Consider the following 57,671-nt stretch of genomic DNA (forward strand, 5'->3'; position numbering starts at 1 on the left):
TTCTTGGCGAAAGAAGGAATAAGAGAAAACACAATTCCATTTAACGTGAAAACAGTAAAGATAGGAAGTCCGATAAAAGACCAAAAATGGGAACGAATATTTACGGGAACACCGAGCGAAATCTTAGTTTTAGCCGGTTTCTGCGTTTGGGAATCTTCGTGCTTCGGTAATATTTCCAGAAATACCAAGGAGCTCAATAACATGACGAGCAGAATCCAATACGGTAAACGAAGCGGCTCAAAATGCAAATATTGCACGACTAAACCTGCAATGGCGGGGCCCAGGCCAAAACCAATGGTTACTGTTACTCCTGATAACTTAATTGCCGTACTAACTTTATCGTGAGAGGTTTGTTTTAATAAAAAAGCACTGGCTGTACCTGTAAAAGCTCCATAGGCGATGCCTTCCAAAATCCTTGCCGCATAGAGCATCCAAACGTTGAAACTCCCTATAAAGAGCAACGTCGATGCGATGGAAATCCATATACTGAAGCGAAGAACACGTTTCAATCCCCAAGCGCTTCCTCTCGCTCCCACGACAAGCAAAGTGGGCAACAGGATAGCGGCATAAACGGCAAACAATATGGTGATTTCCAGACTGCTCAGCCGATAATGCTCCCCATATAAAGGGAATAATGAGGAAATAAACGTAGCTCCGCAGGACATCATAAGAACAACCCAAAGCATTCTTTTCATTTCAGTAATTCCTACTTTCTCATGTTGTTATTCTACTTACTAGTTAATAAGTATATTTCATATATTAACCGCCTTTAACTTCTAATAAGGCGGTTTATCTGACTTAGAACATTGGGTAATTCATCCTTCCCCAATGTACGTTTATATTGCAAAGCACCTTTTATACATGACAGTATGGTATAAGCTAATGATTCAACATCTTCTGATTTTTGAACGATATCTTCATTATACCCTTCTGTAAGAATATTGATTAAAACGTTTAATTCAAACTGACTTACCTCCTGTACTTTTTGTCTTATAATATCAGGTAAGGATAGAAAATCAGATTGGAGAGACGATATTGGACATATCCCTTCCCCGCTTATTTCAATTTGTCTTGCAATGAAATGCATAAGTTTCTCTTCTACTGTCATCGTAGAATTATTTATGAATAATAAGAGATTCTCTAAATTTTTTTGCATCCGCTCGGTAACGGCAACTCCTAAATCCTCCTTTTTTTCAAAATGATAATGAATGCTTGCCTTGGTTACGCCCAGTTGTTTGGATAAATCATCGTAACTTATGGCAACATAACCTTTTTCTCGAATAAGTTTTAGTGCGAGATCTAATATTTGTGTTTTTCGATTTTCCATAACAACATTATAACTTACTAGTAGGTAAGGAGTCAAGCCGAACGAGGATATTCAAATTCATCTTACGATAATGCTCATTACGGGCTACCCCTTTTCGACAATCAATCAGCCCTTTTCCGGATATAAGTTCTTGTCTTTTTCGCCAGACAAGAACTTATATCCTTAACCAATTCAGGACAAAAACTTATATCCTTTGCTATGGTGGAGTTCTTCGTATGATATATCTAACTGCTCTTGCTATCTTTGCCATCTTAATTTATTTATTGATAAGACGAATGGGAGGGTGGCACTTTCAACATAATATAGTGAAGAAAAGGAGGAATATGAAAAGATGGCACAAAACCAATCGAATAATCAACTTGTCGTACCGCAAGCTTCCTGAGCATTGTATCAATTAAAGTATGAGGTCGCACAAGATATCGGGATCCAAATTCCGGAAGACGGTTACTACGGTTATATTCTGTAGTAGTATAAACCATTGCTTCTATGAAACAAGGGACAGCTGCCTGTCGCGGCGATCTGCCCTTGTGTTTGCACTATCGTTTCCGTTAGTTGAATTATCAAAAGCTTCATTCTTCCAGAGCGCTTCTTTTTTTGTATTATATTTTAGGCTTTTGCTTTTTTTAATACTTCTTTATTTGATAACACAGATTGTTCAATGCCTAGTTTGCTGATAAGTTCTTTTATACCATAAATCCACATACGATCTTCTTCTAGGTCTGCTTGATCTAATACTATATCAATAAAAGGTATTAGTTCATCGGTTTCAAATCGCTTTAAGACTTCTATCGATTCATTTGCTCCTGGCCAATTTAGATCTTTTAGCAAAAATAGTAACCATTGAATAGCTATAATAGCCCTATCTTTACCCAAGCTACTTATAATTTTCATTGAATTGCCCCACGTGTCCTTATCAGTGTCTTGAATAAGGCGTGATATATATTTATCTTCAATTTTATTAGAAAAATAATTCACTGCTTCTTCCTGAGTGTTTTCTGGCATACTCCATTTGAGATGTCCTAAATAATACTGGAACTCCTGTTCCTCCATCCTGCACCCCCTCGAAAAATTCATAGAACAGCTATCGGACTATTCCGTTATCCTCGTCATGATGATTGTTACTATCGTTCACCTTTAGCTTAATCGTGGTCTCCACACAAAAATTGAATGAATCCTGATTCGGCCTTTACTAGCACATTAACGTACCAGCAATTCTAACCCTGTATCCGAAATCTGGAGTTTTTTATGATTTCTTCAGCAAGTTCATTCGGCTTCTTACTATCGGTGTCCAGTAGGTATGGCTCATTAACCGGTGAAGCCATCAACTTGTTCCGAAGGAACAGCGAGCGGTGGATATATTGCACATCTCCTCGCTGATGGAGTCGAGTGGTAAGGGTATCCGGTTCCGCGTGCAGCACAACATAGTAAAGCGTTACATCGAAATCCGTTAGTTGATCTAAGAACCATTGAAGTTCATCTTCGACGACGAAATCGATAACCACGTCTAACTCATTCAGGAGAAAATTCCGCGTCACCGCAGCGATATTTAGCCATGCCAGTCGGAGTCGTTCCTCCCAGGGCGGTTCGGTCTCCCCTCGGTAGACATGGAGAAGGAGATCACCTTCAATCAAGACACATTGGTTTATCGCACTAGCAAGAGTCTTGGAGACGGTTGATTTCCCTACACCGAGTGGACCAGAGATAAGATAGACGGTTACTGATTTTTTGGTGAAATGCACATAATCTTCTCCCCCATATTTAACCCGTCAACTCTCGTTACCCGATAGTTGAATGGTAACTAATACAAAAATGCATTTGAATTTCAATATATTTTTATGAATTTATCATAAAATCCATTTTGTATTTCCTTAATCTTAACTCCAATTTTGCCTTCTTCTTCAATTCCCCTAATGCTAAATAAGTGTTGTGATGTTGGAGACACTGCCACACAGGAAAATCCCCAGTCTTCATTTTGAAGTACATTTTCAAGTTGAGTTTTGGATCTAATATGAGGGTAATACGAAATTACGTTGTTCGTTTTTTTAATTTCAATTACTTCAGACATTACTGTAAAATGATGTTTTTTTATAAATTCTTCAATAGTTTCTTCATGGAACACTTCTAGAAATATCAAAACAATTTTTTCATCTATTAGTTTTTCCAATACATAAAGTGGATCACAGTTCAAGAGTTTATAATAAGGGAGCTCTATATTAACTTTTTGTAATTGTTTCATTTTGTTGCTCCATTCATTAGATCGAATTAATGTATCTCAAGTTCATCATAGCACAGCATTCAGGAGGCTTACCGGCCTAAATTTTATTCAGCCCCCACTACCCATTACTGCCTTCTACTTCAACGAAATAGGGACCGTCAGACTGCGCCGCAGCTGGCGATCCCTATTTAAGTAACGTTCCTCGTTAGCGCAATGAACGTTCCCATAAGCTAAACGTTCTTCCAAGTTATTAAATCAATTCCTCACTTAATTGTTCAAGAACTTTTGCCAAAAAGTCGAGTTTACTTCTTTGGTCGTTTTTTAAGTATTCGGATATCCGCTCTGCGTGCACAAAGACAATGGATGAAAATTCTGGGATGATGCTTTTACTAAGGAGTCCGCTCTCAAAGCTATCATAATGCAATTTTAGCTCATGAGAATCAATAGATAATTCAATAAGGTAAATCAAAGCTATCGATTGCCAATGTACAATATATTTAGACGTTACCCTAGAAACAACATTAGAGTTGGTCAAATCAATACCAATTTCTTCTTGTGTTTCCCTCGACAAGTTATCAAACATATTAACAACATTCCCCTGAATATCACTTGTCTCAACGCCTCCCGCGACAAACTGCAACCTTCCCGGAATGGAAGTATGTGTATTCATCTCTCCAATCACAAAAAATCCATCCTTTGTAAGGATAACACCATTTGCAACCACTCCACGGCACTTGTATTTATGATTGGCACTCAATTGTTTAGAGTATAAAAAATGAGCATAATCAGTTTTTTGCAAAGTTATCTTCATTTCCTCTTCAAACAGACTCGTATGACTTATTGAATATATATCGCCTCGAGTAAGGTACGGTTTCTCTTTTGTTAATGAGTCCCAATAGATATTTATTAATTTTTGAAGGGTATTCGGAAGATGAAGCTCTTCACGATCAACAGTTACTTGTATACTTTTAGGGATCGGTTTAATTAACATTTGTTGTTCATATCCCCTTCCAATCTATGTAACAATGTATAACTGGGGTTTACTTCCCAGGCTTCAAAGGGTACAAGACATTTTGCATTCATTGCATCTAGTAATCTTGATCTTTGCTGCAGCCTTATTATGTATTCTCCAATATTCGTTTCATCGATTTTTATGTACCGAGCTTCGACTATTTCGTCTTCTTGTATTTTAATTTCCCCGCTAATATATTGAGCTCTGAAACATACAGTCAACACTTGTTTCGTTGTATTCATATAAACACCAGTTATTCCAATTGGCTTTATAACGATGCCAGTCTCCTCCAGGAACTCTCTGCAAATTGCTTCGTTGAGGGGTTCTCCTATTTCAACATTTCCACCTGGCATCTCCCAGGTATCCGAACGCCAATGTGTTCTAAGCAACAATACCTCACCACTCTCATTGGTGACTATACCTGCAACAGAAATACAATGTTTAGGAACTTGGTACTCCAAACAGATCCCTCCTTCGATTTCTTTGATGCATCCGTTTGATGGGAAGTTTCTCTGAGTAGAGTAAAGGACTGGGGATCCCAGCCCCTCCTCATCAAACCGTACGTGCAGTTTTCCCGCATACGGCTTTCCGACGTTCTTCATCTAGGACAGTACGGTTTTTTCCATGTGCATAATGTTTTCAGTTCTGTACGTTGAAGCAGAATATGCATTTCTGACCAATTTCGCTTGCGCTTCTTGTGTTTGTTATTCCAGAACAGTCTCAATCTCCTCAGGATGTACCAGTCCACTTTCGCTAGGAAACGGTTTGCCATACTTCGATCCACATCCTGATGAGCGTAGTAGTTACGCCAACCTTGGATCATAGGATTCAGTATCTCCACCATCAGCTTTAACGGCCAGTTTAACCGGCCTCTGGATGCCGTTTCTCCCTTCAAACGAGTGCGCATCTTCTTCATCGCTTTCTTCGATGGAAAGCTTCGAAGTCTATACATAACCCCTTTTTTATGAGATGCGGCATCTTCCTGTGGTGAAAACCAAGAAAGTCAAACCCATCCTGATTCTTCCATAGACATACTAACTTTGACTTTGATGTGTTCATGGTTAACTCTAGTTTTCCGAAGATGGCCTTGAGTACATGAATAGCTTCGAGTGCCTGCGGCTTGTACCGGCATAGAATGACAAGATCATCTGGATACCTGACCAGCTTACCCAAATGAGAGAATCACTTCTTCCATATCGTATCGAGGTAGTTGAGATAGATATTGGCAAGAAGCGGAGAAATTACGCCGCCTTGCGGGCTACCGATCTCTGTACTGTGCCGTATGCCATTCTTCATTACGCCTGCTTCAAGCCACTGTCTAATTAACTTTAGAATGCGCCTGTCGCAGATGCGTTCTTCGACCAGTTTCATCAGCTTGCTATGGGAGATATTATCGAAGTAGCCAGTAATATCTACGTCGACCACCCAGTTGACGGCGACTCCCCAATTAATGCTTTCCCGGATGCTCTTTATAGCGTGGTGAGCCGACCGCTTGGGGCGAAATCCGTAAGAGCAATCTTTAAAATCTGATTCGAATATGCCTTCGATCACCAGTTTGGTTGCCATCTGCACAGTCCGGTCACGGACTGTTGGAATACCCAAGGGACGCGTCTTTCCGTCAGGCTTCGGAATCTCTTTCCGTTTGACCGGAGACGGTCGGTATTCCCCATTCATTAGCTGTTGCCTTATCTCTTCGATGAAGAATTCTTCGCCAATCTCTCGAACGATGAATTCGATTGATTGTCCATCGATGCCGGCACTTCCACGATTGGTTTTCACTCTTCTCCATGCTTCATGCAGGATATCTTTCCGGAATACTTTGTCGTACAGCGCATGAAACTTACGCTTTGGGTTCTCCTTAGCCGCAAGATAGAGGGTATTTTGGAGTTGTCGAGCGTTTTCATTGGTGGCGTTAGCCGTGTATTCGGCATTCACTTGCTCTTACCTCCTTGATATCCCGTAAACGAAGTGGGGTATTGACTTTCGGCGCCCTTTCCTCCCCGGGGTTATGTTGTCCGCCGGATCATTGGTAGTATGGCCCCCTCCGACTCCCTTCCCGCAGCTCGCCATTTCACCTTTAGGGCTTATAGGTTTGCTCGTTACGAAAAAAAAAAACTTCGTGCGGGGGAGGGTCTCCCTAGTTCCAAACACAACTGTCTCTGCATGCCGCTCCCTTTACACCGGAGGGTTCTTCTGCGCTGCATTCCAAGTTCTTCGCGCGTTCCATGGCCTTCGCCGGGGCAGTCGTGGCTCGGCTCCCTCTTGTCCCTTCCGGGTTCACTTTCACGATGCGGTAGGATTCATTTTCATTACGGCCTGCAGATTTGCTTCATCGCGCAAAGCGCGACTTTTCACAGGGCTTCAGCCGCCGGATTTCGCCGACGTCTGCCTGCTAGCTACGGGGCGGCTTGGACCTTACCCCGACTGAACTTGCATCAGTAAGTTGTGCCTAGCTTCGCTAGGCGCGCACTGCCCGTTAGCTGAGAAGGCTGCCGTTATTATTGCTGTCGGCAGCCTTCTCTAAATGTTTATTAAGCTTATGTTCCCTTATCACCGATTATTTTCTTTAAATAACAATGCTTTCATTGCAAAACGAGGTAAAATTAATTGTCTTCGCCATCTGGATGGTTGATTTATTAATCGATAAAGCCATTCCACATTTAACTTCTGCCATATAACTGGTGCTCTTTTTACTGTCCCAGCAATGATATCAAGACTTCCTCCAACGCCAATAGCAACTCTAACATTTACTATGTTGCCCAATATCTTAAGGGCAAAAGGTGCAGCTACCGTGGCATCTTCTCCTTGGTTTGTTTCAACTATCGTGTCCCTTTAGCGGAATAACTCACTTATCTTTTAGTCCCAAAAATTAAAAATGACATCTCCAACGCTTTTAGGTTTCCAATGAAAAATCTGGCTTAATTCCGCCTCGTTTAGGCTATTTTCGGTAAATAAGGAATTAGTTCTGTCATCAAATTCTAATTGTTGATTTGTTTCGATAGAAGACAGTACTCTAAATCCGTCATTTAAAATACAAACTATATTAGAAAGTGTATGATCAATAAACTCAATCTGGAAGTATTGCACTGAACAAGCGAACGCTACGAAGGGGTATGAACTGTTTAACAAAATGAATATGCTTTCGTTATGTAGACCAAGTTCTGTCTTATAGAAATTTTGCGATGCATGTGGTTCTTGAAAGGACAGAATCTTCCCGTTAGAATAGTTTGCCAACGAGTAACAGAGTCTTTTGAATTGTTTAGAATCGACCTCTGGCAAAACATCGATATGAAATCCCGTGATGCCATTCAGAAGTAACATAGAAGTCACCTACGCTTTATTCGTCCTCCTACACGCTACAGCACAACAATTTAATTTTAACACATATTGGAAGTAACCTGCCCGTTAGCGTGGAAAGGGCAGCCGATCGTCATGGCCGGCTGCCGCGGTGTTTTATTAAGTTATAGTTCGCCTTTAGCGTAACATGCAGATGCCACGTCCACGATTTCGACTATACAATAATTAAGCTTCTACAAGCTCTGGTCTCTTAATTTGAAGCGGAGGAGGGATCAACCAACCTTTTTCTTTACTAATTTTTAGGATTTTCAATCCAATTGCTGTTTTGGTTGCGTGATATTTAGCAAATAGGGCCCCAATGTCTTCTCGTGTTGCCTTACTCATAATTTGACTACATGCAACTAAGCTAAGGGAGGTATCAGCACCAACCATAGAAGCGATTTCTTGATCGGAGAACTTTACACCAACAGGGATATCTTCTAATTTAGTTTCAGGTCTTTCAGGTAAAACAGGGGAAGGCACGATACCATTATTTATTAATATAGTATCGCACTCACTTATTTCAAGCTCAGCTTGGTTAATGATGTCGCCAAGTATTTTCTTAAGGTCATTATCACCAACATGATACTGATATGCTCGGTTGGCAGAAACACAGCCTTTGGCCGTCATTGAGAACTGCCACAAATCATAGATCTCCCCGTAATGTAATGGTTCATCCTTTTGATTACCAGATAAGATACCCATAGTTGCAACTCCTTTAAATTAGTTTATCTCGGTGTTTGACCGAAAAAGTGTTTAAATGCTGAAGTGAAGTACTTTGACTCTGTTAACGGGGTTTTGTGATGGCACAAATGAAGCACTTATGTTTTTTGCCTTTTAGTTGCTGTACGTTATCACAATAGATGCATCTCATGATGTTCACCTCTGGAGGTTATTATGTCGTTGGTTATTAGTGTATATTCATGATGAACTGAATAATTCAACCACTTCAATGAATAAAAGAGTGACCCACAGCAACGCGCTGTGAGTCAATATCGATTTCTCAACTAGTCGGCATAAATGTTCTACACCAGTATGTTTGTGTCAAGGGACCAGCGACACAAGCATAGGTGAATTGCAAAAGCCGGCCATGTGGCCGGCTTTCTTGAGTTCTGCTTGAGTAAAGGAAGTATAAATCGAAAGGGCTGCTACTGCCCCTTCTTTCTCCAAACGCTCGTTGATCCTCCGCCAGGATCTCAGAAAGAAGTCTGTAACCGTGTGACTGATTTCCTTAATCATGAAGGCTGCAGAATATCAGGAGCTTAAATCATGAATCCTCCATTAATATCAAGTGAAGCGCCGGTAATATAGCTTGCTTCCGAGCTGGATAAGAAAGAAACAAAGCTGGCAATATCATTTGCAGTCCCATAGCGGCCAAGTGCGATCACATCTTTTAAAACGGTAGCCATCTCTCCTTTAGCAGGATTCATATCAGTATCAACTGGACCTGGTTGAATATTATTAACAGTTACCCCTTGCGGAGCGAGATCCCTTGCAAGACCTCGGGTCATAGCGGCAACAGCAGCTTTTGACATGCTATATAAACTCATTCCAGGAAAACCGGTAACATCAGCATTAACACTACCTATATTAATAATTCTGTCACCACTTTGCATTTTAGGTCCAGCTTCTTGAACTGCAGCAAAAACCGCTCTAATATTAACAGCAACCGTTTTGTCGAACTCATCCATTGTAAATTGGTCATATGGTTTAACATCAAGGATCCCTGCATTATTAACCAGTATATTTAAATGACCCAAAGTGTTAATCGCCTCGGCGACGGCTGACTTCACCGAGTCGGCATTTTCACTATTGGCTCTAATGGCCAAAGCTCTCCCACCCTCAGCCTCTATGCTCTTGACCAATTCACTAGCTTTCTGAGCAGAATTAGCATAAGTGAACGCTACAGCCGCGCCGTCTTTAACTAACCTTTTAACAATCGATGCTCCAATACCGCGAGACCCTCCCGTAACAAATGCCGTTTTTCCATTTAAGAAATATGAATTCATGATATTTAGTCTCCTTTAATGTGGTTTATATATTGGTTTTAAGGAAATGATCGTTCCAAATCGAAACAAAAAAAATTATCGTAAAAAATAAAGTGACGTCTCTAAAATGGTATCCAATGTTTTTCGATCTGCAGCCGCTGAGGTGATGGTTATTCCATTCGTAACGTTTACAAGGTATTGAGAAAGATCACGTAAATTGGGATTACCTTTTATTTCGCCATTGGTAATTCCGCGTGTAAGCAATTGAAAGAAAGCTCTTTCTCTTAAGTTATTGTTCGTACTAACTCTTGCTCGAACTTCCGGATGCTCACTCATCTCCAAGGATGCATAGATTAGTAAGCACGTTCTAACACTATTATGTTCAAACAATTTATTGAAAAACCTAAATAACACTTCTTTACAAGTGCCCTGTTCATATAAGATGGAAGTAATATCACTCGTTTTCTCCCCATAGCGATCCAGTGCCACTAAATACAAGTCTTCCTTACTTCGGAATGTCTGGTAGATGCTGCTCCGGTTTAGAGACAACGCACTGACCAAATCCTGCATGGATGTTCCCTGGTAACCTTTTTCACGAAAAACATCAATTGCCTTATCGATTGTCTCTTCTATCTGAAATGTTTTTAGTCTGGACATTATTCATCATCCCCTGTTACGTATGCTATCTCAATTTAGACGCAATGTCAATATTTTCGGAAACGATCATTCCAATTCATACGTGCTTTGTTATGTTGATCGATTAGAAGCTTTTTCATTCATCGATCATCGGATGAGGCGGACATACAGATGATGAAAATGGAGTGCAGAATCCGTCAATATTACCCGGCCGCCGTCGCAGCGCAGCAACTATTTAGGACCATAGTCTTTCAGATCAACAATATGTACGACCCATCTGGGGTTCAAACCGTTGCGCAAAACTGCCCGTTAGTTCCACAAAAGGCAGCCGATCGTTCTGGTGAACTGCACTCCATTTGTTAGACACGACTAACAATGGAGGCGCTCCGCAATTAGCCTGGTCATTCTCTTAACGTTAGAAGCAATGGTACTCATCAAGGAGTGAATCCAAGTTCGATCCACTCCCCGATACCGGCTGCGCCGTAAACCATGATTTCTTACTTTATCCGCATGCCTGCGTTCAATGAGCCAACGATTTTTACTTGCTTCCTTGTACTCATCTGTCTTATAATGCTCTCGCCCTTTTTCAAGTTCATGGAAATATTCGCTGATATATATCTCAAAGTTTTACTAGTCGTACATTGACTCCGAAGAGGGCATTCGGCACATTGCGATTTAGTAAATGCAAAGTCATACTGGTCGCCCCTGTTTTTCCTTGTACCGTGTAGAAGTTTTGCCGCTGGGCAAGTTACTACCATTTTTTCACGGTCAAACTTAAAATTTTCTGGGCTGAAAATTTTTAATGGATTTGAGCTTTTCATAACACTTAACATGGGAAAAACTGAGAAACAAAGCGTAGGCAAACTTTGTTTTTTGCTATATTTAAGAAAACCAAAAGCCTCCATAAAGGAGGCGAGAGGAATCTTTTATTTCCGCAAGCATAATGGTCGGTGATCTGAACCTTAAATGATGCCGATCTTATCTGATGTGAAGGCTAATTCCAAATTTTTCTCTTGCTTCATTTTCTCTTTTCTTAGTTTTTTTGAATTATGTTATGGGGTAAATGTTATAATGTTTATATCACGATTATTTGCTGTAGCTGAAGTAACGTTGGTAGCTATTGTAACAATGACTCTAACAGTATACGTCGAGGTAGTAGTAGCAGGCGCAACATCTACCTGAGTACTAGCTAATGGAAATCTATGAGTCCCTGCACTTGTTTGATTTGCATTAAAAATCCTAGTATCAATTAATGTTGCATCTCGATATAATCGCATTTCAAAACGAAATGACCAGTTCGCAGTAGTAATTGCCTCAATTGATAAAGCATAATCAATTTTAAGTTGCTGGTTAACCAAAACACCTTGTGTAACACTTACAACTATTACTTCTGTGTTTAACGGTGGAAAAACATTTATTGATCCAACGTTTTCAGCAAAAGCTAAAGTCGGTGAAATACCAGTTGGACCCGTTGCACCTTTAGCCCCAGTTGCTCCTGTTGCTCCGGTTGCACCCGTGGCCCCTGTAACCCCAGTTGCTCCGGTTGCACCCGTTGCTCCAGTTCCCCCAGTTACACCCGTTGCCCCTGTAGCTCCAGTTCCCCCAGTTACACCCGTTGCCCCTGTAGCCCCAGTTGCACCCGTTACCCCTGTTGCCCCAGTTGCTCCGGTTGGACCCGTTGCTCCTGTAGCTCCTGTAGCTCCACTTGCCCCAGTTGCACCCGTTACTCCTGTTGCCCCAGTTGCACCCGTTACCCCTGTTGCCCCAGTTGCACCCGTTACCCCTGTTGCCCCAGTTGCACCCGTTACCCCTGTTGCCCCAGTTGCACCCGTTACCCCTGTTGCCCCTGTTGCCCCAGTTGCACCCGTTACCCCTGTTGCCCCAGTTGCACCCGTTACCCCTGTTGCCCCAGTTGCTCCGGTTGGACCCGTTGCTCCTGTAGCTCCTGTAGCTCCAGTTGCCCCAGTTGGACCCGTTACTCCTGTTGCCCCTGTAGCTCCAGTTGCCCCCGTTGCCCCCGTTGCCCCTGTAGCCCCAGTTGCTCCTGTAGCCCCAGTTGCTCCCGTTGCCCCAGTTGCTCCTGTAGCCCCAGTTGCTCCTGTAGCCCCAGTTGCTCCCGTTGCCCCAGTTGCTCCTGTAGCCCCAGTTGCTCCCGTTGCTCCTGTATCTCCAGTTGCTCCTGTTGCCCCAGTTGCACCCGTTGAACCCGTTACTCCTGTTGCCCCTGTAGCTCCAGTTGCACCCGTTGGACCCGTTGCCCCTGTAGCCCCAGTTGCTCCTGTTGCACCCGTTACTCCCGTTGCACCTGTTGCACCCGTTGGACCCGTTACTCCTGTTGCCCCTGTAGCTCCAGTTGCTCCAGTTGCTCCAGTTGCTCCCGTTGGCCCTGTAGCTCCTGTTGCTCCCGTTGAACCTGTAGCCCCAGTTGCTCCTGTAGCCCCAGTTGCTCCCGTTGCCCCAGTTGCTCCCGTTGCTCCCGTTGGCCCAGTTGCTCCAGTTGCTCCAGTTGCTCCAGTTGCTCCAGTTGCACCTGTAGCTCCAGTTGCCCCCGTTGCCCCCGTTGGCCCTGTAGCTCCAGTTGCACCTGTAGCTCCAGTTTCACCTGTTGCCCCAGTTGCCCCAGTTGACCCAGTTGCCCCAGTTGACCCAGTTGCTCCTGTAGCTCCTGTAGCTCCAGTTGACCCAGTTGCACCCGTTGCACCTGTAGCTCCAGTTGGACCAGTTGACCCAGTTGCTCCCGTTACTCCTGTTGCTCCTGTAGCTCCTGTAGCTCCAGTTTCACCTGTTGCCCCAGTTGACCCAGTTGCCCCAGTTGACCCAGTTGCTCCTGTAGATCCTGTAGCTCCAGTTGGACCAGTTGACCCAGTTGCTCCCGTTACTCCTGTAGCTCCTGTAGCTCCTGTAGCTCCTGTAGCTCCTGTAGCTCCAGTTTCACCTGTTGCCCCAGTTGCCCCAGTTGCTCCCGTTACTCCTGTAGCTCCTGTAGCTCCAGTTGCTCCCGTTGGCCCAGTTGCTCCCGTTACTCCTGTTGCTCCTGTAGATCCTGTAGCTCCTGTTGCGCCTGTTGCTCCTGTTGCTCCCGTTGCACCCGTTGGCCCAGTTGCTCCAGTTGCTCCCGTTACTCCTGTAGCTCCAGTTGCTCCAGTTGCACCCGTTGGCCCAGTTGCTCCTGTAGATCCTGTAGCTCCTGTTGCTCCTGTAGATCCTGTAGCTCCTGTTGCGCCTGTTGCTCCAGTTGCTCCCGTTGGCCCAGTTGCTCCAGTTGCTCCAGTTTCACCTGTTGCTCCAGTTGGCCCTGTAGCTCCAGTTGCACCCGTTACTCCAGTTACACCAGTTGCACCCGTTGCTCCAGTTGCACCCGTTGCACCCGTTACTCCAGTTACACCAGTTGCACCCGTTGCTCCAGTTGCACCCGTTGCACCTGTAGCTCCAGTTGGACCCGTTGACCCAGTTGCTCCCGTTAATCCTGTTGCTCCTGTTGCTCCTGTTGCTCCTGTTGCTCCTGTTGCACCCGTTACTCCAGTTTCACCTGTAGCTCCGGTTGCCCCAGTTACTCCTGTAGCTCCAGTTGCCCCAGTTGCACCTGTAGCTCCAGTTGGACCCGTTGACCCAGTTGCACCCGTTACTCCTGTTGCTCCTGTAGATCCTGTTGCGCCTGTTGGTCCAGTTTCACCTGTAGCTCCAGTTGCCCCAACTGCTCCTGTTGCACCCGTTGCTCCAGTTACACCAGTTGCTCCCGTTGGACCCGTTGCCCCTGTAGCTCCAGTTGCCCCAGTTTCACCTGTAGCTCCTGTTGCGCCTGTAGCTCCTGTTGCTCCTGTTGCCCCAGTTGGCCCAGTTGCTCCCGTTACTCCAGTTGCTCCTGTTGCTCCTGTTGCTCCTGTAGCTCCAGTTGCTCCAGTTTCACCTGTAGCTCCTGTTGCACCAGTTGGCCCTGTAGCTCCAGTTTCACCTGTAGCTCCAGTTGCCCCAGTTGCTCCCGTTGGCCCTGTAGCTCCAGTTTCACCTGTTGCCCCAGTTGCCCCAGTTGCCCCAGTTGCTCCTGTAGCTCCTGTAGCTCCAGTTGCACCCGTTAATCCAGTTTCACCTGTAGCTCCAGTTGCCCCAGCTGCTCCTGTTGCACCCGTTACTCCAGTTACACCAGTTGCTCCCGTTGCTCCAGTTGCCCCAGTTGCACCCGTTGACCCAGTTGCTCCCGTTAATCCTGTTGCTCCTGTAGCTCCTGTTGCGCCTGTTGCACCCGTTGCTCCAGTTTCACCTGTAGCTCCGGTTGACCCAGTTGCTCCCGTTACTCCAGTTACTCCAGTTGCTCCTGTTGCACCCGTTGCTCCAGTTTCACCTGTAGCTCCGGTTGACCCAGTTGCTCCCGTTACTCCAGTTACTCCAGTTGCTCCTGTTGCACCCGTTGCTCCAGTTTCACCTGTAGCTCCGGTTGACCCAGTTGCTCCCGTTACTCCAGTTACTCCAGTTGCTCCTGTTGCACCCGTTGGCCCAGTTGCTCCAGTTGCTCCAGTTTCACCTGTAGCTCCTGTTGCACCAGTTGGCCCTGTAGCTCCAGTTGCCCCAGTTGCACCTGTAGCTCCTGTAGCTCCTGTAGCTCCTGTAGCTCCTGTAGCTCCAGTTGCACCCGTTGGCCCAGTTGCACCCGTTAATCCAGTTTCACCTGTAGCTCCAGTTGCCCCAGCTGCTCCTGTTGCGCCCGTTACTCCAGTTACACCAGTTGCTCCCGTTGCTCCAGTTGCCCCAGTTGCACCCGTTGACCCAGTTGCTCCCGTTACTCCAGTTGCTCCTGTTGCTCCTGTTGCTCCTGTTGCTCCTGTTGCTCCTGTAGCTCCTGTAGCTCCTGTTGCACCCGTTGGCCCAGTTGCTCCAGTTGCTCCCGTTGGCCCTGTAGCTCCAGTTTCACCTGTTACCCCAGTTGCCCCAGTTGCTCCCGTTACTCCTGTAGCTCCTGTAGCTCCAGTTGCACCCGTTGGCCCAGTTGCACCCGTTACTCCTGTTTCACCTGTAGCTCCAGTTGCCCCAGCTGCTCCTGTTGCACCCGTTGCTCCAGTTACACCAGTTGCTCCCGTTGCTCCAGTTGCTCCAGTTGCCCCAGTTGCTCCAGTTGCCCCAGTTGCTCCCGTTACTCCTGTTGCTCCTGTAGCTCCAGTTGCGCCTGTTGCTCCAGTTACACCCGTTGCACCCGTTACTCCTGTTTCACCTATGGCTCCTGTTGCCCCAGCTGCTCCTATTGCACCCGTTGCACCCGTTGCTCCAGTTACACCAGTTACACCAGTTACACCAGTTGCACCCGTTGCTCCTGTAGCTCCTGTAGCTCCTGTAGCTCCTGTTGCACCCGTTGCTCCAGTTACACCAGTTGCACCCGTTACTCCAGTTTCACCTGTAGCTCCGGTTGCCCCAGTTACTCCTGTTGCTCCAGTTGCTCCAGTTGCCCCAGTTGCACCTGTAGCTCCCGTTGACCCAGTTGCTCCCGTTACTCCTGTTGCTCCTGTTGCTCCTGTTGCGCCCGTTACTCCAGTTTCACCTATGGCTCCTGTTGCCCCAGCTGCTCCTGTTGCACCCGTTGCACCCGTTGCTCCAGTTACACCAGTAGCCCCAGTTACACCAGTTACACCAGTTGCACCCGTTGGCCCAGTTGCTCCTGTTGCACCCGTTGCACCCGTTGCTCCAGTTACACCAGTAGCCCCAGTTACACCAGTTACACCAGTTGCACCCGTTGGCCCAGTTGCTCCTGTTGCACCCGTTACACCAGTTGCTCCCGTTTCACCTGTAGCTCCAGTTGCTCCCGTTGGCCCAGTTGCTCCAGTTTCACCTGTAGTTCCTGTTGCTCCCGTTGCCCCAGTTGCTCCCGTTACTCCAGTTTCACCTGTAGCTCCTGCTGCCCCTGTAGCTCCCGTTACACCAGTTGCTCCCCTTAATCCCCTTACTCCGGTTGCACCCGTTACTCCCCTTGCTCCAGTTGCACCTGTTTTCCCAGTTGCGCCGGTTGGCCCCGTTACTCCGGTCGTTCCCGTTACACCCATTGCTCCAGTTGCCCCTGTTTCCCCAGCTACTCCGGTTGCACCCATTGCTCCCATTGGGCCTTGTTCGCCCGCAGCCCCTTTAAACCCACGAGACCCGTTTAAACCTCTTGGACCTCTTTTAAAGATTGCATTCCTGATTCCCTTTTTTTTTCTTTCCCTTTTGAATTTAAATTGTGCTTTAGTGCATTTCACACCCTTACTACTTGTTTTTTTCTCCTTGTGAGACTCCGATGATTTTCTTTTTCCAGGTTCCTTTTTTTTCTTATGTTTGAATTTTGAACATTTAGGTAATTTAGATTTATGTTTTTTTCGATTTTTTATAGATTTCTTTTTCCCTTCAAAACAGAAAACAGTCAACCCCTTCTCACCTCCTTACAAACAAGATATGAGGATAAACGATGACTGGGATAGACTGGTGTCTAAATTTGAAAAGAAATATGCTTTTAAAATACATTATTTTCTTAACTTGTTATATATTATAATATTATTATAGTAATAAATGTTTAGTTTCCTTCCATCTGATTAAAGTTCTACATCCTTTTTTTAGGCATCTACTTTCCCAACGCTAAGGAGTAAATAGCCAGGAAACAAACTTTTCTCCTTAACTGATAGTCCCTCAAACCAGTCCCCAATCCATTTTTTCATAGGCTGTACATCTGGAATAAAATCAAGAAAGTCCAAACTGTTCAAAAAACCGATATCCGTTTCTTCCACTAGGGAAATTCCACTTTGATCAAATTCATCTTTTAAGGTCAATACTGGCTCTTCAACCCCATACATCCACGTACCGTTAGTTTCAGAGAAAGCTTTACCTACACGGTAAGGCAAGCATTTAGCATTGGGAACAAATACTAGAATAACCCCTCCTGGTTTCGTAACTCTTGCCATCTCCTTCAAGATCCTCACTTTCTCCTTGAAAGGGAAGTGCTCCAGCACCCCTGCATTCCAGGTTATATCAAAAAGCCCATCAGGAACATTCATGTTACGAACGTCGGATAATACAAAACTTCCTGTCGCGTTTATGTTTCGAAATGCTTCGCGGCTATTTATTAGAGCCTGCTCTGAATAATCCACTAACGTCACATCAGCGCCTTCTTTAGCAAAACGCAAAGATATTTTCCCTGTACCTGAGCCAGCCTCGATGAAACTCTTATCTTTCGCTCCTTCAACGCGCTCAACAATGGCTTCAAAAATGGTTTGACTCAAAGAGTCCCACTCGTAAGAAACATTTCCTGACCACAGTTGGTCCCACACCTCTTTTTGTTGTATATCTGACATATTTTCACCCACACTTTTCGTTAAGGGAATTTTGATAGACTCTTGAATGCTGTGTAGATTCGATAACCGCTTAATTCCGTAAGCACCATATTGATTAAATAGCCCCTCTTCATTTAAAGAGAAATCCAAATATTTATCAGCAAGTGACATCCGTTGAGCCATTGTCGCATGATAAACCCACGAATGAAGATTGCATTTAGGCTTCCAATTCATTCGGGTTCCCATATAATAATGGTAACCTAAGAGCAAGCTATCGTCTTCGTAGCCCTGTTTGCCTTTTAAAAACTTAGTATCGTATCCCCCAATTTCTTGTAATACCTTCACTTTATGAACAACCGGATGAACAAACCCTTCATAAATTTCATCTCGTGCCAAACCCTCCAATAATAAACACCAATCCGATGAATGTGCAGGAACTTCTATACGGCCTCCAATTGGCTGCATATCTCCAACTTTCGTCACAATTCCCGGTGAGATCATAGGCTCGTCGGAATGATCCAAATATTCTATCAACGGCAGAAACCAATTTTTTGGAAAGATCATATCCACATGGATTTCAGACAAATAATCAACGTTCGGGTAATGCTTCCAAATAAACTCAAAACAAATTTGCCTTGCATGGGCAATGCCTATATTTTCACCTTCACCTAGAATAACAGCAGGAATATCGAATGAAGATAAAATGAGTTTCCACTCGTGATCTTTCATACAACCTTGGTTAAAAATGACGACGAGTTGGTTCTTCGATCCGCGAATACTTTCTAAACAAGTTAAAGCCATATTTAAGTCTTCATCTCGGCATTCACTTCGAATCCATAAAGGTAATGTATGAATGATATCCAAATTCCCCTTGTGCTTTTCTCCTTCAACCCAAGCAACCAAATTTGGACTCACATCCAAAATGGATTCGTATTGTTTTCTAGAGCCATATGTCCCTTCAGGGTCGAGCCGCATGTATCTCTGATATTTTGCCAAACGGTACTTAAATCTAGACCATCCTAAATGTTTTACTCGAAGATCCGACAACCTATGAGGAAGTTCGAAAACATTTTCTGGGAACCTGCCACAATGCTGTGGGGTTTCTTTCCATTTGTATTCGAAATCTTTACGGTAACGCATTAAAAATGGGCGATAGGTGAAATGTGATTGCCACATTACGTCTTCCCTATAATGGATTTCATCCCATAAGTCATACAACCTAAAACAAAATACATCAACCTCCTGCTGCTGCAAAAGATGATGAACTTCTGCAGCAAACCGAAGCTCGAACATTTCGTCAGCATCCAAGTTTAATATCCAATCCGGTTCAGTTACGAGGGTTTCTAGCCATTGCTGCTTTCGTAAATCGATTTCATTATGAAACTTTGAATGTTCATTCCTTACCAGTCGAACTGGAATACCATGCAACGTTTCGAGGCAAACATCGACCGTATCATCTGTACTTCCATCATCGATGATGACAGCTGCATCTATATATTTCCGATGCTCCCGAAGCACTTCTTTTAAGAATTTATTGCTTTCGTTTTTGACAACCATGGAAAGGGTTAATTTGTTTCGCATCCTGGAACTCCCCCCAGATTCTCGGAAGAAATTCTCTACACCATCCAAATCACTTTCTCGATAGATATGGTAGGCAGGGTAATGTGTGTCCACGTATAAAGAAAATCCCAGCGCATTGGCTCGAATGCTGAAATGACGGTCCTCCCCCCAAAACGACACATTGTTAATCGGTTTAAAATTCACTTCTGAAAGAAGAGCATGGCGACTAATAAGCGTACAAGCCCCTAAACCACCCACCTCATAAACCCCAGGTACCTTCAGTTGTGATATAAATCGATCGTATCTAACCGTGATTTCCGCGTCGCTCAATACCTCACCGCGATGTTGTTCCCACTGTGTATACTCGTCTCGTAACCATACTTGAGGTTGTTGCTTAGAATCCGGTTGCCACGATGTCCAGAAGATTTCTGAAACAATATCCTTTTCAATTTGGATGAGGTGTTCCAACGTATCTGTATGAATAAGTAAATCAGAATCAATCAGGAACAAATAATCGTATTCCTCTTCAATAGCATGTTGAATGATTAGGTTTTTAAAATTGGCAACCATCCAGATCAGTAATTCGTTCCAGTGATGTGTAGTTTCACTTTGCACGTAATTATCTCGCTGGTTTGAACGGTGAATCGTCACTGCTTTAGTCGCAAACGAGAACCGCTGCAGCATCTCACTTGAGAGATCATCTACGTTATCGTCAATGAAAAAGAAACCTAATTCCACTTCTCGATGATTTAGCCGAATCAGAGAAGTTAAAAACTCGGATAATATTTTTGGCTTTTGATGGACAGGACTGCCGATGAGCACTCGTTTCAATTTCTTAAACACGCACTGTCTCCTCCTTGCCACTGAACTCTCTGCCTAATCTGGACTCTAAATATAGCTTATTTTGGATAATACGCTTATCATTTGGCCGGTAACTACGGGCAGCTTCATTCTGCTGATATGCTAACTGGTATTTGCCAATTTTGTCGTAGCATACGCACAACTGTAAGTGGGGTAGCCATGTGGAGTATACTGGGGTTACAACTCCCCAGGATTCATTAGAAAGTTCCAATTGTGTTGCTAACGTGTACCAAAAAATTGATGATTGTATGTTATTTTGATCCAAAAAGTGGTATCCTATCCGACAACAAAACTCAGCGCGTGGGGGGCCAAATTGAAACGATCTTAAACAAGAGCGAAACTCGTTCTGGTGATCTCCGAGTTTATGAAAGGCATCCGCAAGTTTTCCACAAGCTGAGATATTGTCTTCTACCCAGCCTTTTCCGGTAGTTAGAAACTTTTCATAAAAGCGAATCGACTCATCAAACCTCCGATGATCTAAAAGTTCATTTGCAAAGTAATACAAATCCCGAGGCGAAAATTGTTCACCCAGACTTAAACGATTTTCATATATTCGGAGATTTCTCTCGCTGTCGTGATGAGAACTATTGTGCGTAACAGCTATATCGCTATTTATAATCGATCCCCACACTTCCAGATACTCGTGCACGGCACCAATCCATTGGAACTGATTGCTTCTTTTTACTACTCGATTGCGTCTTAAGCTGGTCGTCACTTCACCAAATTCATCAAATGCTAGATGATAATTCATCGTAACTGAATCAATGCTTGGTTCAAGTGTCTTCTTTAAAGAAGCAAATTTAATGCGATCTTTTTCCATCAGAATGTCATCCGCATCCAACCAAAAAATATATTGCTTAGTCGCTTGATTAAAAGCATAATTACGGGCAGCTGCAAAATCATCAACCCAAACAAAATCGTATATTAAATCCGTGTATTTTTGCACAATGGATTTCGTTTGATCGGTAGATCCGGTATCTACAATAATAATTTCATCCACGATATCATAAATGGAATTTAGACATCTTTCGATGATATCCTCCTCGTTTTTAACAATCATACAAAGACTTACAGTAATCAACTGGCTCACCTCGTAATAGGTATATTCGAGAAGAAATCCCTATGTGAGCCGGTTCTGGCAATAAAATAAATATGTGAAAAGGAGCTGCCAACTGTAGCTCCTTTTTCTTTCGGTATAGGAACTGGTTCGGCCTATCCCGAGGCTCAATTACAAAACTTTATCACTATCGGAAAGGAGTCTAATATGGGCAAAAATCTTGTCAGCAATCACATCCGAAAATTACAATTCAACCATGATGAAATGACCCAACTGCAGTTGGCTGACAAGGTGGGCGTAACCAGACAAACGATTGTGGCCCTAGAAAAGGGTAACTACTCCCCATCTCTTGAATTGGCTTTTCGCATTGCTCTCGCCTTTAACTTACCATTGGAAGAGGTATTCTTTTACGGGGATAGCACACAGGTATAAGAACTAGGAATAAAGGAATATCATTACTCTTACTGACTTATGTATTTATAGTGAAAAAGGAGATAAATAAATGAGTTCAAACAAAAAAACTGCAAAAATTGTGGGAGTACTTTTTATACTTGCAGCGGTTAGTTCGATGATAGCTGCTTTTATTTTATACAAACCTATCCTAAATGATCCCGATTACCTGATTCAAGGTTCTAAACATGCCAATCAGGTGATACTGGGAGCGCTTTTGGAGTTAATACTTGTTGTTTCAGCGGTTGGTACTGCAACTACAATGTTCCCCGTTATTAAGAAAGTATAATGAAACGATAGCTCTTTGGCATCTTTGCTTTAGGTTTCTTGAAGCGGTTATCATTACTGTTGGTGTAATCAGCGTATTGTGTCTTGTGACGTTAAGTCGGGAGTTTGTAGCCACAGGAGCCTCGGAAATTGCCTCTTTCCAAGTTTCAGGCACTTTATTAAAAGCGATACATGACTGGACATTTATGCTTGGCCCTCTTTTCATGCTGGGCATCAACACGATTATGTATAGTTATATTTTTTATAAATCTAAGCTCGTACCCAGGTTTATATCCATTTTAGGTATGACAGGGGCAACTCTTGTTTTTATTTATGCCCTGTTAGTAATGTTCGGCGTAATTCAACAAGTATCTGTTTGGGGTGCTATTTTAGCGCTACCAGTAGCAGCCAACGAAATGATTCTCGCGGTATGGCTCATCTTTAATGGATTCCATGAGTCTGTACTTGCTCCTATGCCACACAAATCTGCCCGTTAGCCGTTCATGCAGCGCAAGACCAGCACTGCACCACAGAGGATGAAAATGGATAAAATCCGTCAATACTTCTACTACGGCTGGGTGAGGAAGGTCGATCAACTATGGTGCGTTAGAGCCCAACCGTTAGTCTGACTCCACCAACCACGGTGCATCACAGAATGTCGCTCCTTCGGGAAGCACTCATGGTAGATTAATCCTATTTTGGTTGTTGCACCAGCCCATATTCAGGCCGTGGAAAGGATAATTTGAATGGATATTATTATTGAGCGAGCATGTGGTATGGATGTTCATAAGGATTCCATTACTGCATGTACGATGACACCCGAAGGAAAGGAGATTCAAAAATTTCCTACTAAAACCGTATTTCTCCTTCAGTTAATTGACTGGATTAAAAAGCATGGGTGTACCCACGTAGCAATGGAGAGTAAAGGTGTATTCTGGAAACCAATTGTTAACTTATTAGAAGCTGAGGATATTGAGTTTCTTGTCGTGAATGCTCAGCATATGAAAGCTCTTCCTGGACGTAAAACGGATGTCCAAGATGCGGAATGGATTGCCAAGCTTCTTCGTCATGGACTTCTGAAGGCTAGTTTTATACCAAACCGAATTCAACGTGAATTACGTGAATTAGTTCGTTATCGCCGGAGCATTATTGAAGAACGTGCCAGGCAACATAATCGAATTCAAAAAGTGCTAGAGGGAGCTAATATTAAACTGGGCTCTGTGGTTTCTGATATTATGGGGGTCTCTTCTAAGGACATGCTTAACGCCATTGCAAATGGTGAAGAAGATCCTGAAAAAATAGCAGGCCTCGCTCGGCGATCTATGAAAAAGAAAAAAGATGAACTCGAACTTGCTCTTCGAGGTTACGTTAATCCTCATCAACGCATGATGCTTAAAACTATTTTAGCTCATATTGACTTCCTTACTGAGCAAATTGAGATGTTAGATCAAGAGGTTTCGCAGAGAGTCATCTCAAATCAAGAGGACATCGAGCGATTAGATTCTATACCTGGAATTGCCACTCGAATGGCTGAACAAATCCTAGCTGAAATAGAAACAAACATTAAAGACCAGTTTCCAAGCGCGTCTCACTTGTGTTCATGGGCGGCACTAGTACCTGGACATAATGAGAGCGCAGGCAAAAGGAAGTCTTCTAAAGGAAAGAAAGGAAACAAATATCTAAAATCTGCATTAACAGAAGCCGCACACTCCGTAGGTGCATCCAAAAACTACCTTGGCGCTATGTACAGGCGAACATTAGCGCGAAAAGGCAGGAAACGCGCAGCTATTGTAGTAGCACATGCCATGCTAAGAATCGCTTTTTATCTACTGACAAGAAAAGAAATGTATGTAGATTTAGGTGAAGATTATTTTGATAAACAAAAGCTTGGATCTATTGTAAGAAATTCAGTCCGAAGACTTGAAACCTTAGGTTACAACGTTACAATTTCTGAAGTCTCCTGATCCAAGGTTTACCAATCCCTCCTATGCATTTCAGATTTTAAAAAGCGTCTGAGCCGCGTCTTCTTTAGTGATGTCTTTTTCTTCGACTGCCTGCATTTTAATTTTCATGGTAGTTCAATGCCCATCGGTACATCTGAACAAAAATCTTTCTTTTTTCAGATGTCTACACTTTGAGTTGCCACAGCTTTATTGGGCTTCCACATTTGAAATGTTATAAACAGGGAGCCATATTAAAAACGAAGTTCCATTACCTCTACCGCTAATTACATCGACTGTCCCCTTATGTTCTTCCAAGATCCACTTTGCTATTGATAATCCTAAACCAGTACCCGGCGTTTTCCCTCTTGAGGAATCAGCTCGATAAAATCTATCAAATATATGAGGGAGTTCGTTAGGATCCATTCCAATACCGGTATCTCTAATCGTTAATCCAACTTTATCTTTATCTCTTAAGGCGTTAATCTCAACATAGCCCTCTGCAGTAAATTTAAAAGCGTTATCGATAAAAATAAAAAGCAATTGTTGTAGGTAATCCTTATCTCCTAATACGATGGTATTCTCCAGAACATCTAAGCCTTTAGTTTTCAATTCAGCACCCTTAGGAATTAATTGTGCCTTTCTCACTACCGAATCTACAATAGATTTAAATTCGACTACTTCACTTTTCATTCGAAAACCTGCATCCGCTCTGGCGAGTGCCAGGAGATCATTAACCAATCTGCCCATTCTTGTTGCTTCATCCGTAATGTCATTAAGAGCCTCCACAGATATTCGAATTTCCTCTTCTTCGGGTAATCTACTAGGGTGATTTTCCAGAGATGTCCATATTTTCTTAAGGAATTCGGCATTCCCCGTAATTGTGGTAAGAGGTGTTCGCAGTTCGTGAGACGCGTCAGCTACAAAACGTCGTTGAGATGCATATGAATTATCTAATTCTCCATAAATCGTTTGAATACGTTTAAGCATTCCATTGATGGTTTTACTGAGCAGACCAATTTCATCTTGTGCGCCATTATGTTGTATCCTATTTCCAAAATCCTCACTGTTTCGAATTTGTTCTGTAGCACTAATTAAAGAATATACCGGTTTTAAAGCCTTTTTCGATAACAACCATCCCATATACGTTGCAATAAATATTACAATAAGCGATAAAATTAGGAGTACTAGGCGCAAAATTGAAAAAAACATACTTATAACACTAGTATTATAGGCGGATTGTAACACCCCAACCAGCTCACCGTTTAGCATTAAAGGGGCATTATATATTAAAAAAGGCGATTGATGAATTGTTGGTGTATCATAATATCCAGCTTTCTTATCTGCAAGAATTTTTGTGGAAATTGGCAATTGAACATTTCTTAAGTTAGCTGACTTTGTCTTATATCCACTAACTAGGTTAATTATTTGCAAGTACATACCTGACTGAACTGAATCGAAATCGTCAAGTTGAATGAGCAAATTCCATCCCACCGGGTATAGTTCAAGCTGATACTGTACATTACTTTGAAGCACGTCAGTTTGTTCCTTAAGGGTATTTTTTAGGTCACTATAAATGTAAAATTTCAAAAAAACATATAAGACAATACCAAACAACAATAAGGTTATAGATAAAATACCTGAGTATAATAAGGTCATCCTTAAACGGATAGTCATTAGATTAGTTCCGCCTTTGCTTCATGGAATTTACCTTTATTATCCATTTGAGTGATTAATTTAAAATTAAAATAAGATAAATTCTTGGTTGTTAGTTTAGTACATATGCATAAAAACCCTCAAAAAAAGGAGCTGCCGCGGCAGCTCCTTCATCGTTTGTATAGAGTCCTTCATTGAACTAACAAGTTATCCGTTAGTTCAAAGCTTTCCTTAGTAAACTTACTTACAGTTTATCGTCGTTTATCATGTATATAGCACTTGTATCTCCTCAATCCCCCGCCTTGTATAGTCAAGCAGCTTTGCCGTCTCGGGTTCGTCCGAGGTTTCCTCAGTTAGGCGTTGTATATTGAACCAGACATCCTCGATCCGTCGGCGTAATACGTAAAAATAAAGAAGTTCATGGTTGATACGATAACTACGCCTGGCTGCAGCGTACGCTTCCAGTAGAACGCTGCCATGAGGATGCCATGCATAGATGAAAAGGTCAGCTTCCACGGGTGCTAGGCGCAGATCTTCCCAATCTGCAAGTACTAGGCGCTCGCCCTGTATCACGTTGTTACCGTGCGCGTCCCCATGACATAGTACAAGCGGAGAATATCCGAGCCGAACCGTGTCCCGTAGGCGCAAGGCATCGCGCATCGCCGTGTGGAGCAACCCATTGTACGGGGAAACAAGTTCAAAAAGTGCATCATTTTCTGTGTTTGACTTACTTAAATATCGTGTGAGTTTTTCGCAGAAAAGTAGAGAGATGTCCTCGGTAAGCTCGTGTATCACAGGAGGAACACCTCCGTTGGCATCATGTAAATGTGCCAGTATCTCGGCCAGTTCTATCGTCTGATCTCGTGTCATGCCCTTTACACCTGGCGTCTCCCCGTGGACATATATAAAGAGCACATACACATCACTGTCCGTCTCTGCTTTATATACCCCGCCCCGTGCCGGAACCGGCGCTAGTACACGTCCGCATAGGGACGATGATGCCGACAGCCAGTCCAGTACCGGCATATATATGTCGATACGTTCGACAAGCGGGCGCGTTGTCGGCAAGAATTTGTCATACACCTTTAGGAAGTATTCGGTATCGTCCTCGCCTGTGACGCGATAAGCCGCTTTTGCGGAAAAGCCTCCGGGAACAGGAAAGATTGAACTCGAAACTATTCCAAATTCTGATTTTAATAAAGTTGATATTTCATCCATTCTTAGCATCACCACTCCTTGATTGAGTACCACACCTATTGTACTATGCTTTGGAATGGAGCAAATGGTACTTTATGGTTATAACTAACCTGCCCATTACTTCAACAAACAAAGGCAGCCGATCAAATGCCGGCTGCCATCATGTCATGGTTGAACTATAGTTCCCAGTTAGTTTAATCTTCAATTGCATCAAATTTGAAGTCGCCACTTTTAAAAACATAATCTGCATCGTTTGATTCAAATGTTTGGACAAGATAACCGAACCATTGCTTAAAACCCTCTGCTAATACTTTTCTTTCATCCGAGTCGTGCCACATACTTATTATTTGACCATTTTTACCTCTGTTCGCTGGTGCTAAATCAAGACAATGATGATCACCACAACCGTTATATGTTAATGGTATCCAAGCAGGTTGCCACCAAACATTAGCTATACCTCCTTGTGGTTCTACATCATAGTCTATGAATGATTCACTGTCATAAAGATCTTTCCAAACCTCCCATTCCTCCAGGATCCGTTTTGTAGATAGCAACTCCCAGCCCGCAACAAGCCATTTTGACTTACCGGATTGTCCGTTGTAAATACTCAACGATTCTTTCAAGTCATCTGGCAATTTAAATCCCAGATTAGTCTCTAGAGCTAAAATCTCCGACTCACTTGCTCCAGGATTTAAGTCATCTAATATTTCAGGTGCATGATCTTTAAGCCAATTCTCTAGTCTTTCCCATAATAATTTCATTTTTCCTTCATCTCCGATTGATTTTCAACGATTTTTCAATTCCCTCATAGTTAATTCTTTAAAAACGGTTAAGTACCTTTTTATTTATTTAACTATCGTTCCCATTTAGTTCAACAAGCTAATTCTATTTACAAGGTGTAATTGGCGCAAAATAAGCTAGTACTCTTTTCGTTCCTATTAAATCAATGAATTTCACTTTAAGTTCTGTATCCTTACCATCGCCAATGATTTCAAGAACTTTACCTATTCCAAATTTAGCATGTTGAATCTCATCTTCAATCCTAAGTGATCCAATAAATTTTAATTGCTCATCCGGGATACTTTCGGACTCATAAATTTCTACTACTGGAGCCACTCTATGGTACTCAGGCGGTTCCGGATATGGCTTATTGGTATTATCGTAATATTCTCCTTCATCACCTTGAACTCGAGCGCCAATTCTATTTGCAATAGTAATCATTAAACCGATCATCGTATCATTAGCACCACATAGAGTAATTCTGCCGTCTTGAAACATAAAGGGTATCCCTTTATAGGTGTTTAGAATATCTGCAATTTTTATTACATCATCTTTTGTTATTGGGTTTTGCTCACTAGCAATCCAGTGTTCAGCCTTTGTAATATGTAGATCGTAACTCATAGAAACCACTTCCTCCGATATTTGTATTTAAAAGAGATATTCTCCATTACAATTTAATCCACCTTCTGATTACATATTAGCCTACCTTTTACTTCAATGAAAAAAAGGGAGCAACTGCCGTGGCAATCTACTCCCTGGTTATTCAACTAACGGTAACAATAGGTAAGCATTTGATGTTATCTCCAGCTTTTCCCCTGTTCCACACGGAGCGTACGAGTTTCCCAGTACTCCGCGTTCCCTCTAACTGAATTTACTAAATCATAACTTCCTCGTTACTCTTCGTTTTTAGGATATGTTAAACTGGATTTAATGAATACTTTCCACGGTAGTTGTTGATCTTGCACATCATCAATTCCGTTAGTCCCAGTTTGTTCTTGAGTACGTCAATCGTCTGTATCTGAGTTTGAAGTATAAGTTGACCGACCTCTTTGTGGAGAATTCGGAGGTTATTAAATTTGTCGTTTCCACCTATGTCTGGTGGGATGTAATGGTGGCAGTAAACATCCGATGCGAAGAGATACATGCCTGTAATTTCGCATTTCCCCATCTTCATACTATACCGACTAATTCGATTATCCATATACTCCACACTCTGATTCGGGATGCTAGATGTTGTTAGAAGGTATATTTCTTGACGTAAATCTAGCCGAAGCTTTCTGTGAATTTGCTCTCTGCCTGCTTTGGTAAAGAGTGAAAGTCCCAGACTAAAACCCATCGTATTCTTGGTTTTCACATTGGCTAAAGGATATAAATAAACATCTGCAATTTTGAAAGTCCTGTAACCTAAACTGTAAAATTTACTGTATGTTGGCGGTGGATTTGCAGGATGCTCGTATTTCCCGATTTGTTTAAGACGATTGTACATGAAAGCACGCAGATCATAGGCAAGACGTGAGAACGCAACACTTACATGTGTTGCCCGATTGAAATAGTTGTGAATTCCTAGAACAAAGCTGTTGAAACGTGCAGCAGATAGTGCCGTTGGCGAAGACCTCATTTTGAGAATGTGCTTCTTGGCTTCGCTCCTCATTTTCTGCATTTTGCCTGATTTAATGCCCGTATGCGCTACTCGCTTTTGTCCCTTTTTGTTTGCTCGGATTGTAAAACCAAGAAATTCCGACTCTCTTTTTCGCAGATTAATGATTTGCGATTTCTCAGGAGAGACATCGAGTTTCAGGCGGTCTTTGAGATACAGAACTACCGCATGATACCATCTCTGAGCCGATCTCCAATCTCTGCAAATGATTTTAAAGTCGTCGGCGTAACGCACCAGATAGCCTTCTTTCAGACTTGTCCTTATTTTCGCAGACCTTTCGCCAGATCTTGTTTTGAAGGGTTTCGTCAACGGAAAGAGTTCCCACTGACCAGCTACCCAATGATCGAGGTCGTTCAGCACAATGTTAGAAAGAAGTGTTGACAACAAGCCTCCTTGAGGCACACCTTTGGACGGTATTCCTTCCCCCTCGATTTCGGCTTTTAGCATCTTAGAAATGCACCGAAGAACCTTTCTGTCCTGAATCCCCATGTTCCAAAGTTGCTTTACGAGCAAGGTATGGTTGACGTTGTCGAAGAAACCCAAAATGTCGATGTCCACCACAAAATGCATAGATGCCTGATTGATGAGAAATTGAACTCTTGCCATGGCATGATGTGCAGATCGAAGGGGTCTGAAACCATAGCTGTGGTTGTAGAAATGGGCTTCAGCTATGGGCTCAAGGACTTGCTTAAAGCACTGCTGGATGATGCGATCGAGGATGCAAGGAATGCCAAGCGGTCTCATTTTGCCGTTATCTTTTTCAATGAGCTTCCGTCTGACTTTCTTGGGGCGGTAATTTTCAAGTGCGCTTTGGATTTCACGTACTAGTTCTTGTTCGGGTCGTTGTTCGATGTCTTTGATGGTTAGTCCATCTGTTCCTGGTGTCTTCGATCCTTTATTAGACTTCATTGCACGATCTGCCAGCAAAATATTTTCTCTAGATGTGACGATCTCATACAGATGAGAAAAAGTCTCTTTTTCTGCTGCACTCGCGTGCAAGTCTGTAAAAGATTCCGTCATGCCGTAATACTCCCAATTTCGTAAAGCTTGCACTGTGGCATCCCTCCTGACGAAGCGATGTTCCCACATTCCTACCTGATCGGTGCAATTCACGTATGGAAAATGATCGTTCTTTTCAATTAGACTTGGAGCTGTTCCTCCACCTCCATTACAGAGGATTCATCAGTCGTGCCCCTGCCCTCACAAGGATAAATACATTTCGGCATGTGCCTTATTGCAACCGTTTCGGGTAACAGCCCATCTTGCAACGTCCCTTGCTTTCCAAGTCCCTTGCAACCTAGCTATCTATTCTGAACTTAGGTGCTTCCTCTAAGCCTGTGAGATTGATGCCGCCATAGTTCGGCATAGCGTATTTCATAGAAGAAAGTTTTACTTTACGCCGCTCACCCCATCGTCTGATGGTACACACGTTTCCGTGTGCTCTAACTTTAGACCTGTACATTCGGAAGTTCGTCAGTTCGCTTCTGTGCGAGCATTCTCACCTTATTCAGTTTTTCAGCCACGCGACATATCCGTTGGCATACCTTTTTTTTTCTTCAAATGGCTCTAGCCTTCGTTCTGCCGAATCTACCTGTACTTCACACCTCGTGCTCTGTTAACATGACGCCCGCAGGAGTATTGGCGGGATGGTTTCAGGATACATGGTTCCGTCATTCCCATCCTCGGTTGTAAAGTTGAGATCACTGCCGTAGTCTCCTGCTTTTCGCACTGTATGGTGCTTATGGCAGAACTTGTCGTACTTCTTCGTTAGTTCAATCCTCAATCTTCTTATAGTAAGATAATGGAAATATCCATGGAACACCGAAATCATCCTCATAATCATTATATAGACCCATAACCACACTTGGTTCTAATAATTTATGATTATTTTCTTTTGTTAGTTTTATTTCAAGGGTTGGTCCTAATCCCTCCTCACCTAACTCAATTTGTAGTCCGTGTTCTTGTAAAACTCCTTTCATATTAATAGATAATGCTGTTCTCCCTAATAGATCTCGATTAACAGGTTTACTCCCTAAAATAGGATAAAAGTCAACTCTAACCTCGATATCATCTATCTTTTTTATTATTAATATATGTCCGACATAGTCCATCCAACTTCCGATATAATTATCAATCACATCCATAAATCAACCCCGTTCCTATATATTAATATTTGAAATATTCGTTTAGATGATGAGACTCTCCTGCCCGTTACTTCCCTCGGTATTAAGGGATTTTCTCACGTTTACTCGCTCATTCGCAGGATTACATCCCTCTTGGAAAAAGGATACAACGGTTTAGTAGTGGTGGTGGCACCACCGAACGGCCATAAAGGTATGCGCAAATAGAGGATAAGACTTAATTTCCTCATAATTCCATTTATTGCACGCATTCTCCACAATGCCCTCGGAGGTTCACCCTCCCATATCTCAACGGGTCTATGCCCTTACCTTCCTTCGTTACACCTGTCCAAGGGGTGGAGGCCGATCAAGTTCAACGTGCGGGTCAGTGCCCTTAAGTAACGGGTAATCGGTACTCCGTGCTTTCTTTGTAATCCTGCGAATGAACCAACCTACGTAATCTAGATTTACATTAAGCTGCTACACAGTCATGAATACGTGCTTTGTCAGGTGAAAAAGACTCTCCTCGTTGAGCCATACCAACCAGAATACGTGCTAGTTTACCAACTAATTTAAACAAGGAACGGTACTTTTTCATGTGCAGTACTTGTACATTATGTTCATGCCACTTCCGAAACAACACATTGTTACCAATAAGACGTAACGTAGCTAAATACAAATACTTTCGCAGAGTTGAATCTCCCCGTTTTGAGAGTACGATCTGCCCTTTCCGTTTACCCGACATACTCTCGGCTAGGTTCATACCTGCTCTTCTCAGAAGTTGTCTCCCGTGAGAATACAGATTTAGATCACCTGCACCCGAAAGGATAGCAGCAATGAATATGGGTCCAAGACCTTGAATGGAGCGAAGTTGATGAGCCAAAGGTATCTTATCTAGGATCACCAGGATTTCTTCTTCAATATTCTCTAGAATCTCAACAATGCGACAATATTCATCGAGTAGTCTGCGCAAATCTTGTTTGGCTTCGTGAGTAGCTGTAGTTTCACCTATACTTCTAGCTGCAGAAGCGATGAGCTGGGCAGCCTTCTCTAGCCCTGTGGTACCGCCTGCTCGTTTCATGTGCTTTCTCCAGCTTGCTATGACTTCTGCTGTAGTCATCCCATGTAAGTCTGCTGGAACAGGGGATTCATAAAGCGTCGCTAAGGATCGCTTGCAGGTCCAATCCGAAAAAACTGAAGTAAATTCGGGGAAACGGATATCCAGCCAGCGAATGATTCGGTTCTGAAGCCGTATGCTATTCGCCACCCAAAACTCTCGATCGCTCATGATAACGCGTAACTTCTGAAAAGAATGTGATTGCTTCGTGTATTCAGAGTAATACCCTCTACTGACAACATCCGCGATGACAAGAGCGTCCTTTGGATCATTTTTGGAGGGAGAATTATCTCTATTCTCCTTGTTTCTCTTAGTCGTAACAGGGTTCACCAGAACAACGTTTAACCTCTGTTCTACCAACCAATTCGCTAGATTAAACCAGTAGTGCCCCGTCGGTTCCATTCCAATTATTATGTTGTTCAATCGGTGTTTCTGCTGCAATTCACTAACCCAACGGCCAAACCTTTCAAACCCATCCTTGTTGTTGGTAAAGGAAAGATGGCGTTTTGAAAGAACTATTCCGCGAAAGTTCGTTGCCTGTGCAACATGGGCATCCTTCGCCATGTCGATGCCAATTACTAAGTGAGTTGGAGTTATTCTTTCTATCCGTTGATTTTGTTCGTCTGATTGCTTAAACTTCATAAAGAGCGCCTCCTTGATGGTGTTGGGTTTCAAACCCGTGGACAAACCCATCATACCGAGGCGCTCCTTTTTTGACAAAGACCATTTCTTAGGTCCTACAGGAAGGTTCAACGGACAAAAGCAGCCAATCGTTTGCCGGCTCCTGTCGTGTTGTGATTAAACTATCGTTCTTCGCTTAATCAATGGGGCTTATTTTTGTTGAGATACCAAACTTCAATTTGGTTATACGTAGTTTGAATTTTCCTGTTAAAACTCTCCTGGTACTCTTCTTTAATATCCCTACCACTGGAACCATATTCATCATAACAATCAATTAGTAAATCCTTTATTTTGTCAATGTTGTGGTCATATAAGCTGCGAATGATTTTTTGAGTTAGCCTATCGTGCTCGTCGTCAGGAGCCCCCATCCCAATTAATCCCATAGGGTCAAATTGATTAACAATTTCTCTGATAACTAAAAAATCACTCATATACTCCTTGGACAACTTCTTTTTATTAATAACTACCAACCTCCGATGCAAATTTATGCTGAATTAATGGTACCACACATTGGAAGTATTCTGCCCGTTCGTATTATGAGGTCACCAGATCTTTCTGGTAGACCTCATATTTGTGTGGTCTTATTATAGCGGTAACCGGGGATCGGACGTTTCTGCCCGTGGGACTTGGATTCCGAGAGCTATTCAGTTCATCCCCCCTACTTGTTCAACCATGGTTAGGCTGGTTGGGACATGAATCCCGTATCACATGCGATAGTGTGGAAGACAAGAAGGTTAGGGGTTACCGGTGAAAATATTACAGGAGTGATGTCATGAATCCAGTCATTGGTGTGGATGTTTCAAAAGGAGAGAGCCATGCACAAGCTTTTTTAGACCGTGGAGTACCTCATGGGAAGATCTTTAGGTTTAATCATGATCTAGAAGGTCTAGCGTCTTTTCTAAGTTATATTAAAAGTGTGGAATCTGTAGCAGGGATTCGTCCTACCATTGTTATGGAAGCAACAGGTCATTATCAAAGCCCCGTTGTTCAGTTTCTGGATGAGCACCAGTATTTGAACATTGTCATTAATCCTTTAATCTCACATAACGCTAAGAAAACCAATTTGCGACGGTTAAAGACGGATGCCGCAGATGCCCATTTATTAGGGACGCTGTTCTATAAAGAAGAGTTTGAACCCTACAAAAAGCGGGGGCAGCATCTCATGAATTTACGCTTTCTAACACGCCAATATGAAGCTTTAACAGGTATGTATGCCCAAGCAAAACTTCAGTTTCAGGCTATTCTTGATCAAGTTTTTCCTGAATATCATGGCGTGTTTGGTGATCTTTATTCAAAGGTGTCCCTTCGATTTTTGGCTTTACACCCAACATCAAAAGAAGTCCTAGAAATGTCTGAGTTGGAGATTACTACTGCAATTCAAAGTCTTACTGGACGCGGCAAATCCGTCTCATGGTGCTTGGCTGAGATTGGTGAGATCGATCGGTTTGATCACGCAAAAAAACTGGTTGCCTTTGCTGGTGTTGATCCAAGTGTTTTTTCTTCAGGTAAGTTTGTAGCTACCCAAAATAAAATCACTAAACACGGCTCTAGGAGGCTCCGTACTGCCTTGTATCAAGCTGTACGATGCGGTATTCGCAGTAATAGAAATAAGAAATTAAGGACTTATTATGATAAGAAACGTGCTGAAGGAAAGCTATTCAAAGTAGCAGTAATTGCATGTGTGAATAAACTCATCCACTGGATTTTTGCCATCTTAACTACTAAGGAAGCATTCCGGTTAGAGTGAACAACAAGAAATAAAAATATATGGAATCTATATCCGTGCTTAATAGGACGGCTCTTTCCCATGCACTTTTTAAAGTATACCACCTCATGAACCTACTATTAATAATTAAATATTGACAAGCTATTAGCTGGAATAGTTTAATCATTTGGAAAATACTCCCCCTGGCCTTCTGTCGGGAATGAGATAAAGTTCTTGTCAAAATCGGGAATGGGATAAAGTTCTTGTCATTTGGTTTTGACAAGAACTTTATCCCATAAAACAAAAAAGCCGCGATTTTCGCGGCACTTAATGAGATAATGTTCTTGTCACCCGACATTTAGCCAACTCGTGTCGGATGACAAGAATTTGTTCCGATAAATGACAAGAATCTATTCCGATTCTCCTGGTTTGGGGTAGGAGCTTGAGATTGCTGCTGGCGCAGGGACTCAATTCGCTCACGAATGCCGGCATTGTTGTATAGCGTTGCTTTCGTGACCCCCGCCTCTTTGGCAACGCTGTTGAAGTTTATGCTCTCATTGGTCCGTATGAGCCGTTTGAAAGCCTGGTCCACCTTCTCGTGGGTTATTGCCTTCCGCTTGGCGTGGACGTTTTTCAGATGAGCGGAGCGGTCGTATTTAGCCATTACCCGCACCCACCTTTCTCTTCATGCGATCTTGCCTCCCGAAAATAAAACCACCGTCTTTGAGCGTATTTAGGATGTTCTGGAACCGTTGTAGATTCTTCTCGGTTTTCTCCGCCACATCTTCGCGGCTGCGTTCTTTTGCCTTTTAATTGCATGTCCTATGTACTTTTTATCTGCTAGTTCAAGGATCCAATACGGAGGCTTCTCTAAACCCTCAATAACCTCATCACAAAACAAAAAATTAATGCTTGTACCAGATCAATCTTGCCTCAAGCATAATACCTAATTTTCTTGCAAATTGTTTAGATAGATCTATTTCCAAGTCGTCACATCCTTCATTTTTACAATCATGAGTTATCGTTAGTTGACGACTGGCAACGTTTTGCCTAGGTACTCTTCTAGTGTGGTGCCATGCGTTGCAATTTCTTTCGCCATGTCTACGCCGACATATCGGATATGCCAAGGTTCATATTGATATCCTGTAATCTCCTCCTTGCCCTTCGGATATCGAATAATAAAGCCCCAATCCGCTGCGTGATTTATAAGCCATTTTGCTTCCTTCGTCGCTGCAAAGCAATCGGCTGCCGCACACTTGCCATCGTCGCCAGCTACATCGATGGCAAGCCCTGTTTGATGCTCACTTTGTCCGGGCTTAGCACTATATTTGTTTGCTTTCTCTTCGCCATCCTTTTCCACATACTGGTTAAAGAGATACTTTTGAGTTTCAAATGAGCGATAAGCAGACACGCCTGCAAGCGGCAAACCATCAGCATTAGCAGCTTTGAAAAGTTTTTCAAGTGCCCCTGCAGCTTCTTTTCGCATGTATCGTTTTTCCGAGTGCTCGGGGAAAATAAAATCTACGTTTGGTTCAACTAGATCTATAGGAGTGTATGGATTCGGTAATGAAAATGATTTATTAACTAACACGGCAGTGCTTGTTGGATTAGCTACTAGCTACTACTTGAACAGCCGGCGGCTTCGGTTTTGGCGTTGGCTGTGGTGCTGGGGAAGGAGTCGGTGTTGGTTCAGGTATGGGAGTCGGTGTTGGGCTGGGCTCAGGTGTAGAAGTAGGCATTGGTGTGGGTGCCGGTGTTACTATTGGGCTAGGCTCAGGATAAGCTGCTTTGTCAGTACCTCTGGCTCGACAACCAGAAACAACCGTAAACATGATGAATACCGTCACTAGGAGTACTTTCGCTTGATTACATGTTTTCATTAATTACACACTCCATATGCTTGATAGCTATTAGAGAAAACGGTGAATAGCTGATATTACAATGCATATCCTGACTGTATTATTTTTTCCAATTGACAACAATAAATTCTGGTAACTAATCGTCGTGGACTTTGGGATCGTTTTTTTCTTCCAGAGCAAGTGGAAGAAAAAAAGACAAGATGGTCATTTCTTTACGGACATATGGGTCAGCCCCATTCTTGATCGTCTCCAATTATGAACACGATGCAAGGTCTCTAGCTGGATCATTTACTCACCCTGGAATCAGGGACAGACAGTTTTGGCCGATTTCATATCCCGTTCGGGCAAGTCGATCCTTAAGATGTTACTTTATTTTCAACTTGTATTTGTACTCGATCTGTGTATTTGCAATGACATTAATCAATTGTTGTTTAGAAACATTTTTAGACGCTGCAATTTCAACAACAGATTTTCCTGTTGCTAATTCTTGTTTTAATTCTTGTGCGTTAATTATTAATAACGAAAAAAAATAGTCCACTGTATAATCAGGCTTAACATTTATTTTCTCGTTTTTCTCTTTTAGGCGGCGTATGCAATCCACTCTCTGCTCCCACTAATAATACTGTTGAAATACCAAATGCAGTAAATAATTTTGTTCTGTGTATTACCATTTTGAAAACCACTTTCATTGTTTATTGGATGTTACAAATAAGATGAAGTGAAGAAAAAGTAACTTTGAAGTATAGTTTTTTATCTCTTCGCAACAACCTCGTAGTGCTTGAGTTGTAATAAATTACGCCTTCCTTGCTATAAATAAAAAATCAGAATTTTTCTAAACACACTGTTCCCCATCAATGTAAGCTCAGCGACGTCCTGTTAGTCATTAACTTTTTTTAAAGCATATTCTATGTAAAAGTAAAGTACTCCATTGGTATCTCCATTTTCTTGGAATGCCAAATGTTCTTGTCACCGACATCCAGCATCCGGTAAGAACGATGAGTATGTATATCCATATTTATCCTTTTTTCCAAATCAAAAAATTCCCAATGGATATTATGGATTGGCTTTACAATATCGATGCAAAATAAGGTCAAAGTTTGGGCAGGGTGGTATTTGAAAAATGGAAACAATACATGCAGCTTTAAAAGAAAGTATGAAATCTGACGATTTTATACAATCAGCTACGACCATCCGTCATACACTTCTTCAACTTTCGTATTACAATTCCATTGTAAATCAGGAAATGCTGCATCGGGATCTATTTACCGTCATTCAACTTTCGAACGCAGAAATCCATAATTTGAATGATTTAAAAAATGCGATTCCCCTTGAAGGAGTCAAAGTATCTTCAAACCTGCAAGAAGTTTCGCAAAGTTTGATTCTAGGCTTCATCTTTGTTCAATTGGATTCCGATCTAAATGAAGGCTTATTAATTAACATTGCTGATACTGAAAAAGGCTATCGCGGAAACAACTTGTCCGAGAACGAGTACAGCGTAATTGGACCGCAAGTGGCTTTTGTTGAAGATTTGGATACCAATCTGAATTTGCTCCGAAAAGAAATCAAATCGGAGAAGCTCAAATTTGAGGTACAAATCAAAGGTTCTCTTTCCAAAACAAGAGTCGTAATCGCTTATATCGAGGGGATCACCAATCCGCAGCACGTAAACACAGTAAGACAAAGGATAATGGATTTGGATTTTGATGTGATTTTCGATACTTCTACGCTCAGTCAGATCATTAGTGATGTCTCCATTACGCCGTTTCCTCTATTTATGTCGACCGAACGCGTGGACCGGATGAAATTTCTACTTCTAAGTGGAAATGTGGCTGTATTAAGCGAAAGCTCTCCTTTTGTCATTTCAGGTCCCACCACCTTGTTTGATTTTTTCTATTCGCCCGAGGATTTTTATTTGCCATGGATCTTGGGGTCATTTTTTAGATTGTTACGTTATCTGGGTGTCATATTTTCCATCTTTGCATCATCCATCTATGTATCAATCATGACATTTCACTACTCCATTGTGCCAAGAGCGATGTTAGGTCCGATTATCGAATCCAGAATGAATGTGCCCTTCCCGCCTTTTCTGGAAGTGCTACTCATGGAGATGACCGTTGAGCTGTTGCGAGAGGCTGGAGCTAGGCTGCCCACAAAAGTCGGGCAAACGCTGGGGATCGTAGGTGGTGTTGTACTCGGGGAAGCATCAGTACAAGCTGGTTTAACGAGCAATATCTTGATTATTATTGTTTCGCTTTCCGCTCTTGCGTCCTTTACAACTCCGATTTTCAAAATGTCCAATACAATACGCTTTCTCAGATTTCCTTTGATCTTCTTGGCAGGGGCTTGGGGCGGTTTGGGCATCGTGATCGGCGTCTTAATTCTATTGGGCCATCTGCTTAGGCTAAAATCTCTAGGTACCCCTTACCTCGTTCCGGTATTTCCTTTTAGATATAAAGGCTTTAAAGAATTTTTACGTTTATCCTATAGCGCGACTTGGAATCGCCCGGCATTTTTACGTCCGCTCAAGGAGAAAAGATATTCAGTTCGAAAGGATCAAGATATCGGAGACGATTACAAGAATGAATAAAATTCGGGGCAAAGGAACCAGCATCAATGAAAATGTCTGCACTAGCTCTTCTCGTGTGCATCCTTTTATCCGGATGTGCCAAAAAAGAAATAATAGATCGGATTAAGATTTTGCAAAGCGTCAGTCTTGACGTCGATCAAGGAGAAACGTTTAAGGCCAGTGCATCTTATGCTTCATATAAAAAGAATGCCCAACTTCAGTTGTTAACTGCAGAAGCTCAAACCTTTTCCGGGGTATGGCTCCCCCACAATATGAAATCGGAAGAGCTAGTCGTGTACGGACAATTACGGGGCATTGTAATTAGCGAAAAACTTGCAAGAAGAAGCATCCAGGAGCTAGTCAGCACCCTACTTGTAGATCCGGTTATAAGCAATAACACTTTTATCGTTATTGCCAAAAGAGAAGTAACTTCGATTATTTCTAATGGCTTAAAGAAGCCTTCCTTTTATATGTCGGAGCTAATCAAACAGAACATGAATAACGGGAATACGCCTTCGTCAAATTCGCATCTTCTGCTGGATCAATATTATGGAGAAGGTCAAGATGTGTATTTGCCTGGGTTGGATCTAGATGATAAAGGCCTGCTTCACTTGAATGGGGTCGGTATATTTAAAGGAGATAAATTACGCCTTTGGCTAACAGACCAAGAGGCATTTTTTCTTAAGCTCCTGAAAGACAGATCGAAAACGATGACCGGCTCTTATGAATTTTCAACGAAACAAAAGGATACCATTAATATGAAAATATTACATGGAAAACGAAATATATCGCCGAAGCGGAATGCTACAGCATTCATTTCCTTGAAACTACAAGTCAATCTTAAAAGTCTACCGAAAACAAAAAGCCCTGTCGTGAAGAGTGACCTACTTGAAGTTAAGCAGCAAATCGAGAATCACTTTGCAGGCGAAGTTAGTGACTTGCTGAAAAAATTACAACAAAACGAGGTAGATCCAATTGGCTTTGGCGAGATATTCAGAAGCAAGGATAGAAGTTGGAGCGAAAAGGAGTTTATGAAGAATACATATCCGAACATCAAATTTGAAGTGAAACCTGAGATCAATATTTTGCAAACGGGAGTTGGCATAAGTGCAGAACAGCGTTAAAGAGAATTACTTGATTTCAGGATTTTTCACGTTTTTCCTATTCTACGCTTCTCAGTCTGGCATTGGGGGCCTAGGCTCGTCCAATATACTGTTTAAAGATGCGGAGCAAGATGCATGGATCTCGGTTCTGATATTAGGTTTAAGCCTGCATTTGATTGTATGGATGATTTATAAAATGCTGGGGAACCCTGCCAAGGACGTTGTAGACTTACACCAAATGATTTTTGGTCGTTTCTTGGGCAATGCCATATCACTGCTATTGATAGGGTACTATTTCATCATAGCTATGAATGGCATCCGAACTTACATTGATATTGTTCAAGTGTGGATATTTCCGAACATTTCTACATGGAAATTGGCCGCCGTATTCATTTTTTTGATTTATTATCTCGTATCAGGAGGATTCAGGGTATTAACCGGACTTACATTGTTCTCTATGGTAATTTCCCTCCTGCTGTTTCTCCTCGTTTATTATCCATTAGCATTAGGAAATCTCACTTATCTAATGCCGGTATGGAATCATTCGGTATCTGATTTGCTCCAATCGTCTAAAGCTTCTTTTGGCATATTTAGTGGATTTGAAGCGCTGCTTGTTTACTTCCCTTTTATTAAATCAGTTGAAAAACAAGCGAAATGGGCCCATTTAGGCCTACTTCTCAATACGCTTCAATTCGCTATAGTAACCGTCGCTATTCTGCTGTATTTTAGCTTAGGTTTGCTAAAAAATACACTTTATCCCCCGTTGGTGATAACTAAGATTATTGAGTTTGAATTTGTAGAAAGAATCGAGTTTATATTTATTTTTTGTTGGCTTATCATTCTTATCCCATCGCTATGTCTTTCCATCTGGAGCTGTACGAGAATTATGAAAAGAGTTACACATCTAAATCCCCGTATATCATTAATAGTGCTACTGATAACATTCTTCATCGCTACTGTTCAATTCAATGAAAAAATAAAGGTTGATGAGTTATTTAACTTTGCGATTACTATTGGATTTTATTTTGTATTCGCCTACATTCCGTTACTGTTTATTCTTTACGTGATCCGCAGTAAAAGAAAAGCTAAGTTGAATCCAGTATGATTCAACTTAGCTTTGGTTAACGCTGTCCAAAAAAAGTCTCCAGTAATCCCACGCTTTTAAATAATCAGCCACATCGTGAGGATGAAGTTTAACACAGATACCGATACGACAATACAGTTGAAATATAACTTCCTCGATAAGCCTGGATCTGTCTAACCCTTCTAAACTCATACCCGCTTTGCGCCACCATCTTAGGTTCTCTTAATTTTAGAGACGGGTTTGACGACAGATTTTAAGAGTCGGAAAGTGTTATTGTGGCTAAAAAATACTCAGCCCTTTACCAACAGGTTGTACAGTCTCTAGGACACGATTGGTCATTTCTGACCCTATTAATGTTTTGATAATCCAGGATGATAAATCCTGTCCTGCGAGACATCCAGCTGCTGTGCTAATGTTACCATTGTTTACAAAGCTCTCATTGACCACTTCCACTCCAAATGAAGCTAATTGATCTGCAACAGTCGGATACGTTGTAGCCTGTTTTCCTGTTAAGAACCCCATAGCCCCTAATAACAAAGCTCCTGAGCACATTGATCCGATTAATTGCTTATCTGCTGAAAGTTTAAATCGACTAAGATAGAGAGGGTCCTGAAACAATTGCTGGACGCCTTTTCCACTTCCAAAGAGAACTGCATCAGACCAATTTGCTTCCTCAATCATTCCATGCATGGGGATTTTAAGTCCTGCCGTCGAAACATGCGATGTTTGTGTACCAAGAATCTTTACTTCCCAATCAGCAATGCCACCTACCAATCTCACCCTGTTTAGCAAGTCCCACGGTAGAAATACATCAAGATCTGTAAAATCGTCAAAGCAAATTATAGATATCTTCATATCATCAACTCACTCCTTTAAACTTTTGCATATTTAAAAAGTGTTACACTTCAATAGTTTCTTATACCTTTATTTTAGTCTGAGAATTGGTGAAGTAAAAGATCCAATAATGATTAAATTTAATGTACCATTTTGATTTTAAAATTTTATTATCTAGGCATTCGTTCGGATTAATTACTCGGATAGACGCACGATACCGAATCAGCTGATAATCAATTTGTACTTTCTGCGTTAAGTTTTTAAAACTATTAGGTAATCGTGTACCTTTCATTTTCTATCTTTTTTAAACCTTTAATTAAATTTTCACATATTAGACTAAACTATCCATTAAAATCATTTAAGCTTTTTCGACATTTTCGTGTAGATTTATTTAAAACTGCACTGAGCTTTAACTTTTTCATTTTTCATATTACGACTTAAGTAAATTCCAATCCAATCATTCTTCATAGTCCTTGAGTGGATCCGAAGATCGCTTTCTTCAAAAGACTTGTTTCGGCTCCCTTGATGGTACCATTTATATTCTTTCTTTTTAACTTCAGCCTTTTGGCACTTTTGTGTCTGAAATAATTTATCTAAAACTGAATAAACAGTAGTCCCTAATATTTCGGTGCTTCTGTGTTGTAAAGTGCATTTGATGAATGAAAGAGAATAAATCTAATCCTTCTTGTTCTGCTAGCTACATTACTGAGAAAAGATACGTTGTCCCATTTCAAGGTAATTTTCCTGATTGAAAACCGAACAACTCCATAGCTATCCTATTCATTTCTTCTTATTAAACTGATTAATAGTCCGTATACTTCTAATCAAGATAAATAAACTTAAAATAAAAAGAATAATTGCTGCAGATGCAGCCGACATACCTTGACCTGCATTTAAATGGGAGATTACGGCACCTGCCATCAATAATACGAGCCCCAAAGATGCAAATAAAGTGATTTTAGTTACTCTAAACCCAACTATTAAGCCGAGTGCTCCCAAAACCTCACAAGCTCCAACAAAATACATAAAGCCTTTTGCATAACCAAAGTCTTCAGTAAACAGTTCAACTTGCTGTGCATTCTCAGTAAGTTTCATAATGCCAAACATAATAAAACCAACAACCAACAATCCCTGTACAATACGTGCAGTCCACTTTATTTTCACATTACTCCTTGTTGTCTTTTATTTTTTTCATACAAACTTAGAAACAGTTAATTGCTACGAATCCTGCTGATGCAATGAAAACAATATCCTTATTAGTTCCACAGTATACTACGACACACAAAGATGGTGGCTAGCAACATGACAACTGCTAGCCCGGCAGCGCGATTGCCGTCAAAGAAGGTACAACTCCCATAGCGAACGGCATATTAATCCATGCACTTTAAATCTCAGCTACGCCAATTAGGTACATATCTTTCAACCAAGGGTTGCGATTGTTTTGCTTCTAGGATTGAATAGACTTCATCGTACTACGTGCTTCAACATTTATAAAAGTCCACAATCAGGGCCATCTTTCAATGGACGACCCTTTCTATTAAGTGTGAACCTAACAATGGTAAATCATCGGGTTATCACACACTTTTTATTGGACTTGAATTACGACATTTTATAGTAAACGCTCAAAGGCTTGTTTGCTTTTTCTTCTAGATTCCGGGTTTCGAGTTGCGATTTAATGTGCTCCAATTGTCCTTTAAGTAAAGATGCCAACTGCTCCAAACTTGGAGGTTGCACTTGCCAATCAGAAGGTTTAGACCCGGATTTGAACATGGTTAAGTGTTCTTCAGACAAATAAGGGGACAAACCCACAAAATTATACATAAAAAGATCCGTAAAAGCAGCAATATGTTTATGGCTACGATTAATCGGATCACAAAACGTGGCTCCAGCAGACTCAAGCACGCCTTGTATGTGGCTGTGCTCTGTGGGCTGAGGCGTACTGGGAGTATGAAGCTCACAGCTTTTTACGAAAAAAAATGGCCGATTTGGACATATATCATATTATATGTACTTATGGGTAGAGATGAAGTTCTTAGGTTATATTCATTTTGGATAAGGAAACATGTCTATGATTCTTATGCTTTGACCCTTTTCATTAGTAAATACCACATGTTCTCTTCTAAATTCTCGAGGAGTTTCCAAGCCGCATGCTGCTGCCAAAGAGAACAAGCCTTCCCTCAACTGAAGAATATAGTTCATCACCCGCCATTGTTTCTCTTCAGGAGCCAGGGCCTTTTGGTATTTAGAATCCGTAGTCGTAATGCCGGTCGGGCACTTGCCGGTATGGCACTGCATAGCCATAATACAGCCATTAGCCATCATGAAGCCGCGTGCAGAGTTCACACAATCTGCCCCCAATGCCAACGCGATTGCCACTTTATCGGAAGTAACGAGCTTACCAGAAGCGAATATTTTAAAACGATTGCGCACGCCGAATCTTCTAGCCGTATCATCTAAAATCAGCAGTGCGGTAAAGAGTGGCAGCCCCATACCGTCCGCCATCGCTTTGAAGGTTGCACCTGAACCTCCCTCAGAACCGTCAACAGTAATGAAATCAGGATACATATCCAAGTCCACCATTGCCTGAAAAAAAGGCTCGAGTCGCTTTGGATCTCCTACAACGATTTTAACACCTACCGGCTTGCCTCCTTCTCTTTGCAGCCTATCTATGAAGCGTAGTGCATCTTCGGGATTAGTAAGGAATTCGAACCGGTTTGGTGAATTTACGGTTTTCCCCACGGGTACTAAACGAGCTCTTGCAACTTTCTCCGTAACCTTAGAGCCCTCCAAATGCCCCCCGCGAATTTTAGCTCCTTGATGAAGCTTTATCTCGAATGCCTTGATATTAGAGGTGTTAGCTTTTTGTTTATATGCATCTATAGAAAAGAGACCTGTACTATCGCGGAATCCGAACATGCCGGGTCCGATCTGGGAAATAACATCAACGCCGGTAGCCAAGTGAACATCCGCTACACCGCCTTCACCAGTATTAATCCATGAACCGCCTGCCATGAATGCACCGCTTCCAGTAGACAGTATATAATTCTCCCCTACAGCTCCGTACGAAGTGGCCGAGGCGCCGAACATGCCTTTTAGCCGCCAAGGATGCAAGCGGTTCTGTCCGACAACGATTGTATCGTCATCATGCAATAGCCAAGGCTTAATTTGTTCATGCACGATCTTCTCTTTCCTTGTGAAAAGCCCTTCGTCAGTAATAACATATTTCCTTCCATGTAAGAGCACATCATTATCAACTCTCAGCTCACTGGTCAATTTGGGGAACATGGCGTTCGACAAATAGAATCCTGGTTTCTCGTAGTCTCGTCTACCTCCAAAGGAAATAAGATCTGTTCGATATTTCGCGGCATAAACGAGTCCGACAAAATCAGCCCGCGAGAAAGGTTTGCCTTCTGTATCATTGTCAAACCAGTATTGACGAAATTCTGGCCCCAACTTTTCAAGTAAATATCTTATCCAGCCGAGAAACGGATGAGAACGAATGATGGAATGCTTTGGATTCTTAGATAATGCATACATGTAACCGAAAAAAATGATTGGAGGTAAAGCAAGAATTACCAACACGATAATAAGAAGGATATTATTCATATTATTTAACCCCTTCCAAAATGTAGATCGAACCCTATTTATACTGCCTCAATTTCCCAATAAACATTCAATTGCAAACGTGATCCATACATTTTTCATTGATTAAATAAACAGCGGTGGATGCCAGATAATAGGTTCCGGCAGGCTATTTATTCGGCTGGATTTCATTCGTTGCCGCGCGAACAACCTTCTTCCATTTAGCATGATCCGAATCCATGGAATCGAATTGGTAAATGGAACGACTCATGCCTAATGCCATTTTAAGAAGTATGATGTTTCCGATGAAAATAGTAATAGACTGGATGTACCGATCCAGCGCTGATCAATATGGATAGAATGGTCAAGTTTTTAACAGCCGTGACTGTGCGATAACTTTTGCGTCCTTCATGTCATTCTTTGTTGGTGAATTGTCATCTAATTCTTTACTTTTCTTTACGTGTAGTGGGTTCACTACGCCGTATCTTACTTGCTCTTCTTTAAGAAAATGGGCTAGGTTTAGCCAGTAGTGACCCGTTGGTTCCATACCAACTATGGCGTCCTTGAACCCTTGCTCCGTCGCAATCTTCTTGAACCAGCTCACAAATAATTCAAAGCCTTCTCGATTGTTTTCAAACGTGATAGGCTTCCCGAGCTCAACTCCGCGGAAGTCTTGCGCACGAAGCCACATGTCTGAATTTTGCGATGTCGACTCCGATAATTAAAGTAGAAGAAGTGATTTGATTAATTCGTTCATTTTGAGTAGAATGCATGTTGTAGTCTCCTTGGTTTTGTTTTTGGATCCGACGCTGGCCAGCATCTGGGACCCATTAACATCATACCAAGGAGTCTTTTTATATCTCAAATCTCGTATTTCTTCATAATAGGAATGCTGCCCGTTAGTTTAGCGGATCGCCGGTTTGGTACCAGCAAAACCACTGGCCCGAATTTTTACATTAGTAAACATTCACTATCGAACTTTATTTTCCACTAACACACTTTATTTTCCTTGATCTATTGTCACTTACCCAGGTTTGATATTTGGGTCATCTTAGTGATCCAATACTCTTTCTTTTTCATTTCTTTTTGAATTGTCATTAACAAATACCTTCTATTAACTGCGATAATTTTCCTCAAGTTTTTCAAATCTTTATTTGTCAAAAAGCCTCTAGCTGTAAACTCGACTAATTTATTGGGATCAACTCTAGCCCTATTTAAAATTGTCTCTAAACCTAGGATGTCAACCAACATATCTGATCTATATCTGACTGGCGATTCAACAATTGATAGTATTCCACCACTGATAGTAATTTTTTTCTCTAACTTCCAATCAATTGATGCTAATGTCCTCACTTTTTCCTTTTCCCAAAATCTATTTAATACCTCATACCTATCATAAGATTCTTTCCAAAGTCCAACTTTTCTAGTTAACCCCATATTAGTAATTTGGGATTCAAAATGTGATTCTAAGATCTGCTCTTTAATATCTTTATTAGCTGTATACTTCAAAAAATATTTATTAGGAATGCTCTCTTCTTCAGATAAATCTTCACCTTTTATGTATGTATTTTGATGAAAAATTCCAAGATCAAGAAGTAATACATTTAAATCCAAGTGGTTGTAACTGTATTGCTTACAGATTTCAAATTCACCAACCACACCATATTTCTTCCAAACCAATCGTTTTAATTCTAGTGCATCCTGTTCAGTTCTAATCATTTTTTTTAACAGACTTAACTTTTCTTTCTCTTGCTTCAGCTTCAAATATGAACCTTCCTGGATAAATTTAATTATTCCTTCTAGTCTCATTTATCACCAATCTTTCTTTTTAATTTTATTTCATTACCCTTGTTGCTTAAACAATGCTGAATTTTTGAAATTGTATCTTCTTTAAAATAATATCTTTTTCTACCATCTTTCATATGTAAAGTGTAATCCGCAGCAATGTCATTTTCTTTTATTACCCTCCATAACCTCTTTTCTCCAATTTTTAATTTTTTCATAACATCTTGAAAATAATAACCTTTTTCTTCTTGTTTATTTGTTTTAACTATTTCCAGACAGGTCTTAATCTCATTTTCATCATAATAATTGTCTGCAATAGTCCCCTTAGGTAGAAATCTTAAGGGCTTGAGTTGCCGCGATAGCGTAAAAGAAATAATATCAACTATTGTTAGCGAACATGTAGAAAATTTGATTAGTACATCATGAAATTTAATAAAGTTAGGGTTCAGCCTTGTTACAATTTGACCACTACACCTCTCCATTAACTTTTTCACTTCATCTAATTGAAACTGTTTATTCCGCGACTTTGCAATTTGAATTGGTGTTAAATAGCCAGCACTAACCACACTATTAACTGAGTATGAATTTATCCCTAATACTAATCCAACTTCCTTTCTTGTAATTAGTGACTCCTTTTCGTTTAAATAGTTATCCAGGGTTGCTATCTCGACTAAATACCTTGATATCCCATTAGATAAAATTTTTTCAAGCTTCAACTCCTGATAATTACTTAGTTCGTCAAGCTTTTCATAAGCTATCCCTGTGAGTTGTCTAACCTCTTCTCTCCGCACATTCGTTCTTTTTAATAGTAAATGTGGATTCTTCTTAAAAGTTGAAAAATCCCTTCTTATTTTTCCTTTATCTATTTGATTAATGAAATATGCGTTGTAAGCTTCTTGGATCCATAAAAAATCCTTAGTGTCAAAGAGTTCATCAAATGCTTTTAATTTTTCATAATTTACTTGTCCACGATTACGTGTTATGAAATTATCTAAAACAAGTAAGAAATGATTTGGGAATTCATTATACATCCAATACACATTTGCTGTAGCAATAGCTAGCATAAATCCACTCTTTTCACCATTGGAACGATTATGAAATATTGACAGTTCCTCTAATGTTAGAGAGATATAATCAGGGGCACCATTAAGTAAGTGAAAGCTATGGAAAGCTAATTTAATAAATTCAACAAAATTGCAATTCTTCATTATCATGAAATTATCATTCCGAAATCCTTTGGATAATTGTATTTGTGACTCTACGAAAATATTATTCTCTATTACTATTGATTCTGTATCAATGAATTCAAAAGAGCATTTAGCACATTTTTGATCAATAAATGCCGCCATACTTATAAAGTAATCACAGTTAGGGCATTGATCCACCAATTTCACTTTATGCTCAATACATAAATGACAAGGGACCAACATCCAGATTGTTCGGTGATAATATTTATCCTGAATGCACAGCGGGCAGTACTTTACTTTATTTCTCATCAATATTTTAGTATATAAATCTGACCCAATACGTTCTTCTAATTCAAATCCATTGTTTAACCCAAAATTTACAAGGCAGCCATTCAAGTCATTAAGTTTACTTAGAGATTCTCGAGTGAATTGATTATTTTGCGCTTGGTAAAATGATAAACAAAGGTATTTAGATAAATAATTAATATTATGATAATGATTACACTGAGACAATCTGAAAAGATAACCTGAAATACTCTCATCTGGATAAATATCTAGTTGGTTTTTTAAATACTTTACTCGATTAGAATTTCCCATCATTTTCTTACTCTTTTCCGATTTTTCAATTGCTGCTTTAGATCTCTTATCTTTTCTTGATAAGTAAGTATATTTTGCTCACTCATCCCTATTCCATCTTTTATTCTATATGCAATTGTAAGACTACCATCGGTTAACACAACTAAAATATACTCATTATCATTTCTGTCTACATAAATAGGAGTCTCTCTAGACATTACCTCTTTAAATATGAACCACTGCTCTTTAATTGCGATGCTGCACGAATACCAATTTCCATTGAAAAACAACCCTTTGTTAGTAATCTCAGCTCTCTCCAGTGGAAATAAATCAAATAATGTTTCCACAATTAACACCTCCTATTAATTTACTACTATTAATATCACCAAAAACTGGCATTTTAATACAAATAGATAGTATTTTAATTGTTATAATACGATTGCACGCATGTTTGACTTCTTGCATCTTGACTACACTTCAATTAGAGGTGTTAGACAATGTCAGATCCTACTTTAAAATTAATTGGTGAACGAATACGTGATTTACGTAAGCAAAGAGGGTTCTCACAAGAACAATTAGGAGAGTTAGCTGATTTTCACTATACATATATTGGTGGAGTAGAACGTGCTGAGAAAAACATCTCAGTTCTAAATCTCTCTAAAATTGCGACAGCACTGAACGTTGGATTGTATGACTTATTTGAATATACTAGGCAAAAAAGTCGAACTAAAGATAAATCAGATGATTTGGAGCAAATTGTAAATTTACTACTATCTTTAAAATCCAGCGAAGTAAAAAAAGTAAAGAACATTCTACTGGAAATGTATGAATAAAAATAAAGGCGACCATTAACGGTCGCCTTTATTTTTTAAACGATTTACAATGATAACAAATATTTATTTTTAAAACTCGATTTTAATAAATACAACCTTTTCGTCCATGAATGTTGTTTAACTTCAAATTCATTTAGATTCAATTCTAACTCATAGAATTTATGTTTTGGCATAACAAATTTCAAATCTGAAACTCGCACATACATTCGATCAAACTCACGTTCTTCATGTCCTATTAACCTTTCAAGAATTGACTTATCGGAATTAATCCATCCATAGTCGCGATGAATAGAGTTTCTTAACATTTTCCTTAAATTTTCATTTTTTAATTTGCTTATTATATAAAAAAGTTCGTTTTCTAGCCAATAATAACCTATCCCAATATCACAATTTTTAATTAAGAAATTTACAGCTTCAGAGGGCCAGGCTTCAAAAATAGAATAAACAATCTTGTTCAATTCGCACAGTTGAGTTATATCTTCTAAATAACCATTGTTTCTAAAATAATACTTTTCTTTTTCCCAAATAGATAATTTCAAATATCTCGTCCCCAAAATATAAACTACTCTTCTAAAGAACTTTAAATACTCTTTATATGTCAGGAAGATTGAATAAAATGAAGTGGCGTAATATTCATCAAGATTCAAATAATTTTGAACTTCTAAAATACTACTAGCAATAAAATTAGTTAATTCTTTTTTACATACGAAACATTGGTCGCTAACTATTTCTTGAATATTAATCCTTTTATTGCAACATATACAGTTTTCTAGTAGATATACTTGATGTATTTTACAATGTGTTGTGAATGATAATCCCCAATTCATACGATGGTACGCTCTATTTAATAAACATTCTGGACAAAATCGTGAATATTGTCCCCTGTTCCAATCAGGAAGTGTAAAATAATCCTTACTCCATTCGTGCAATAAATTCTCTTCAACTATTTTAGCTTCTGATAAAGTTTCGATTGCCTTAAAATATATTGATATTTGCTCTTTATCGAATTTTCTTTTTAACTTTTCAATTCTCATAAAATTTGTAGGTATGTAATTAATGTGCGCTAATCTAAATACAAATCCCTCAACAGATTCATCCTCATACATTGTTATTTGATTTTTAAATGGTTTCATTTTTGCATTCCCTTCTTAATCAAATCAAGAACAAACCACTCAAATCTTCTTATATGATTCTAAATGCCTGCAAATGTACAATTCTTTTGATTATTAATAAACTGAGTATTGTATTCAATTAACTTCTTAAGAATAATTTCGAAAACAGTCCATCAATATGGAGTTTGGAATAAAAATGCCAAGACCATTTGAAATCAGCCTCGGCAATGTTGTATATTCATGCATGAAGTTGTATTTCTCATGAATTATGGAACAATCCGTCCAAAGAAATATGGAACAATTCTAATTAATTATGGAATTTGACAAAAAAAACCAGGGGCTCCCGCCCCTGGTCCTCTTATGAGCAGCGACTGTAGCCACAGTTCGCGCAATTCTTACACCCTTCGCTGTTAATCAGCGAAGCGGAACCGCAAGACGGGCACAAGTCCTTCGTCGCGGCGCTAGCAGCGTTGCTGCCATGCGCGCTATGTGCGGTGTGCCCGCTAACAGCAGCCACCGGTGCCGGAGCTGGCGCATCCAGCACTTCACTCGTCGCGGTCACGTAGTTCCGCGCGTCGTCTTGCTCGTTCATCACTTCGTCGTGCTGCTCGAGCGCTTTGGCAACCGCGTCAGCGATCGACTCGACACGGTTCGTGCCAAATCCAATGGCGCCGGAGCCGCCAATGCCTTTCAAGTGCTTCACGAGCAGCTTCACTTTGTCCCCATGGTCGCCGTAACGCAAGAACAACGAGCACACGCGGCCTAGTGCTTCAGACATCGCAAAAACGTCTGATCCGGCTTTCCCCACGTTGAGGAATATTTCACTCGGCGTTCCGTTCATATCATTAATCGTAATATACGCCATGCCGAATGGAGTATTCACTTTATAGGTTGCGCCTCGCAGAATTTGCGGACGGCGCTTATATTGCTTATCGAAAACTTGCTCTGTTTTGGCGTCAACATTAACCGCAAGCTTGCCTGAAAGATTCGTTAAGCTGGCTTCTTCTTTCACAGCTTCCGCAGCTACAGCAACAGGTGCTGCTTCTGCCTTCTCAACTTTCTTCTCCTCTTTCTTGTCTGAACTTGTGCTAAGAACTTGCACATCACGGCTTCCATCACGGTAGATGGTAACGCCTTTACAACCCAAATCAAAAGCCAATTCATACAACCGTTTGGTCTCTTCAACTGTGAAATCGGATGGGCAATTCGCTGTTTTGGAGATCGAGCTGTCAACCCATTTCTGGATCGCTGCTTGTGCTCGAATATGATCTTCAGCCGTTAAGGTCATGGAAGTTACAAAGTAATCCGGCAATTCCTGATTCGGATTAGCGTCTTTCCATTCTTGAGCAATCGGCACATATTGTTTATCAAAGCCCAGACGGCTTTGACGGAAATATTCAAAGGCAAAATACGGCTCAATCCCCGTCGAAGTGCCAACCATCGTCCCTGTGCTTCCCGTTGGAGCCTGCGTGATGACCGTTACGTTGCGCATTCCGCTGTTCTTAATGGCTTCGCCAACTTCCGGGAATACCTTGGTCATATTTTTCATAAAGCCGCTTTCCAGGAACTTATCTGCAACAAACGCTTGGAAAGATCCTTTTTCAGAGGCGATTTCCGCTGATGCCAGATAAGCTTCTCTTGCCATGAAGCCGTAGATTTTGTCCAAAAACACTAAGGATTCCGGACTACCGTAACGAATTTTCAACTTAATCATGAGTTCCGCCAAGCCCATTGATCCTAAGCCTACGCGGCGTTCCTTCTGTTGATTCTCACGGTTTTCTTCAAAATGATAAGGCGTTTTGTCAATGACATTATCAAGGAAACGCGTCGAGTAGCGAACAACCGTAGCCAGATCCGCCCAATCGACATCATGTTTCTCTGCATCATAAAATTTGGATAAGTTAATCGCCGACAAGTTGCAAACTCCCCAAGCCGGAAGCCCCTGCTCCCCACACGGATTCGTACAAATAATCGGATTGAAATACCAGCTATTCGACATTTGGTTGTAGTATTCCATGAACACAACACCAGGCTCAGCCGATTTCCAAGCGGACTCAATAATCGTGTGCCACACCTCACGAGCTCTTACTGTGCGGTAAGGCTTGACGGCTTTGCCAAGTTGTTTCCAAGCTTCCAAATTGCCGTCCCATTTCTCGTTATATTCAGGATCCGTCGTATCTGGGAAAACGAGTTCCCACTCCAAATCTTCCTTCACGGCCTTCATAAATCCATTGCTTACGCAAACGGATAAATTGGCATTGGTGATTTGTCCCATCGTTGACTTCACCGTAATGAAATCTTCCAGATCAGGATGCCAGTCATTGATCATCAGCATGAGTGCGCCACGACGGCTTCCGCCTTGCTCAATCAGACCTGTTGTATAGCTGAACAAGCCGCCCCATGATACAGCACCGCTCGAAGAGCCGTTAACTCCTTTGACAACGGAACGACGTGGTCGAAGGGAAGACAGATTGATTCCCACACCACCGCCGCGTGACATGATTTCCGTCATTTCTGAAAGTGTGCTCATAATGCCGCCACGGCTATCGTGAGGAGATGGGATCACATAACAGTTGAACAACGTTAACTCGTCGCTTGCATCCGCTCCTGCTGCAATTCGTCCGCCTGGAACAAGTTTCCAATCATCCAAAATATATCTGAATTTCTCCGTCCATTCCTTGCGTTTCTCGGGTGTCGTTTCCACGGATGCCATGGCTCCGGCCAAACGATCCCACATTTCTTCCGGTGTCTTTTCTATGTTTAATGTAAGCTTCTCAACTGCAGATTTGACTGTCTCGCCACTGCGTGTTCTTACTTGCACGATGTCGCCTTCACGGCTAATAATTTCGCCTACTTCTTTGGCTGGGAATTTGGGATCATCCTTCGTCAATACGAGTACGGTGTCTCCCACTTTAGCAAAGCTCGTATCCGCATTCTTAAGCGCATAGCGATCCAAAAATATTTTCTCGCTTAACCCTTCCAGCCTCTTACCTGATTGCGAAATCCCCATTGATAAATGCCCTCCCAATAAGCTACAGTTTCAGCTCCAACTAAATTGAAAATTACAATATCTGGTGTGAGAAATCCATTATACAACACTAGATATGGACCTTCGAATGGCCAAAGGACCAATTTTGTTTAATAAAACAAGTAAATATCGCTTTAGCTAGAATTTCCTCGAAATCTCTCTTTATTTTATAGAAAGCGAGCTGGCGGTTCGTTGCTTTTGACGATAGCGGATTCCTCTGCTAACCTGTATTTAGGATACCACAATTCGCTCAACTTTAGAACATTTGTTCGTTATTTATTTTTCCTAAGGAGAGGTTAGAGACATGTATTTTTATAAAAATGAATTTATGAATAAAGAGGATATTCAGCTCTCGCCCGATGATCGCGGTTATTATTTCGGAGACGGTATTTATGAAGTTTTCCGTGTCTATCAGGGCCAACTGTATGAGCAGGACGCCCATATGCAGAGGCTTCAAAGAACCGCCAGCGAGGTGCGGCTTACCCTCCCTTTTACCATCGAAAAAATCGGTCAAATTCTCACAGAGCTGGTGGACAAAAATAAGCTGATCGAAGGCACCTTATATCTGCAAATCACCCGAGGGGAAGCTCCACGCGCGCATCCGTTTCCGACTCAGGCAGAACCGATCATGCTGGCCTATTGCACGGAAGTCCCTAGACCAACGGCAACCATACATAACGGGATTAAAGCTATTACGTTTGCCGATATTCGCTGGTTAAGATGCGATCTCAAAACGCTCAATCTGCTGCCCAACGTCATGGCCAAGCAAGCAGCGCTCGATCACGGCGTGCAGGAGGTTGTACTGCATCGAGAAGGTACGGTGACGGAGTGCAGCGCATCTAACCTGATGATGATCAAGGATGGCGTGCTTTATACGCATCCTGCGAATCATTTGATTTTGCACGGTATCACCCGAGCAGTCGTATTGCGTTTAGCTGGAGTTTTGGAAATACCGGTTAAAGAAGAGGCTTTTACGACGAAACAGCTTATGGCGGCTGACGAAGCCTTTATTACAGGAACAACGGTAGAAATAACGCCAATTCTGGAAGTGGATGGCCTCACGATTGGAGCCGGCACGCCAGGGGCATATACCCGCAAGCTGCAAGAGGAGTTTGTTCGCACGTTCTCGTAATCAGCAAAAAACCTAAGGCATCTGCCTTAGGTTTTTTAAATCCTCACACGAGGAACGCCAGGGCGCTATTTCAGCGAAATCCACCGTGTGTAGCGACGGAAGGGAACTCCAGGCCGTTATTTCGGAGCTTTCATACGAATATGCCCGCATTTTCCAGAAATAAGACCCTGGAGTTCCGTTCAAGTCCCCCGACAACTACTTTACCCCTAAATAGCGTCCTGTATGGGGCTAGAATTAGAAGTGGACACATCGTTAAGTGACCCCAATAATAGACTTAACGAATAGGAGGGTGTCCGCCCATGGGAGAGCAACGCCAACGATATAATGAAGATTTTAAGAAACAAGCAGTAAAATACGTTCAAGAACAAACAAAGACATTACCGGAAATCGCAGAGGAAATGAACATCCCCGCTGGAACATTAAAGAATTGGATGACAAAATATCGTTCCTTTGAAAACGAGCCTGTAGGTAACCCAGAGAAACTTCGGGACATTGAGAAACGCCTGCAGGCCTCTGAGCGGGAGAAGCAGGATCTGCAGGAAGAACTAGCGATCCTAAAAAAGGCGCTGCACATCTTCAGCAAAGAAAGGAACTAAGGTTCCAGTTCATCGAAGATCATCGCTCTGAGTTTCAGGTGGCGAAGATGTGCAGGGTCATGCAGGTATCGAGGAGCGGTTTCTACAAGTGGCAACAGGCGCTACCAAGCGAGCAGGAATTGCATAAAACAGCGCTACTGAAGCGAATTGTTTATCACTTTCATGATTCCGGGGAACGCTATGGCAGCCCCAAAATTACTCGTATGCTGTGGAAAGAGGGCTTAGCCATCTCAGAGCGTACCGTCAGTGTTTACATGAAAGAGCTAGGTTTACGTTCCTGCGTATCTCGCAAATTTAGAGTGCAAACGACAGATTCTAATCACAGCCTCCCGATTGCCCCAAATGTACTTAATCAAAAGTTTGCAACCGATAAGCCTGAGAAGGTCTGGGTGGCAGACATTACGTATATCCCGTGTCGAGAAGGCCGGCTGTATCTAGCAAGTGTTTTGGACTTGTGCACCAAAGAAATTGTAGGCTGGCGACTTCATGATCGGATGACAACAGAGCTCACTCTGAGCGCTCTAGAAGCCGCTCATCAAGCTAAAAAGCCAGCTAAGGGACTTATTCATCATACCGATCGTGGATCACAGTATGCCTCTAAAGAATACAGAGAAAAGCTAGCTTCATACTCTATGCAAGCCAGCATGAGCCGCAAAGGGAACTGCTACGACAATGCCTGCATAGAGTCGTTCCACAGCATTTTAAAGAAAGAACTTATTTATTGCACGAAATTCAAAACCAAGCACCAGGCATACGAAGCCATTTTTCGGTATATTGAATTCTTCTATAACCGCAAACGAGTTCATAGCTCCCTCGGCTATGTTTCGCCTGTTCAGTTTGCGGCGACCTTTTCAGAAACTGCGTGATCGTCACTTAATGATGTGTTTACTTTCTTGACAGAGGTCCTGTAGTTCCCCTATTTCCCCCTATCCTACTGGTTCAGCTACCCAAGCTTAGTAAACCATACGCCTCACCATTATCGCCGCAAGTTCCACTCATCCGTCCCATACTTCTCTTGCACAAGACGATTGGTCAATTCGATCTCAAACGGTGTCAACGAGTCCTCAACCAGCTTCACACCTAGACCGAGACCAATTTCACGTCGGAACGCTTCTTCAACTTGACCCAAGGTAACGGCCTCTTTCTCCTGTGCCCGCAGCAGCTCGTTAATCGCCACCGCTTTTTTCGAAAAACTCGTCTTCATCCGCTCTGCCACCTTCTCATTAGAGAAACGCAGCATACGGAACAGTTGATCCGTATCCATATCCAGCAGAATCGAGCCGTGCTGCAGCACGACGTTCTTTTGCCGTACCTGCGCGCTGCCGGCGACTTTACGCCCCTCAACCACGAGCTCATACCAGGATGGAGAATCGAAACAAGCGGCTGAGCCTGCCGATGCATATTTCTCTTTCTCCTCATCGCTTGCAAGCTGCACCATTTCAGCGTTAAGTCCTAACGCACGGAAACCTTGCAGCAGCCCCTCGCTCAAGACGCGGTAAGCATCCGTCACATTTCGGGGAATGCCCGGATAATCCTCGGCTACAATAAT

44 protein-coding genes and 8 pseudogenes (2 of these 52 only partly in view) are annotated in these 57,671 nt (G+C 41.8%); 14 read left to right on the forward strand and 38 right to left on the reverse strand.

What is annotated here, in order from left to right; all coding sequences use genetic code 11:
• Together ACUN27_RS26830 and ACUN27_RS26835 are read right to left on the reverse strand one after the other, a co-directional pair.
• Positions 1–695, reverse strand: partial view of an MFS transporter gene (locus tag ACUN27_RS26830; protein WP_445559837.1) — the beginning only. The gene continues 730 nt to the left of window position 1, outside the view; only the first 695 of its 1,425 coding nucleotides appear in the window; it begins with the start codon at positions 693–695; the stop codon falls past the left edge of the window.
• 74 nt (positions 696–769) lie between these two features.
• A complete protein-coding gene (locus ACUN27_RS26835; RefSeq protein WP_445559838.1) occupies positions 770–1,327 on the reverse strand; it encodes a TetR/AcrR family transcriptional regulator in 558 nt (185 codons plus the stop codon).
• A gap of 331 nt (positions 1,328–1,658) precedes the next feature.
• Here ACUN27_RS26835 and ACUN27_RS26840 point away from each other — a divergent pair.
• Positions 1,659–1,787 (forward strand): annotated as a pseudogene (locus ACUN27_RS26840) (small, acid-soluble spore protein, alpha/beta type); the annotation flags it as partial.
• Positions 1,788–1,933: 146 nt separating this feature from the next.
• On the opposite strand, the gene ACUN27_RS26845 reads toward ACUN27_RS26840, so the two are convergent.
• From ACUN27_RS26845 to ACUN27_RS26915, 15 genes and pseudogenes are all read right to left on the reverse strand, one after another.
• Complete coding sequence (locus ACUN27_RS26845) at positions 1,934–2,377, reverse strand: hypothetical protein (protein ID WP_445559839.1); 444 nt, start codon at positions 2,375–2,377, stop codon at positions 1,934–1,936.
• Between the two features lie 164 nt (positions 2,378–2,541).
• On the reverse strand, positions 2,542–3,066 hold the full coding sequence (locus tag ACUN27_RS26850; protein WP_445559840.1) for an AAA family ATPase: 525 nt from the start codon (positions 3,064–3,066) through the stop codon (positions 2,542–2,544).
• A gap of 83 nt (positions 3,067–3,149) precedes the next feature.
• Complete coding sequence (locus tag ACUN27_RS26855) at positions 3,150–3,563, reverse strand: hypothetical protein (RefSeq protein WP_445559841.1); 414 nt, start codon at positions 3,561–3,563, stop codon at positions 3,150–3,152.
• A gap of 229 nt (positions 3,564–3,792) precedes the next feature.
• Positions 3,793–4,533 carry an NUDIX hydrolase gene (locus tag ACUN27_RS26860; RefSeq protein WP_445559842.1) on the reverse strand — a complete coding sequence of 247 codons (741 nt, stop codon included), beginning with the start codon at positions 4,531–4,533 and terminating at the stop codon, positions 3,793–3,795.
• Positions 4,527–5,015 carry an NUDIX hydrolase gene (locus tag ACUN27_RS26865; protein WP_445560666.1) on the reverse strand — a complete coding sequence of 163 codons (489 nt, stop codon included), beginning with the start codon at positions 5,013–5,015 and terminating at the stop codon, positions 4,527–4,529. Before ACUN27_RS26865 ends, ACUN27_RS26860 begins: the two co-directional genes overlap by 7 nt.
• Positions 5,016–5,152: 137 nt before the next feature.
• Positions 5,153–5,470 (reverse strand): group II intron maturase-specific domain-containing protein, encoded by a 318-nt coding sequence (locus tag ACUN27_RS26870; protein ID WP_445559843.1) that lies wholly within the window; start codon positions 5,468–5,470, stop codon positions 5,153–5,155.
• Positions 5,467–6,228, reverse strand: a pseudogene (gene ltrA, locus ACUN27_RS26875) (group II intron reverse transcriptase/maturase). Before ltrA (ACUN27_RS26875) ends, ACUN27_RS26870 begins: the two are co-directional and overlap by 4 nt.
• An 876-nt stretch (positions 6,229–7,104) precedes the next feature.
• Positions 7,105–7,299, reverse strand: a pseudogene (locus ACUN27_RS26880) (WecB/TagA/CpsF family glycosyltransferase); the annotation flags it as partial.
• A gap of 777 nt (positions 7,300–8,076) precedes the next feature.
• Entirely contained in the window at positions 8,077–8,595 is a 519-nt protein-coding gene (locus ACUN27_RS26885; protein WP_445559844.1) for a DUF3231 family protein, read from the reverse strand.
• A 557-nt stretch (positions 8,596–9,152) separates the two neighbouring features.
• Positions 9,153–9,899: a 3-oxoacyl-ACP reductase family protein gene (locus ACUN27_RS26890; RefSeq protein ID WP_445559845.1), complete on the reverse strand. Its 747-nt coding sequence runs from the start codon at positions 9,897–9,899 to the stop codon at positions 9,153–9,155.
• A gap of 75 nt (positions 9,900–9,974) precedes the next feature.
• On the reverse strand, positions 9,975–10,535 hold the full coding sequence (locus tag ACUN27_RS26895; protein WP_445559846.1) for a TetR/AcrR family transcriptional regulator: 561 nt from the start codon (positions 10,533–10,535) through the stop codon (positions 9,975–9,977).
• A 348-nt stretch (positions 10,536–10,883) separates the two neighbouring features.
• A pseudogene (locus tag ACUN27_RS26900) lies at positions 10,884–11,419 on the reverse strand (transposase).
• A gap of 147 nt (positions 11,420–11,566) precedes the next feature.
• Positions 11,567–16,594: a hypothetical protein gene (locus ACUN27_RS26905; protein WP_445559847.1), complete on the reverse strand. Its 5,028-nt coding sequence runs from the start codon at positions 16,592–16,594 to the stop codon at positions 11,567–11,569.
• 489 nt (positions 16,595–17,083) lie between these two features.
• A complete protein-coding gene (locus tag ACUN27_RS26910; protein ID WP_445559848.1) occupies positions 17,084–20,200 on the reverse strand; it encodes a methyltransferase domain-containing protein in 3,117 nt (1,038 codons plus the stop codon).
• On the reverse strand, positions 20,193–21,299 hold the full coding sequence (locus ACUN27_RS26915; RefSeq protein WP_445559849.1) for a glycosyltransferase: 1,107 nt from the start codon (positions 21,297–21,299) through the stop codon (positions 20,193–20,195). Before ACUN27_RS26915 ends, ACUN27_RS26910 begins: the two co-directional genes overlap by 8 nt.
• A 183-nt stretch (positions 21,300–21,482) precedes the next feature.
• On the opposite strand from ACUN27_RS26915, the gene ACUN27_RS26920 reads away from it, so the two are divergent.
• From ACUN27_RS26920 to ACUN27_RS26935, 4 genes are all read left to right on the forward strand, one after another.
• Positions 21,483–21,707, forward strand: a complete 225-nt coding sequence (locus tag ACUN27_RS26920; protein WP_445559850.1) for a helix-turn-helix transcriptional regulator — start codon at positions 21,483–21,485, stop codon at positions 21,705–21,707.
• Between the two features lie 70 nt (positions 21,708–21,777).
• Positions 21,778–22,014, forward strand: coding sequence for a DUF4386 family protein (locus ACUN27_RS26925; RefSeq protein WP_445559851.1), 237 nt, complete (start codon positions 21,778–21,780; stop codon positions 22,012–22,014).
• On the forward strand, positions 21,971–22,489 hold the full coding sequence (locus tag ACUN27_RS26930) for a DUF4386 domain-containing protein (RefSeq protein ID WP_445559852.1): 519 nt from the start codon (positions 21,971–21,973) through the stop codon (positions 22,487–22,489). Before ACUN27_RS26925 ends, ACUN27_RS26930 begins: the two co-directional genes overlap by 44 nt.
• 249 nt (positions 22,490–22,738) lie before the next feature.
• Positions 22,739–23,956: an IS110 family transposase gene (locus ACUN27_RS26935; RefSeq protein WP_445559853.1), complete on the forward strand. Its 1,218-nt coding sequence runs from the start codon at positions 22,739–22,741 to the stop codon at positions 23,954–23,956.
• Between the two features lie 186 nt (positions 23,957–24,142).
• Here ACUN27_RS26935 and ACUN27_RS26940 read toward each other — a convergent pair whose 3' ends face one another.
• The 8 genes from ACUN27_RS26940 to ACUN27_RS26975 all read right to left on the reverse strand — a co-directional run bounded on the left by ACUN27_RS26940 (position 24,143) and on the right by ACUN27_RS26975 (position 33,571).
• Positions 24,143–25,609, reverse strand: a complete 1,467-nt coding sequence (locus tag ACUN27_RS26940) for a sensor histidine kinase (protein ID WP_445559854.1) — start codon at positions 25,607–25,609, stop codon at positions 24,143–24,145.
• Positions 25,610–25,852: 243 nt separating this feature from the next.
• Positions 25,853–26,806: an aminoglycoside phosphotransferase family protein gene (locus ACUN27_RS26945; RefSeq protein WP_445559855.1), complete on the reverse strand. Its 954-nt coding sequence runs from the start codon at positions 26,804–26,806 to the stop codon at positions 25,853–25,855.
• A 173-nt stretch (positions 26,807–26,979) separates the two neighbouring features.
• The gene (locus tag ACUN27_RS26950) at positions 26,980–27,546 is read right to left on the reverse strand and encodes an SMI1/KNR4 family protein (RefSeq protein ID WP_445559856.1); all 567 of its coding nucleotides are present in this window, start codon (positions 27,544–27,546) and stop codon (positions 26,980–26,982) included.
• 124 nt (positions 27,547–27,670) lie between these two features.
• Entirely contained in the window at positions 27,671–28,186 is a 516-nt protein-coding gene (locus tag ACUN27_RS26955) for a hypothetical protein (RefSeq protein WP_445559857.1), read from the reverse strand.
• Positions 28,187–28,481: 295 nt separating this feature from the next.
• Positions 28,482–30,275 carry a group II intron reverse transcriptase/maturase gene (ltrA, locus tag ACUN27_RS26960; RefSeq protein ID WP_445559858.1) on the reverse strand — a complete coding sequence of 598 codons (1,794 nt, stop codon included), beginning with the start codon at positions 30,273–30,275 and terminating at the stop codon, positions 28,482–28,484.
• A 719-nt stretch (positions 30,276–30,994) separates the two neighbouring features.
• Positions 30,995–31,366, reverse strand: a complete 372-nt coding sequence (locus tag ACUN27_RS26965) for a hypothetical protein (protein ID WP_445559859.1) — start codon at positions 31,364–31,366, stop codon at positions 30,995–30,997.
• Positions 31,367–31,814: 448 nt separating this feature from the next.
• Positions 31,815–33,101, reverse strand: coding sequence for an IS110 family transposase (locus tag ACUN27_RS26970; protein ID WP_315956298.1), 1,287 nt, complete (start codon positions 33,099–33,101; stop codon positions 31,815–31,817).
• Positions 33,102–33,280: 179 nt separating this feature from the next.
• On the reverse strand, positions 33,281–33,571 hold the full coding sequence (locus ACUN27_RS26975; protein ID WP_445559860.1) for a hypothetical protein: 291 nt from the start codon (positions 33,569–33,571) through the stop codon (positions 33,281–33,283).
• Positions 33,572–33,912: 341 nt separating this feature from the next.
• Between ACUN27_RS26975 and ACUN27_RS26980 the strand changes: the two genes are divergently transcribed.
• Complete coding sequence (locus tag ACUN27_RS26980) at positions 33,913–34,887, forward strand: IS110 family transposase (RefSeq protein WP_445559861.1); 975 nt, start codon at positions 33,913–33,915, stop codon at positions 34,885–34,887.
• A gap of 373 nt (positions 34,888–35,260) precedes the next feature.
• Here the strand turns inward: ACUN27_RS26980 and ACUN27_RS26985 are convergent.
• The 3 genes and pseudogenes from ACUN27_RS26985 to ACUN27_RS26995 form a co-directional block, all read right to left on the reverse strand.
• Positions 35,261–35,509: pseudogene (locus ACUN27_RS26985) on the reverse strand (DUF6262 family protein); the annotation flags it as partial.
• A gap of 360 nt (positions 35,510–35,869) precedes the next feature.
• Positions 35,870–36,725, reverse strand: a pseudogene (locus ACUN27_RS26990) (M15 family metallopeptidase).
• Between the two features lie 343 nt (positions 36,726–37,068).
• Entirely contained in the window at positions 37,069–37,305 is a 237-nt protein-coding gene (locus ACUN27_RS26995; RefSeq protein ID WP_445560710.1) for a hypothetical protein, read from the reverse strand.
• A 519-nt stretch (positions 37,306–37,824) separates the two neighbouring features.
• Between ACUN27_RS26995 and ACUN27_RS27000 the strand changes: the two genes are divergently transcribed.
• The 3 genes from ACUN27_RS27000 to ACUN27_RS27010 are packed head-to-tail and all read left to right on the forward strand — an operon-like array spanning position 37,825 to position 41,478.
• Positions 37,825–39,291, forward strand: a complete 1,467-nt coding sequence (locus ACUN27_RS27000; RefSeq protein WP_445559862.1) for a spore germination protein — start codon at positions 37,825–37,827, stop codon at positions 39,289–39,291.
• Positions 39,292–39,317: 26 nt separating this feature from the next.
• Complete coding sequence (locus ACUN27_RS27005) at positions 39,318–40,394, forward strand: Ger(x)C family spore germination protein (protein ID WP_445559863.1); 1,077 nt, start codon at positions 39,318–39,320, stop codon at positions 40,392–40,394.
• Positions 40,378–41,478, forward strand: coding sequence for a GerAB/ArcD/ProY family transporter (locus ACUN27_RS27010; RefSeq protein ID WP_326063754.1), 1,101 nt, complete (start codon positions 40,378–40,380; stop codon positions 41,476–41,478). The genes ACUN27_RS27005 and ACUN27_RS27010 overlap by 17 nt, the downstream gene beginning before the upstream one ends.
• Positions 41,479–41,736: 258 nt before the next feature.
• Here the strand turns inward: ACUN27_RS27010 and ACUN27_RS27015 are convergent, their stop codons facing one another.
• Together ACUN27_RS27015 and ACUN27_RS27020 are read right to left on the reverse strand one after the other, a co-directional pair.
• Positions 41,737–42,312 (reverse strand): DJ-1/PfpI family protein, encoded by a 576-nt coding sequence (locus ACUN27_RS27015; RefSeq protein ID WP_445559864.1) that lies wholly within the window; start codon positions 42,310–42,312, stop codon positions 41,737–41,739.
• Positions 42,313–43,071: 759 nt separating this feature from the next.
• A complete protein-coding gene (locus ACUN27_RS27020) occupies positions 43,072–43,455 on the reverse strand; it encodes a DoxX family protein (RefSeq protein ID WP_445559865.1) in 384 nt (127 codons plus the stop codon).
• A gap of 675 nt (positions 43,456–44,130) precedes the next feature.
• Between ACUN27_RS27020 and ACUN27_RS27025 the strand changes: the two are divergent.
• Positions 44,131–44,268 (forward strand): annotated as a pseudogene (locus ACUN27_RS27025) (IS110 family transposase); the annotation flags it as partial.
• 66 nt (positions 44,269–44,334) lie between these two features.
• Here ACUN27_RS27025 and ACUN27_RS27030 read toward each other — a convergent pair.
• The 5 genes and pseudogenes from ACUN27_RS27030 to ACUN27_RS27050 form a co-directional block, all read right to left on the reverse strand.
• The gene (locus ACUN27_RS27030) at positions 44,335–45,897 is read right to left on the reverse strand and encodes a glutamate synthase-related protein (RefSeq protein ID WP_445559866.1); all 1,563 of its coding nucleotides are present in this window, start codon (positions 45,895–45,897) and stop codon (positions 44,335–44,337) included.
• Between the two features lie 361 nt (positions 45,898–46,258).
• A pseudogene (locus ACUN27_RS27035) lies at positions 46,259–46,646 on the reverse strand (IS110 family transposase); the annotation flags it as partial.
• 247 nt (positions 46,647–46,893) lie between these two features.
• Positions 46,894–47,637: a hypothetical protein gene (locus ACUN27_RS27040; RefSeq protein WP_445559867.1), complete on the reverse strand. Its 744-nt coding sequence runs from the start codon at positions 47,635–47,637 to the stop codon at positions 46,894–46,896.
• 41 nt (positions 47,638–47,678) lie between these two features.
• A complete protein-coding gene (locus tag ACUN27_RS27045; protein ID WP_445559868.1) occupies positions 47,679–49,442 on the reverse strand; it encodes a TniQ family protein in 1,764 nt (587 codons plus the stop codon).
• Positions 49,442–49,768: a hypothetical protein gene (locus tag ACUN27_RS27050; RefSeq protein ID WP_445559869.1), complete on the reverse strand. Its 327-nt coding sequence runs from the start codon at positions 49,766–49,768 to the stop codon at positions 49,442–49,444. Before ACUN27_RS27050 ends, ACUN27_RS27045 begins: the two co-directional genes overlap by 1 nt.
• 150 nt (positions 49,769–49,918) lie before the next feature.
• Here ACUN27_RS27050 and ACUN27_RS27055 point away from each other — a divergent pair, with 150 nt between their 5' ends.
• Complete coding sequence (locus ACUN27_RS27055) at positions 49,919–50,254, forward strand: helix-turn-helix domain-containing protein (protein WP_445559870.1); 336 nt, start codon at positions 49,919–49,921, stop codon at positions 50,252–50,254.
• Positions 50,255–50,298: 44 nt separating this feature from the next.
• Here ACUN27_RS27055 and ACUN27_RS27060 read toward each other — a convergent pair whose 3' ends face one another.
• Positions 50,299–51,387: a TniQ family protein gene (locus tag ACUN27_RS27060; RefSeq protein WP_445559871.1), complete on the reverse strand. Its 1,089-nt coding sequence runs from the start codon at positions 51,385–51,387 to the stop codon at positions 50,299–50,301.
• 337 nt (positions 51,388–51,724) lie between these two features.
• Positions 51,725–54,376 (reverse strand): adenosylcobalamin-dependent ribonucleoside-diphosphate reductase, encoded by a 2,652-nt coding sequence (locus ACUN27_RS27065; RefSeq protein ID WP_445559872.1) that lies wholly within the window; start codon positions 54,374–54,376, stop codon positions 51,725–51,727.
• Positions 54,377–54,698: 322 nt separating this feature from the next.
• On the opposite strand from ACUN27_RS27065, the gene dat reads away from it, so the two are divergent.
• The 3 genes from dat (at position 54,699) to ACUN27_RS27080 (ending at position 56,988) form a co-directional block, all read left to right on the forward strand.
• Positions 54,699–55,526 (forward strand): D-amino-acid transaminase, encoded by an 828-nt coding sequence (dat, locus tag ACUN27_RS27070; protein ID WP_445559873.1) that lies wholly within the window; start codon positions 54,699–54,701, stop codon positions 55,524–55,526.
• 299 nt (positions 55,527–55,825) lie between these two features.
• Entirely contained in the window at positions 55,826–56,122 is a 297-nt protein-coding gene (locus tag ACUN27_RS27075) for a transposase (protein WP_326063633.1), read from the forward strand.
• Positions 56,123–56,133: 11 nt separating this feature from the next.
• Positions 56,134–56,988, forward strand: coding sequence for an IS3 family transposase (locus ACUN27_RS27080; RefSeq protein WP_445560667.1), 855 nt, complete (start codon positions 56,134–56,136; stop codon positions 56,986–56,988).
• A gap of 110 nt (positions 56,989–57,098) precedes the next feature.
• Here ACUN27_RS27080 and ACUN27_RS27085 read toward each other — a convergent pair whose 3' ends face one another.
• Positions 57,099–57,671: the 3' portion of a lipoate--protein ligase family protein gene (locus ACUN27_RS27085; RefSeq protein ID WP_445560668.1), read on the reverse strand. Its footprint extends 267 nt past the window's final position; 573 of the gene's 840 nt are visible here — the last part of the coding sequence; the start codon falls outside the window, past its right edge; it ends in the stop codon at positions 57,099–57,101.

The sequence above is a fragment of the Paenibacillus sp. WC2504 genome (assembly GCF_052682475.1).

Excerpts from the sequence above, each read along its gene's own strand:
- ACUN27_RS26920 (WP_445559850.1), top strand. The coding sequence starts at position 21,483 with ATGGGCAAAAATCTTGTCAGCAATCACATCCGAAAATTACAATTCAAC.
- ACUN27_RS26945 (WP_445559855.1), bottom strand. The coding sequence starts at position 26,806 with ATGGATGAAATATCAACTTTATTAAAATCAGAATTTGGAATAGTTTCG.
- ACUN27_RS26980 (WP_445559861.1), top strand. The coding sequence starts at position 33,913 with ATGAATCCAGTCATTGGTGTGGATGTTTCAAAAGGAGAGAGCCATGCA.
- ACUN27_RS26855 (WP_445559841.1), bottom strand. The coding sequence starts at position 3,563 with ATGAAACAATTACAAAAAGTTAATATAGAGCTCCCTTATTATAAACTC.
- ACUN27_RS26905 (WP_445559847.1), bottom strand. The coding sequence starts at position 16,594 with ATGGGAGCAATGGGTGCAACCGGAGTAGCTGGGGAAACAGGGGCAACT.
- ACUN27_RS26860 (WP_445559842.1), bottom strand. The coding sequence starts at position 4,533 with ATGTTAATTAAACCGATCCCTAAAAGTATACAAGTAACTGTTGATCGT.
- ACUN27_RS26955 (WP_445559857.1), bottom strand. The coding sequence starts at position 28,186 with ATGAGTTACGATCTACATATTACAAAGGCTGAACACTGGATTGCTAGT.
- ACUN27_RS27045 (WP_445559868.1), bottom strand. The coding sequence starts at position 49,442 with ATGGGAAATTCTAATCGAGTAAAGTATTTAAAAAACCAACTAGATATT.
- ACUN27_RS26950 (WP_445559856.1), bottom strand. The coding sequence starts at position 27,546 with ATGAAATTATTATGGGAAAGACTAGAGAATTGGCTTAAAGATCATGCA.
- ACUN27_RS26925 (WP_445559851.1), top strand. The coding sequence starts at position 21,778 with ATGAGTTCAAACAAAAAAACTGCAAAAATTGTGGGAGTACTTTTTATA.
- ACUN27_RS26885 (WP_445559844.1), bottom strand. The coding sequence starts at position 8,595 with ATGGGTATCTTATCTGGTAATCAAAAGGATGAACCATTACATTACGGG.
- ACUN27_RS27000 (WP_445559862.1), top strand. The coding sequence starts at position 37,825 with ATGGAAACAATACATGCAGCTTTAAAAGAAAGTATGAAATCTGACGAT.
- ACUN27_RS27030 (WP_445559866.1), bottom strand. The coding sequence starts at position 45,897 with ATGAATAATATCCTTCTTATTATCGTGTTGGTAATTCTTGCTTTACCT.
- ACUN27_RS27075 (WP_326063633.1), top strand. The coding sequence starts at position 55,826 with ATGGGAGAGCAACGCCAACGATATAATGAAGATTTTAAGAAACAAGCA.
- ACUN27_RS27065 (WP_445559872.1), bottom strand. The coding sequence starts at position 54,376 with ATGGGGATTTCGCAATCAGGTAAGAGGCTGGAAGGGTTAAGCGAGAAA.
- ACUN27_RS26940 (WP_445559854.1), bottom strand. The coding sequence starts at position 25,609 with ATGACTATCCGTTTAAGGATGACCTTATTATACTCAGGTATTTTATCT.
- ACUN27_RS26890 (WP_445559845.1), bottom strand. The coding sequence starts at position 9,899 with ATGAATTCATATTTCTTAAATGGAAAAACGGCATTTGTTACGGGAGGG.
- ACUN27_RS27060 (WP_445559871.1), bottom strand. The coding sequence starts at position 51,387 with ATGAAACCATTTAAAAATCAAATAACAATGTATGAGGATGAATCTGTT.
- ACUN27_RS26965 (WP_445559859.1), bottom strand. The coding sequence starts at position 31,366 with ATGGATGTGATTGATAATTATATCGGAAGTTGGATGGACTATGTCGGA.
- ACUN27_RS26970 (WP_315956298.1), bottom strand. The coding sequence starts at position 33,101 with ATGAAGTTTAAGCAATCAGACGAACAAAATCAACGGATAGAAAGAATA.
- ACUN27_RS26935 (WP_445559853.1), top strand. The coding sequence starts at position 22,739 with ATGGATATTATTATTGAGCGAGCATGTGGTATGGATGTTCATAAGGAT.
- ACUN27_RS27055 (WP_445559870.1), top strand. The coding sequence starts at position 49,919 with ATGTCAGATCCTACTTTAAAATTAATTGGTGAACGAATACGTGATTTA.
- ACUN27_RS26835 (WP_445559838.1), bottom strand. The coding sequence starts at position 1,327 with ATGGAAAATCGAAAAACACAAATATTAGATCTCGCACTAAAACTTATT.
- ACUN27_RS27005 (WP_445559863.1), top strand. The coding sequence starts at position 39,318 with ATGAAAATGTCTGCACTAGCTCTTCTCGTGTGCATCCTTTTATCCGGA.
- ACUN27_RS27015 (WP_445559864.1), bottom strand. The coding sequence starts at position 42,312 with ATGAAGATATCTATAATTTGCTTTGACGATTTTACAGATCTTGATGTA.
- dat (WP_445559873.1), top strand. The coding sequence starts at position 54,699 with ATGTATTTTTATAAAAATGAATTTATGAATAAAGAGGATATTCAGCTC.
- ACUN27_RS26870 (WP_445559843.1), bottom strand. The coding sequence starts at position 5,470 with ATGAAGAAGATGCGCACTCGTTTGAAGGGAGAAACGGCATCCAGAGGC.
- ACUN27_RS26975 (WP_445559860.1), bottom strand. The coding sequence starts at position 33,571 with ATGAGTGATTTTTTAGTTATCAGAGAAATTGTTAATCAATTTGACCCT.
- ACUN27_RS26845 (WP_445559839.1), bottom strand. The coding sequence starts at position 2,377 with ATGGAGGAACAGGAGTTCCAGTATTATTTAGGACATCTCAAATGGAGT.
- ACUN27_RS26895 (WP_445559846.1), bottom strand. The coding sequence starts at position 10,535 with ATGTCCAGACTAAAAACATTTCAGATAGAAGAGACAATCGATAAGGCA.